The following is a 48,879-nucleotide window of genomic DNA, read 5'->3' on the forward strand; positions in this document are numbered from 1 at the left end:
AGAGGACGAGCGGGAATCCGCGAGCCCGGAGTCACGCGACTCGGAGCCGCCGGAATATTCCAAAAAATGAATGTAGTTTGGCCGACCACCGGCGGCTCCGAGACACGCCCCGAACCCCCTAAATGTGATCGCTTCTTCCGGACAAACCTTACAAACCTTTCCGTCGAAACGGTCAGGGGCGACGTTCTGACGAAGCAACGGAAGGACAGAAAGTCGCATTAGCAAAAAAATATTTATTACGAACTTGAGCTCGCGCGAGAATATCGTCGGGCAGCATAGGATTCAGTCGATTTTGAGCGCGCTCGCTTCCGGATCGTTGCCCCGCCCTATTGCGATCGAATACGGTGTTTGTTCCTCCGAATTCACTTTGGCTTTATCCGCACCTTTCCGAAGCAACAACTGAATGATTTCGATACTCCCCGACCGACTTGCAGCCACATGAAGAGGTGTGATCTGTCCCGGGTTTTGAACGGAATTCGCATCCGCACCTCTTTCCAACAACAACGATACGATCTCCTTCTTTCCGGTCGCGATCGCGGAATGCAACGCGGTATTCCCGTATGACAATTTGCTTTTGGACGTCAGTGCAAGATCCGCCCCCGATCGAATCAAAAACTCGGTGATTTCAAAATGTCCGAAGTACGAGGCCAAATGTAACGCGGTCCATCCGTCCTTGGAATACGAATTGATCGTCTCCGGAAATTCTTCGATCACCCGTTTTGTTTCATCCCAATCTCCGAGTGCGACCGCCTCGAACAGATTTTTATTCGGACTCATCCGAAAGATCTCCTTCGAGAGATCCAGCTTTCCGTAATATAAGGAAAATAATACCGGAGTAATTCCTTCCTCCGTAGTAGCTTGAAACAAGTCAGGATCCCGCTTCAAAAGACCGATTACTTTGGAGTTGAGTCCGCCCGCTATCGCTTGAAAGATTTCCTGCATATTCCACCCGCGCTTTTTGTGAGGAGGATTAGATACTTCTTTTCGGAAAAATCAAGAGATTTAGAAAGATTTCATCATTTCAATTCGATAATATCGTAAGGCTGCAGATCGACCGAAATCGGAGTCGGCGTAATTAATAAATTTTCGCGTTCCGTATCGAACATCGTAATTCCCGCTCTTCGAAATTCCGTATTCGCAACGTACAAAATGCGATCCGAAGCGAGCAAAATGCTCGAAAGACTTGCGTCGTAACTCGAAGGAATACTCAACAACGATGAAATTTTTTCTCCGGTGTTCGGATTAAACGTCTGTAAGGTTTTGTTGAATCCCGCGTCCAGAACCGAAGCGTATCCCATCGTCTCCGATTTTATCTGAACCCCGACGATATCTCCTCCCGCAGTAGCCTCGGAATACAAAAATCCCGGACGAAACGTTCTTGTGGAAAGCCGAAATGCGACCACACCTCCGTCGATCTGACTTTGAAATCCCATTCTTGCTGGCGCGGCGAATACGAGATGCGGCTCTCCGAAAAGATCGAGCAACTGCGGTTTGTTCACTGGATTGGAGGAAGGAAAGGTATAAACACCTACGACCGTATCCGTTAGAATATGAATTTCCAAAAGCAGCGAATCGGTGTTTGGCGGAAAATATCCCGAAGGGTCGTTGCGATCCAAACGTTGCAAACAAATAAAAAGTGATTCGCCTACGATCTTCATTCCGTTCATTTCGGGAATGCCGTCAGGAGCGCCTCCCAAAGAAAACGTTTCGGAATATCCACCCAAATCGATCGAACCTAATACGGAAAGATACGTAGGATCCACGATCAACAATCGATTGGATCCGTACAAGGTCACGTATGCCTTGGAAGGCCCGGCAAATTCCATATCCACCGGATTGACTTTGGAACCGAGGGACAGCTCCCCGATCGTAAGAAATCCGTAATTCGGCTCCAATACCTGAATGCTGTCGCGATTGAGACGATTGAGAACGAAAACCCTTCCGTTTCCAAAACGGGCCACCGCGTCAGAATGGATAGGCGTCAATCCGGGATACGCGTACAAAAGGGAAGGGTTGAGAACCTTGAATCTTCCCCCTCCTCCAAAATCCGTAGTTACCACCCCTATGTTTCCTGGAAGATTCTGCGTAAGCAAAAGACTCGTAAAGGAGGGCTTTTCTATATCACGACAGAATACATTCAAAAAAATTAATATAATTAAAATTTGGATTCTGCGTCCCATGTTAAAACCTCATACTCAAAGTCGCATACCAACTTCTTCCGGGAAGAGGATAGCCGATCAGATCGGACACGCGTTTGTCCGTAAAATTTTTCATCTCCAGAGTAAACAGAATCTCACGCGCCGGCGCGGACTCTTTCGTTTTCCCGGACGGATCGACGACCGTTTCCCCCGGCTCCGAATACAAAACCCACGTGAAAAAATAATTCCAGATCTGACGCGCCGGCACGTAATTCACAAATTCATTCGTCCTGTCACGAAACACGGCGCCGATGTATAGAAGTTCCACACCCGTTTCCAAACGTTTCCCCTTCCAGGAAAACGTACCCGAAAATTCGTGTTTAGGTCTGAGCGGAAGAACTTTACCGTTGAGATAAGGCGACGAAGAAACGTTAATCGCATCCTGATACGTATAATTCAGAAGGAATTTAAAACCTAATTTCCAATCTTGACGATGCGAAAATTCAATTCCTCTAATATTCGCAGCGTCCACGTTTTCCGGTCTCAAAGTAAATTGGGAATTGGGAAGGAAGAGGATCATATCCTTGACGTCCTTTGAAAAATAGGAAACGCTCGTTTTCGTCCTCAAAAAGGAATGATCGGACTTAAAGACCAAACCTGCGTCTCCGTTGGCGCTTTTCTCCGGTTTCAAATCCGGATTCGAAACGATCTGACCGGCTTCTCCGAACATTTCCAAAAAAGAGGGAATCCTATATTGCCTCGAAACGTTTGCCTGAAACTGAAGATTCCAATTCTCCCGCTCGAACCATTTCCATACGAAGCCGAATTTCGGATTGGTGAAGGAATTTTTTTTCCTATCGCCGCTCCAAGGATCCTCTTTACGAAACCAAGGTTCCACCGAAGGGAAACGATCCCTGTATTCGTCCCAGGTGACGGAGGGAATAAGGAGAATCTTCGCGTCGAACAGACGGATCTCATCCTCCAGACGAAACGAAGAATACGTCCTTTCCTTAAGAGGCTCGGCCCGCGCAAAATAATTCGAAGACGTTAGACGCTCTCTCTCGAACGTTTCTTTTTCGAAGGAAGCGAACATTCGAATAATCTGATAATAATCCGTGAGATAAAAGGTAGGATTCAACTGAAGACCGGTCTGTCGTATCTCCGCTTTGGAGTTCGGAGCGCCTTTGGAGAATTCGGAAAGAGGATCGAAAAGATCGTCTTTGGCGGCGGAATAAAAGGCCCTCGTTTCGAGACGTAGCCGATCGACGAACAACTCCTTCGTATCGGTCGAAAAGGAACCCGTATAACGGTCGTATCTACGGTGAACACGTTCAGTCTGGTCGGAACCCTGCCCGGGCAAACCGTGGATCCTGTGATTGAAGTCGTTTAACAATTTGAGTTCGGTTTTACCGAGCACGTATCTGACCGTTCCAAAAAGCGAAGAACGTTCGAAGGCGGCGTTTTTTCTCCGATCGATAGTGTCGTCTAACGTGTTTAAAACGACCGTTCCATGATCGTTCTTAAACGAAAAATTCTGATCCGATTTTTCTCCCAAGGCCAAAAAACTCGTCCCGAAACCTTTGTAGTTCCCCGTGTGAGAGGCACTCACCTTACCGGTGTTAAACGAACCTCCGCCCAAATTGATCCGTGTCCTCGGCTTGTCCGATTCCTTACGGGTTACAAGATTGACGGAACCTCCGATGGCCGAACCGGAAAATCCTATCGGATTTCCGGAACGATACACTTCCACGCTTTCCAAACTATCGAAGGGAAGATCGGCCAGATTGACTTCTCCTCCCTGGGAGTTGTTGATCGGAATTCCGTCCAAATAAATCCGGGACTGATTGGGATTGGTTCCGCGGATAGAAAGCGTCGAATACGAACCCAAACCTCCGAAGGAGCGCACTCGAAGCCCCGCCTCGCGTTCCAAAACCTCGGGCAATGACGTATAACGTGCCGAGGTTTCGTCCAGTTTGATCGACGATTGGAAACCGCTCGGATTAGAGCGGAAATTCTGCGGATCACGGTCGGAGGTTTTCCCTAAAACCCTTACGGTTTCGGCTCGTTGCGGGGAACCCGAAGTGGAATTACCGTTTTGTTGGGAAAGGAGAATTCCCGGAAACAACAAAATAAATACGGAATATTCTAATTTTTGAATGTATTTTAAAGGATTCATTTTCCGTCCGAAACGAAGGGACGGGAAAGAAAAATCGGAAAAGCAAAAACGGCCGTCGGTCGATCGCGAAATCCGGTTTTCCAAACCCGACCTTAGATCCCGAAAGCCAATCGGTTCGTCGGAACGCGTCGGGTCTTCTGGCTTTCGCCGGTTTCGCGCCTTCCCGTAAAAACAGTGGCATTTGCGAAACCGTAACGGCGATTACAGCTGCGGGTTCAGCTCCGGACTTGAACCGGATTCCCACCTCGTCTCCGAGGTTCAACAAGTTCCTTCACCAGCATTTCGAACCTCGTTTTTACGAGCAAGAGAATTCCGTCGCAAAGAAGGAAAGGAAACCGAAGAAACGTTCCCCAACTCGGCTCGAAGAATTTAGAAGCAGAAAATCCATCCCTTTCTTCCAACCGTTAACGCAACGGTTCACTGTCATAACACCGTTTAACCATTGCCCCGGACAACTTGTATTCCAACGCGCCGTTTTTATAATAATAAAGACCTGTGTGGGACATGTATTCCTCGACGACGTCCTTTTCCAAATCCTTTAAAACGACTGTGAAAAGCGTTTTCCCTTGAAACGTTTTTGTCCCGGAAGAAGTAACGATGGTATTTACGATCTGATCTCCTTCCCGTAGCTCGTGCCTCAAAAACGGATAGAATTGATCCGAAGATTGGTCTTTGATTAAAAAAAAACGTTGATATACCCAGGGCTCGCTCGAAGGCGTATTCACTTTTAAAATTTGTTTATACGTGGTAGTCTTTTTATAGCTGTCGGTGATCTTTATGTCATAAAAGTCCGCTCCGTCCATGAATCTTTGTTCATGAAATCCCTCCGGGAATTTTTCGAATGCAATAACCTCGTGCGTTTTTTTCAACACCTCCATCCGTAAAATCCCCGTCTTCTTACCTTCGTAAAAGATATCGTATTGCCAAGTATTTTCGACTTCCAACGGAAAAAGACATTCCACCTTAGAACTTTGAAGATACGAATCGTTCGCCGGCTGCGGATAAATCAATAATACAAACGAAAAATACATTAGTAAAACATAAATTACTTTCATTGATTACTCCAAAATCGTCCTACGTTCTTTTTGATTCATTTCCTTGTCCTTTGTTCTTTTCGGAAATACGATCCTCTTTCCCGAAAGATTGTCGAATTCGGTAACACTAAATTCAGGAAGAGCGGGTTTCGAAGTCAACGTAACCTGATCGTTTACCAAACCCATTTCTTTCGCCAATTCCGCCATTTCTTTTTTGAGCTTGAGAGGATCCGTCTCGGTTCCTGAAATCCAGTGCGCCTGATTGTTACTCGTTACAAGTTCCTGAATCCGTTTTTCATTCGGCGCGATCTCGATCTTATAGACGGTCCTTTGTGTTTTGGAATGGTCTTTGACTTCGAAAGAAAAGTTTCTTTGTGCAAACGGAGGCAGATTCGAAAAGGATCGTTTTTCGATCAGAACGTATTTTTGATCGTTTAACTTGTAGACGGAAAGTGTATAAGGAACGGATTCATAACCCATATTGCGAGCCGTACCGGAAATTTTTTTCCCATTTAAGGAAAGATCAGAACTGAAAACCGCAAGATCCGTTCCCCGATATTGCACTCCTGTAGTTTTGAGCGAAGCGTCTTCTTGCGGATTTTCCCGGAAGAAATTCTCGACCTCTTTTAACTTGTTATCCCTGGATAGTTTCAACTTTTCCAGAAGATTTCGTATCGCCTCTTTTTTGATTTCGTTGGGCTCTTCGGAAATTTTCTTTTCCTCTTCCCGTATCTTCTCGGAAATACCGCTTATGTTCGAATCCAATTTTTTTTTGGGGTTAACGACCGGAATTTGAATGGAGGAATAAAAGAGCAGGAGCGTATTTTCCGCGTTCACTTGATAATGAGCTTCGGGTAGGTGTTTGGTGATAAGAGTAACCCGATTTTCCGAATAACCGTAAAATTGATTGTCGTTTAACAAATGAAGCGGAATTTTTCTCAACCTGGATCCCGTAGGAACGATTCCTTTTTCCTGGGCGAAAGATTTGCCGTTCAACTGAACCTCCAATTCGTGCGGTCGAACGTTTGCCCCGTCGTTAAACGGAAGATAGGAACTGACCAAATAGGCGTCTACGATATTCGTTTCATACCATCGACTATCCTTTTTGAAATAGGCCCGATTCAAGGTTCGATTCTCGTTGTCTCTTTCCCTAAAATAATCGATTTCACCGTCCTCGTCGTAATCGTCTCCGACCATCAACGTGGATCCGTTTTCGATAAGAATCCATTGGTCCGGTTTACCGTTCCCGTTCGTATCGGAAGATTCCCCTTTGGAAATCAACCAGGAAAATTTCGAGGTGAATCCTAAATCCGAAGTTTCCCTTTTTTCAAAGTAAGGAATCGAATAATCCATACTGATAACGGGTCGATTGGTGCAATACCAATCCTTTTGACGCAGACGGACGATCGGATCCAGACTTACCATTTCCACCGAACCGGGCGCGTGCGCTTGAAAAACGAACGGGATCGCCTTTTCAATGTTAGACGATGAAAATAAAAAGGAGTCTCGAATCTCGCCGTCGATCGCGCCGGTAGCATATAAGGAAACGTCTATAAAACCTCCCTTCGGAAAAAAGTAATGATTCACCGAAGGTTCCAATCGTAACGTTTTGGAATTTTTTAGGGACATCGAAAAATTGGCCAAGTCCTCCCCGTTGTTTTTGATACGATACGAGTGAGTCAAAGGAGTTTTTTCCAATATGTCTACGGAAATGTCCAGGTTCGGTTTCAAAACCTCAACGAGACCTTGAATCGTAGAAAGAACGTTTCCTTGTTCGTCGAAAACGGAATTTTCCAGATTATAAAAACCGGGAGGACTATCCTGTGCGAAAAAACGGATGGGCAAGGACAGTTTCTTTTTTGCCGGAAGGGTCAGAAACGAATCACCCCCTGCTCCGGTGATTCCTACCAACAGATTGCGATCGGCCTTCGAACTAACTTTGATCGAAACGGAATTTTCTCCGCGATTTTCTAAATAAATTCTTTCTACTACGTTGTAGGAAGGAGCTATCTTGAATTTCAAAGTTTGTCCTTTCGGAACCGAAAAAAAGACCGACTTCTTAGGTTGAACTCCAGGATGAGAATGCGAGGATTCGGAGGTGGAACCGGATCGGGAAGAGTCTTCCGCGTAATCTAAAATACCGTTTTCCAAATACATATAACCGCTTTCGGAACGTAATACCGAAAACGAAACGATCGTGAAGAGCGTTAGGGAGACCAAAAATACGTTTTTATTCATCGTCGATTTCCTTGAATTCTTCTTTGGATCAGACTTCTCAATTGATGGATTCTCGGGTTTACGCCTTCCGAACGTATCGTTTCGGCTTGATTCAAATCCATCTCCGCGCTAGTCAATTGATTCAATTGAAAATGTGCATAGGCCCTATATACGTAAAGATCGGCGTAATTCGGATTCAAACCTATCCCTCGGTCGTAGTGGGACAACGCCTCCGTAAATTTCTTCTGCTGATACAACGTATATCCCAAGAATAATTCCGCGTAAAAGAGATGGTCTTTGTTCGTTACGGTTTCCCTAAGAATCGATTCCGAATTAGAATATTCTTTTTTTTTAATTAACATAATCGAATAGTTTATTTTCGGCAAGCTATCGTCTGGATTTCGAGACGAAAGATCCATCGCCTTTTTATAATGAATCTCCGCCGAAGTATGGTCTTTGTCGTACGTATAAGCGAGAGCGAGATTGGAATGGTGTTTGCTCGAGTCGTCGCAGAAAATCGCATTCTTAAAGGCAGCGATCGCCCGTTTAAAATCTTGCATCCCCATATACGCGACTCCCAATCGATTGCAAAAAACCGCGGAATTCGTCCCTTCCATTTGGGAAACCAGTTCTTTGGTTTCGGGATTTCCGCAGGTTTTCTCGCAGAGATTCCGATTCGCGGAAACTACTTCTTCGAATCGATTCGAATCCAAAAGCCGTAGCGATGACTCTTTCGGATCTTGGGCCCGAAGATACGCGGAATGTAAAAACAAACCGATCAAAACGGTTCGAATAAACAAACCCGATTCGAATTTTCGGCACAACCCAGAGAGTTTCGATTCGTAGAATTTCATGACAGAAAATAGACCTTTGGAAATAAATTTTTTCGAGAATACGACGCGAAAACGGAACACCTCGCTTCGTTAGAAAACGGATCGGTTTTAATTCTTTTTACTTAACAGGATGGATCTTATTTTTTGCCAAAACAAAACGTTTCTAAAAACGGATTCGGCGAAATTCGAGCCTCGTACCGAGGAGATGGAATATCGTTCTATAATTGCGGATTGTCGGCGGAAAAAGTTCCGTTGCGAAAGTACGGAACAACATTGAGTTCAAACGAGGTCGCGAGCCTTTCGGAAAAAAATCGCAAGCGACGACGGAACTGTTGCGAACGTCGCTAACGTGTCGTTGCGGACGCCTTTTACTTCAAGGTAAAATCGTACCGTCTTCCGCGATCTTCGGTCCCTTGCCCGGAAAGTCCTCTTTGGTCAACTTTCTCATCAGATCGATGGTCTTTTTATCGGGATCGTATTCCGGGATCGATGCGGAATCTAGTTGAAGAGGGATGATTTTTCCTTTGACGAACTTTCCTTCCGAATCCACTTCCGCCTCCAACACGAGAGAATAACCGACAATCCCGCGGGAAGACAAAGCGCGATATCCCATAAAGTTACCGAGAGAATACGCGATCAATCTTCCCTTATACAATTCCATCGCGCGGACCAAGTGGGGTCCGTGTCCGATCACGAGATCGGCTCCCGCGTCGATCAAGGAATGACTGAACTCGACTAAGTTACCTCTGTATTCTCCGTAAAAACGTTCCATCTGATTTTTGACGTGAAGAGCCGGACCTCCTTCCGCACCGCCGTGAAAGGAGATAAAAACGAGCTGCGCCTTACGTTTGGCTTCTTTGACCAGAGCGACACCTTCCTCGATTTCGTTTACGTTGTTATGCGACTTCAAATGGGAAAATCCGATCCAGGCGATGGATACGTTTTTCACGTTCATATACGTGATCATTCCCTTCTTGCCCGTATAACGGATTCCTACGTCGGAAAGATTTTTTTGTGTGTCGTCGAAACCCTGTTGATGAAAATCCAAGGAATGATTGTTCGCGATGCTTAGTATGTCGAATCCGACTTCCTTAAGAACCTTCGCATACGCGGGCGGTGTGCGGAACGCGAAAATCATTCTCCGCGAAGTGTCCTTGGAAGTATTCGGGTAATTGGTGAGAGTGCTTTCGAAATTGCCGAAGAGCATATCGGCCCCTTTGAGATACCGCTCCACCTTTCCGAATAAAAACGATCTCGGGTCTTGAATGGAAAGAGGCTCGGGAAAATTCGTCCCCGGCACCATGTCTCCGACCGCCTTGATCGTAACGGTCGTCTTTTCTTCCGATCCGAGGGGAAGAATGAAAAAAAATAATAGGAAAACGGAAAGAATGGAATACAAAGCCCTTAGTTTCATGTATTTTCATCAGTTTCGAGGAGAAGGAACGAGTAAAGCAGAATTTCTGTCAAAGGATTCCGCACCGCGACCGATACGTTTATAAAATGGAAAGTGTTTCCTGTAATACCTGCGGATCCTCCGACTTTCGATCCTTATTTTCCAAATCCAATCATAGAAAAGAAACATTTCATATTGTCGAATGCAAAGAATGCGGTTTGGTTCAAGTAAACCCGCAACCCTCTCCGGAGGAAGTAGCGTCCTATTATTCCGAGGAATATTTTCTCAAACGAAGCGATCGTGGTTACGACAATTATTTTTCCGATTCGGTGAAAAACGAGATCGCCCGCGTTTTCGGGCTCAACCTAAAGGATTTGGGTTTCGAGGTTTGGGAAAATTCGCTTCCCGAATCGAAACGTTGTTTGGACGTGGGATGTGCCGCGGGCTATTTCGTGGATTATATGCGGCGACGCGGTTGGGATTCCTACGGAATCGATATCGCGGAATCTCCCGTCCGGTTCGCACGGGAAAAGCTGGGTCTTCAGGTCGAACAAGGGGACTTCCTACGTTGGAAAAGCGGGAACGGACAAAAATACGATCTCGTCACCCTATGGGCTTCAATCGAACACCTCCATAAACCTCGGGAAACATTAGAAAAAATTCATACACATCTCAAACCGGGCGGAAGAATCGTTCTTTCCACTTGTCGTTGGGGAATTTTGGCGAAACTCCAAGGAACATCCTGGAGGTATCTCAACGTCCCCGAACACCTTTACTATTATTCTCTTTCCGGTCTGATTTCTCTCTGCAAAGAGATAGGTTTTTCGGAAACCGCCCACGTCACCTACGGAAGCGGAATGACGACGAAGAAGGACGCGTCCCTCCTCTACGGATTCGCAAAAAAAATAGCGGACCCTCTCGTCAAAGTTTTGGATCAGGGAGATATGATGGCTCTTTGTTTCGAAAAAACGGAATAATCCGGACGAAACGACATAAACGTAACTCTCCGCTCCTTCGGAAACGCGGATACGAAGGTATTCGCGTATTTCAAGAAATACTAAAATGATTCCGGCGATACGCAACGAGAGATTCGATAATTTCTCGATCGAAGCCCGAGTATACTACAACCAATCGATCTTAAACGTAATTTCAAGTTTTTCTTGCTATTTTGAAGATATTGATATAAAAAAGTCATCCTGATTTTAAATCGGAATCACGCGATTCTCCAGACTCGATTCCCTTCTCAAGGAGCCGAAGAATTCCTTTGAAGAACACGATTGAAAAGAATATACTGATCGGACTTACGGTGATCATCTCCCTAAACGTTTTCGTTTCGGGCGCGATCGTCTACGGCTTGCAACAATCTTCGAAGATGCGTCAGTGGGAATCGCATACCGAAAAAGTCATCGTACTTTCGGAGGAGATCCTCTCCACATTCAGCGAACTTCACGCGGTATTTCGAGCTTATATCCTCTTTAAAGATCCGAAACAATTCGACGTATTCTCCGAGAATAAAAAACTTCTTCTGGAAAAAATCGTCCAACTGAACTCAAGCACCGCAGACAACCCGGAGCAACAACGGAGAATCGCGGAGTTGATCCCGATGATCCGTGGTAAAATCGCTTATTTCGAAACACAGATCGAAGGAAAAAAACTCGGACCGATTTCGAGTTATTCGCATGCGTTTTTTTCTCCGCAAGGAATCGAACTCACCGGTAAAATTCGTTCCCTCATATACGAGATCAAAAACGAGGAGATCCGCCTTTTGGAAATCCGCCAGAAAAGTTTCGAAAACAACATCTGGATCTCGAACCTTTTTATCTTTTCGGGGATCGCACTCAACTTAAGTTTCATAGTAATTCAGTATATTCTAATTTACAAAGAAGTAAAACGAAGACGGAAGGCGGAAGAGGAGGTCGAATTTTCCAATCGGAATCTCAAGGAATATTCGGAACAACTGGAAAGATCCAATAAGGATCTCGAATCTTTTTCCTATTCGGTTTCACACGATCTCAGGGCTCCGATCCGCGGCATTTCCGGATTTTCCAAAATCCTACTGGAGGACTTCGGCGCCCAACTCCCCGAGGAAGGGAGAAGGGTTCTGAACATAATCATTAAAAATTCGAAAACCATGGGACAACTCATAGACGACCTTCTCGAATATTCCCGTTTAGGAAGAAAGGATATGGCGTTTAATTCGGTCGATATGCGTCAAATGGTTCAGAAGGTTTTGGACGAAGTGAAGGACTACTATCCCCATCACAAAGTAAAAACGGTGGTCGGAGATCTTCCTCATACGGAAGGGGATTCCGCGTTGTTAAAACAACTGCTCTTCAATCTGATTTCCAATTCCTATAAGTATTCCAAAGACAAAGAAAATCCGGTGATAGAAATTTCTTCGTATCGGACCGAGGACGGGAGAACCGTCTATTTCGTAAAGGACAACGGCGCGGGTTTCGATATGAGATATCAACACAAGTTATTCAACGTGTTTCAAAGACTTCATCATACGGAACAATTCGAAGGAACGGGAGTGGGTCTTGCCATCGTCAAACGGGTCGTCGAAAAACACAACGGATCCGTTTGGGGCGAAGGAAAACCCGACGAAGGAGCCTGTTTTTATTTCACCCTGGGAGAAAATAAGTAAGATGATCCATTTTCAAAACAGTCCGATATCCATCCTTTATGCGGAGGACAATCCTCAGGATTCGGAACTGACCCTAAGAAGTTTAAAAAAACATAATTTAACCAACCAACTTCAACTCGTTCGCGACGGAGAAGAGGCGTTGGACTATCTTTTCGCCACCGGCCCCTACTCCGAGAGGGATAAAACTCAATTGCCTTCTCTCATTCTCCTCGACCTTAAGATGCCCAAAGTGGACGGGATCGAAGTTTTAAAACGTGTGAGAAAGGAAGAACTGACGAAGTTGATCCCCGTCGTCATTCTGACCTCCTCCGCGGAGGAAAAGGACATAGTGGAAAGTTATAGACTCGGAGTAAACAGCTACGTCGTAAAACCTCTGGAGTTCGACAAGTTCAGCGACGTAGTAAGCGAAATCGGGTTCTACTGGATTTTAATGAATAAAAGCGCCGTATGATGATCCAGAAAAAAGTCTACATTCTTTGTTTAGAGGACAATCCTAACGATTTAGGACTCATGATCAGACAGATCGGAAAAAGTGGATTAGATTTTTCTTATAAACAAATACAGACCAAAGAAGAGCTGATTCAGGAACTAAAAGCGAGCGAACCGGATCTGATTCTTTCCGATTTTTCCATGCCCTCTTTCGACGGAATGGAGGCGCTCGAGATCGCGAAACGTTATGCTCCCATTACTCCATTTTTATTCGTCTCAGGGTGGTTGGGCGAAGAAGCGGCGATAGAAGCGCTCAAACGCGGTGCTACGGATTACATCTCCAAAAACAAGATCTCTAAATTGAATTTTTCGATCGAACGCGCCCTTAGGGAAGCCGAAGAAAGAAATTCGGTGGATGAGATCGAAAAACAGAACGAGACTTTAAAATCCCAACTCATCCAGGCCCAAAAGCTGGAAGCGATCAGCCTTCTGGCGACTGGAGTCGCGCACGAAATCAACAACCCTCTGACCATAATCATCAATTTCGCGCAGCTCATCCTTGCTCAGAGCAAGGACGAGCCGATCCTAAGATACGCGAGTAATATACTGGAGGAAGGGGAAAGAATTTCGAAAATCACGAAAGACCTACTGCGTCTTTCAAGACAGGAGAAGAATATCTTCTCCAAAGTTGACTTTCGAGAGGTGGTCCAACGGACGGTTTCCCTGTGCGAACAGTTATTCAAAAAAGACAATATTCAAATAAACTTAAATATTCCCGAAGATATTCCCGAAATCGAATGTGTTCCTCAACAGATTCAACAGGTGGTCCTGAATCTTCTCAACAACGCGCGGGACGCCCTCAATCAGAGATACCCCAAGTACGACGCAGACAAACTAATTCTCATATCCGCGAAAAAGTTCGAAAAAGAAGACAAACCCTGGATACAGATGTGTGTCGAAGATCGCGGCGTAGGTATTCCCCGGGACGAGGCTATGAAAATTTTCAGCCCTTTCTTTACCACGAAAAAAGTGGATAAGGGAACCGGACTTGGGCTTTCCGTAAGCACCGGCATCGTCAAAGATCACGGAGGCGAGCTATTTTACGAAAGTAAAGAAAACGAATATACGCGTTTCTTCATAAACCTTCCCGTTTTTATGGAGCCTTTTTTCGAAGACCAATCGATACCTGAAAAAAAGAACCTCGCTTAATCCGAACAATCCGTCATTCCGCTCCGATTCCGAGATACGTCCGTATTTTTTCCGAATCGTATTTTTCCCTCGCCGTCTTTTCGGGATATACTTTTGAAAAGACGAACGCGGTAACGAACGAGAGTGGCATGGAAACGATCGCCGGATTTTTGAGAGCGAACAACGCCTCCTTAAATCCGAACACCTCCACCCAAACCGTGGGGCTAAACACGATCAAAACGACCGCAGAAACAGAACCAACAAGAATCGATAAAACCGCTCCGGCCGTACTCAAGTTTCTCCAAAGTATGGAAAGAAATAACGCCGGAAAATTTCCGCTCGCAGCGACGGCAAACGCAAGGCCGACTAAGAACGCTACGTTCTGATGTTTAAAGAGAATCCCGATCAGAATGCTCAAAACTCCGAAAGCGATCGTGGCCTTTTTTGCGATCAGCACCTGCTCTTTCTCGTCCGCTTCTCCGTTCTTGAACACGTTGACGTAAAGATCGTGCGAAATGGTGGAAGCGGCGGCTAACGTAAGTCCCGCGACGACCGCAAGAATTGTGGCGAACGCAACGGCTGCGATGAAACCCATCAGCGCGTTTCCTCCCAGCAATTCGGCGAGAAGTGTCGCGGCCATATTTCCGCCTTGATCCACGGCCGCGATCGAAGTGCGGCCTACTAACGCAGCGGCCGCAAATCCTACGATAGGAATGATCAGATAAAAATATCCGATAAAAGTCGTGGCATAGGCGACCGATTTGCGCGCCTCTTTCGCGTCCGGCACCGTGTAAAATCGCATTAGAATATGAGGAAGTCCTAATAAACCAAGCATCAGCGCCAATCCCAGAGAAACGGAATCGACGGGATTTGCCGTCAGACCTCCCGGTTCCAAGGCCGCGCGTCCGAATTCCTTCTCCACCGCTCCGTATAAATTTTCCGGATCGAATCCGAACCGGGAAAGAGCCAACAAAGCGAGTAACGTGACTCCGAAAAGAAGAAGACATGCTTTGATGATCTGAACCCAGGTGGTGGCGATCATTCCTCCGAAAAGGACGTAAAGGAGCATTACGAAACCGACCAACACGACGGCGCCTTCGTACGGAATTCCGAACATTAGGTTGATCAGTTTTCCGGAACCGACGATCTGTGCGGTAGAATACGTCAAAGTAACGAGAATTCCGCCGATCGAAGCGGAGATACGGATCGGTTTTTGTTTAAGCCGAAACGCGACGACGTCCGCAAACGTGAATTTACCCAAATTACGAAGCGGCTCCGCGATCAAAAACAACAACGCGGGCCAACCCACAAGCCAGCCGACTGCGTAGATCGTTCCGTCGAACCCTTTTAGCGCGACCATTCCCGAAATTCCCAAAAAGGAAGCCGCGGACATAAAATCCCCGGACAGCGCCAAACCGTTTTGAAATCCCGTTATACTTCTTCCCGCCGCGTAGAACTCGCTGGAAGTTTTCGTTTTTTTAGCGGCCCAATACGTGATTAGTAAAGTAAGAATTACGAATATTAGAAAAAATAGGATCGATATGAAATTCGGTTGGCCAAGTTGAGTTGCCACGTTTCAGTCCTCCGTCCGCTTTCTGAGTCGTGCCGCGTTTCTGTCATAGAAACGATTGGCCCAAACGACGTAGACCAAGGTTAGAATCCAGGAAAAAAATATCACCGCGGCGCTCGTCAAAATTCCGAAATTGGAGAACGGGCCGAATTTGCGCGCGAAAAAAGAGGGGTAAAACGCGGCAATCAGGATATAGCCGTAATAAAAAAGGAATAATAAACCTAACAATACGAAACTTACGATCCAACGTGTTCGGACCAATTTTTTGAAATCCGGATCTTGGATCAGTTCTTGCGGAGTCATTTTCATTCGCGTTTCCCTCGATTGGGAGAGCAAATTAGGAACTTTTAAAAAACCTTCAAGAAGAATTTGAATCGAACAGAAAGACTTCGATTTTTTTCCAGACGGAAGGATCGTTCAACAACGATGAATGTTCCTCCTCGCTGATAAAACTTTCGTATTCGATCCCTTCAGGCGGAATCGAACTCTCGAATGTAACCCTCCCGTCGCCCGGGGAATATTCAGAATTCTTAAAGTCCCAAAACCAATGGTCGGGATCGTTTCCCGCCCGTAAATTCCGTATCGTTCGTCTGTTCCGGGCGTGGACGACGAGAATTTTCGGATAACGTTTTCCTAGTACCGGCGAGAGAGAATCCCGGAATTTTTTCGCCAAATCCAAACGTTTCTGAAACTCCTTCGGCGAAGGCGCGGGTTCGCAATGAGCTTCGTGCGAATACGGACCCAACTCGAAATTCTCCCAATCGGAAGCATTAAAAAAACGGAATGTTATTTTTCTACCTTGTCCGTCCTTCAATCCGTCTTCGACGTCGAATCCTTCCCCTCTCGAAAAAAAAGTATATACTCCGATAAAACTGGCAACGACACAGGGGCCCGCGATTTCCGGATTCAGACCCGTGGAAACCCCTTCCACCAAATCCCGCATAAAACCGATTCCTCCGCGAAACGGAACCCCCGCAAAAACGACCTTGGACGCGAGATCCGGTTTTCGATTGAGAACGGACAGGACAAGATTCCCTCCGTTGCTATGACCGACTAACACGGGTAATACGCCTTGATTTTCGGAGCGCACTCGTTCTAAAAAAGTCTCCAGCTTAAGAGAATTTTCCCCGTTGTCCTTCCTCCAATCGTACGGAAAAACGTACGTTTTTATCCTTCTCGAAGAAACGAAATCGAGCCAAGGACGATAAATCTGCGCTTCTATCAAATACGGAATCAAAGTCACCGAAGACAAAACGTCTCCTACCTCGACTCCGTCGTTTTCACGTAAGGTCAGATCGGGAACCGTCAGATTCAACGCTTGCCAAGGGGTCAACCAAATCCGGCTCGTCGATCCGTCCGTGTCCCTGCGAATCAGTTCAGAACCTTTGTATCCTGGCACGAACACCAACGGAAGCGCTTCACCGAAGGCCGATACGGAGTTTTGAAACGCGTTTCGTTTCCACGGCCCCGAACCTCCCGGACCGCCGACAACCGAACAAAGGGAAAAGAGTAAAATCGAAAAAAGGAAAACGATTCGACTCCGCGTTTTATTGTACGTTACCCCCATTTACTTAGAATCGTATATTATAATATTAAATTTTTCTTAATTCTTCTGCCTTTTCGATACAACGCCGACGGTTGTCGAGCATGGCGTTTTCCACTTTCAGCCTCGTATCTTCGAAACTTTTCTCGTCCAAGTTCCTCGGCACGTAAATCGGCTCCCCGTACGAAACGACGAAGGTTGTGAAAGGTTTCGGAATCCTATGTTTATCCCAGGCACGTTCCGCGATCCACTGACGTGTACATTCGTAGTGAAAAGGGATGATCGGAATCTGAGAGACTTGGGCGCAAGCGATCAATCCGGGTTGAACGACGAACGCGGGACCTCTCGGTCCGTCCGGTGTGATCGCTGCGGGAAGATTTTTTTTGAGATGTTGGAAGAGCGCCTTCAAAGCCTTGGAACCGCCCTTCGAAGAACTTCCACGTATGCTGTAGTTTCCGAAACGATGGACGACTTCGTTGATAAAATCCCCGTCCTTGGATTCGGATATCAAAACGGCCGCTCCCGCATTTCGGTTTAAATAAGGAGAATACAAAACGTTCGTATGCCAGATGGAAAGGATATACGGTTTTTTTTCCCTGCGAATCCGTTGTAGACTTTCGTCGCCGATATCGATTCTTTTTGAAGTTAAACCGATCAGCCTCTGAAGATTGACCACCAAAAAAGGAATCAACCAGATCAAAAATTTTCTTTTGAAGGAATTTTTCTCGTCCTTCTTAGGAGACTCTTCCATGTAACACGAGGTTTTTTCGAATTCGTAAATTCATCACCTCTTTTTTGAATCGAATCGTTCGTATCGAATGTGTGAACCGACTCGGGATCTTTCGTCGGTCGCAAAGAAACGTTTTTTTAAGGAGAAGTAAATCATAGATTTCTAAAATGGGAATCCGTCGATTCCCGCATAACGAGCGCACACGAACCCCCCTCCTATTTTAAAAATTTTCGTCCGACCGTTCGATAAAAAACCTCCCCGATCGTTTTATTCGGCGTTCGAACGTCGTATCCTTCCTCCGTCGAGGATTTTCCTAAACCGGAATTCGTTTGAGAAAGAACCGGTAAAATTCTGAAAAAATGAAAAATCGATCGACCGGAAATTTCCCATCCCATAAAGAGTTTGAATCAAAAAAAAATAGGTTGATCCAATGGAATCCAATTTGCTTACGGCAGTGTTTCTGCCAGTTGCGTTAGCCATCATCATGCTCGGTATGGGAATGGCTTTGACGATCGACGACTTCAAACGAATTTTCGTTCTCCCGAAAGCGGTAATCACAGGATTGACGCTTCAATTAATTCTGCTTCCCGTCGTGGGATGGTTCATCGCGGACTACTCCGGACTCGCTCCCGAACTCGCCGTAGGTCTTATGCTTTTGGCGATTTGTCCCGGAGGTGCCACGTCCAACCTGATCACACATTTGGCGAAAGGGGACGTCGCACTTTCGATCACGTTAACCGCAATCACGAGCTGTATCACCGTTTTTTCGATTCCTTTCCTTTTGAATCTTTCGATGAATCATTTTCTCGGATCCGGACAGATGATCGCGCTCAATATCCCGCAAACCATATTGCAGATTTTTCTGATCACTGTTCTTCCCGTTTCGATTGGAATGCTTTTAAACGCGAAACGACCCGACCTTTCCCAAAAGTTCGAAAAAACCGTGAAAATACTCTCCGGTCTCTTTCTCGTATTGATCATCGCGGGGGCCATCGTCCGGGAACGTCAGAATATAATTCCCTTCTTCATCCAAGTCGGCCCGGCTGCCCTCGCCTTGAACCTGATCACCATGGCTCTCGGTTATATGGGAGCTACTTTGACGAAGGTTACGAAATCTCAAAGAACGTCGATTACGATCGAAGTGGGAATCCAAAACGGAACCCTCGGAATCGCGATCGCTTCCACGATCCTACAAAATCCCGCGATGGCGGTTCCGTCCGCGATCTACAGTTTGATCATGTTCGCGACCGGCGGGATTTTTTCCGCCTGGATGCACAGAACACCCGACGAAACCTAAAACGGGTTTTTTCCCTTTATACGGAATCACATTCGTTTTTCTGAATGTGATTCCGTCCGAACGAACCGAACCGGTTCGTTTTTCACTCGAAAAAGAAGACAAAAGGGTTAAAACGATCCTCGTGAAAACAGAACCCCTAAAAAAATCCGTCCTACTTATTTTATTATGCTTCCTCTCCTGCACCACGGTGGGATTCCACCGCGATTCGATCCGCAAAAACGTGGATTTCGGCGGCGAAGAAACGTTACGTATCTGCGTCTGGAAGGACAAAAACGTGGACAAGGAAGAACTTTCCGCCATGATTTCCGCCTGGAACGAAGAATTAGAACTTTATAAAATTAGAATACTAATTCCGGAAATACGCGACTGGGAACGCCCCGGTTGGACCGGTTTTGCGATTATGGACCAGGTGTTTCAGGCGCCCCTTCCCTCCGGGTGCGATCGTCTCCTCGCGGTCGCGGGCGGAAAGTTCAGCGATACCGCTTTCGAGATCGTCGGCATTTTTCTCGCGTTTTTCGGAATTCCCAGCTTTCAAGTGTTAGGCGCCGTGGAAACACGGACCGGCACGAGAGGGTATATCCTGGGGCAGACGAGGACGATTACACATTGGATCGTAGGCGGTCCCGAAAGGACGTTGATCCACGAAGGTTACCATCTATTGGGATGCGGCCATTCTCTTTTTCTAAGCGATTGTTATCTGAAAATCCGCGACGTAAAGGAATGGAGACGAAAAAACCGCGCGGAGGGAATCGATTTTTTTCCGTCCCTGAGCGAAGACGGAGAGGTCTTCCGTAAAAACCCCTGGGAACGTTAGTCGCGTTTGCATCCGCCTTTTTCGCCTCCTGCAAATCCTTAGAAAGATATTTACTGAATCAAAAACTGGAAGCGTTTTTTCGTTTCGGTAAAGGATGGACCGGTCACGTTGGGCGAAAAATCTGTCCCTATGAAATTTTATATCAGACGAAAAGTCTCCCTTCTTTTCATTCTTTCGATCGTGTGTTTCAATCACGCATGTTTCGACGACGGCGAAAAAGAAGATCCCTTCGTTGACATATCCGAAAAATTTTCGGATCTATCGGATAACGAGATGATGGCGATCTGGAGGGTCTACAACATGATCGCCCCTCGTTGTTCGGCCGACATAGCATTGGCTCATCCGCAAATCTCGGTTTCTGAAGAAAGAATTTTAGTTTTTTTAAGTTACGCGGGCGATCGTACGATAAACGTCTGCGGCATGGACGACGGTCGCGCAACCGTAACGATTCTTACGAGCGGAAACTACCGACTCACAACACTTCCCGGAAGAAGACAGGAACGTTGCGGTGAAACTTTGTACACTTCTCAAAAAAGGGAATTGAGTTATTATCTTCCTGCGGGAAATTCCGTCACGGAAACGGGAACGATCTCTACGGGACTTACCGTGAACTTCACCGCGAACGCCGGTGACATCCTCTACATTTATAACTCCGCCGAGTCGATGGGAGTCCATTGTTCGTCCGTCACTGGATCACCCGCCGGAACGACGATTTGGAACGGTGCCGCAACGGGAACTTTGGAAAAATTATAAAAGAGCCCCGGTTGTGCGGAAACTTTTGTTTCGGAACGGAAACGTATCTCCAGGATGGATGTATGGAAGTTTCGGAATCCAAATGGAAACCGTTTTTGGGCGCCTCCCTCATTTTGGCGGGCGCCGTGTTTTTTTCGGCGAAAGCCATTTTCGTCAAACTCGTCTATCGTTACGACGTGGATTCGATCACCGCACTGACTTTACGAATGTTGTTTGCCGTTCCGTTTTTCGTTTGGATCGCGGTCCGTTCCCGCAAACGGGAAAACTCGGTTCCATTGACGAAAAAAAACTGGGGCTTGATCCTGATCCTCGCATTCCTGGGTTATTACCTCGCCAGTCTTTTCGATTTTATCGGGTTGGAATACATATCCGCAGGACTGGAACGACTCACACTTTTCGTTTATCCTACCATCGTTCTCGTAATCAGCTCCGTACTATATAAGAGAAATATAAAGTTAGCCGAAATATTCGCGATCGTTCTTACGTATTCCGGAATCGTCGTCGCCTTTCTCGGAGACATTCGCAACGAGGGGCCGGACGCCGTCAAAGGTGTGTTATTCGTTTTCGCGTCGGCGGTGGCCTATTCACTTTATCTCGTGGGAAGCGAATCGCTCATTCCCAAAATCGGTTCGGTAAAGTTCACCTCGTATCTGATGTTACTTTCGGGTCTGATCGTAATTCTGCATTTTTTTCTAGTCAAGGATCCGCGTTTACTCGTTCAACCGTTTCCGGTGTACGCGTACGGATTGGCGTTGGGAGTTTTGACCACGGTGATTCCCGCGTATTTCACCTCCGAAGGTATTAGGATGATCGGTTCCGGAAGGGCGGCGATCATCGGTTCCGTCGGACCGATTTCCACGATTCTACTCGCCCGGATTTTTTTGGAAGAGCCGATCACTTCCTCGGGTTTGACGGGAACGATCCTCGTGCTCGCGGGCGTTCTTTCCATAGGAAGAAAAAAATCGACGGAGCAGACCAAAAACGTCTAACAACGATTCAACGGAAATATCCGCGAATCTTCACTATCGATCGAACGAGACATCGGTCGGCTTCTAAATTAGGATTATTGAATTTACGGTTCGGAGATTCGCAAAATCGGAGCGCAACCGCGCGTTCGAGAAGGATCGAAGATCGGAACCGATTTTGGATCGCCTCGTGTTCGTATCGTTTCGTTCGGGAACGTTTTTTTGGGGACGGCGAATTTTCGATAGAACGAAAGAATACGTTATACGAAACCGGGCGCATTTCGAAAATCACGAAACGATAGAACCGAAAAAGGCGTTTCCACCGAAATCACTGCGAAACGGGCGCGTCCGTAACACAACGAACCGATTGCGAATAAATCGGATCGCTGCTGGAAAGAAACGCGTAACCGATATCGAACATAAAAGCGCCTTCGTTTCCCGGATAATGGTTTGTATTGCTCATCCAATACTGCGTGTTCGTCTGCGTATTGGGAAACGCGGTCTCGTCGATGGAAGTCGTTCCCGAAGGTAAATCGTATCGGACGATCGAAAGATATTCGCGTACGTTGGGCATTCTCCAGTGCAACCCGGCCAGGTTCAAGGTATCACAGTTCGTCAGAGCGGTCTGCCAACTGAACGAAAGATCGTTGACGACGTTCTGACAATTATCACCTGCTTTCCCGACCATACATTTCTGCCAGAGAAGATCCGTATTCTGATCGAAAACCGTTCCGTCTCCGCGATCGATAAAACTCCGAACCGGATATTCTCCACCCGATACGCAACGAACGCCTAACGCGACCGATTCGAAGGAGCTTTGATTGTTCCCCGTCGAAAAATTCAAGGTCCACCGCGACGGAGTGGAAGAAAGTGGATCGCTTTTCGAACCGGACCAAACCTGATTGTTCCCGTCCGGAAAGACTGCGACGTCGATGTAAGGAGGATCCCTGTCGTACGAAGCGAGGGTAAACAATTCGCGAATGTCGGGAAGTCTCCACGTGCGAATTCCCGCATACGCGGTGTCGTTTAACGCGGCACAGGAATTGACCGCGTTGGAGTAGGTCATTGCAGTTGCGCCTAACGCGGTACAATCCACTGCGTTCGTCCCCTGCCGACAGAGTTTCCAGATGAGTCCGGTGTTTTTATCGTATACAACCGGCTGAACGGGATCTGCCCCCACTCTTTGAAACGAAGGCGCGATTCCCGCATAATCCCCGTCTTGTCCCGGAAAGGTCGTGTTTCCGCAGGGAATGGTATTCAACGAATCGTCCGAACATTCGACTTGTCCCGCGTCCGAAATCGGAGTGAATACTCCGACGTTTACGGTATAGGATCGGACGTTTCCGTTTCCTGCGACGATCATGTAAATCACGGGAGAGGAAAAATCGTTTTCGGTGACGCCGCTGATTTGTTGGATTCCGTTTACGAACACATACGCTCCCGGAGAAACCGTAAACGCCGCCTTTAGACGTTTTGTCGCGCCGAACGGAACTCTCGCCGCGATTTCGGTTTCGGTTACGACTCCCGGATACGAGCGAACGAGATAATTTTCCACACCCGGGAATTCGAACGCGGTCAATTCGTTGCCGTTGGATCCGAAAACGAAATTAAAACCGCCTTGGAGCAGCAAACCTGCGTTCGAGGACGCGTCCAAATTGATTCGGCTGGCCTGCGCACAACCGAGAAACGAAAAGCACAATAAAATCCGAAACCCTTTCGATAAACTCATGACGCCTTGCCGTTTGGAACGACGAATTCTCCTTCGAAAAAAAGGAACGATCCAAGAAACGCAACCTTCGATCTGCCGGAATCGATCGATGTCGTTCCGTTCATTCAACAATCGATTGATAATCGGTTGATCGTTTTTTATAAAATCGAATTCAAAATGATTTCGCCGTTTCCCTATTTCTTTTTGCCAGGTTGGTAAATTGCCGATTTCTCGTCAAGTTCCTGGGACAAACGCGAGGTCGGAGAGGTTCAATAGATATCCAAGACCAAAAAGGCGATATCGTCTCCGAAATTTCCCCCGGAATAGGAGAAAAGATCCGAGACAACCTGATCGATATAATCCTCGATCGTGTCTGCGTCCAAATATTCTTCCAGAATGGAAGTCAATCCGGGTAGGTCCAAAATGTTTCCTTGTCCGTCGAAAATTTCATACATTCCGTCGGAAAAAAATACGACCCGGTCCCCGTGCAAAAGATCGATGGATTGATCGTAGTACTGCGCTCCCTCGAACGCGAGCAAAGGAAGATTCATCCCGTCGAGTTCGATTCGTTTTCCGTCCCGAAACAAAAAGATCGGAGGATGCCCCGCGTACGAGTAGAGAAAGCGTTTCGTTTCCGGAATATATTTCACGCGCACCGCGGAAATATGATGGTCCAATACCAAGGGTTTGAGATCCTCCACGATTCGAAACAATCCCTGTGCGGGACTCAGTCCGATTCTTGCGGAATTCTTAAAGGAGATCACGACCATTCCCGAAACCATCGCGGAAGAAATCCCGTGCCCGGATACGTCCGCAAAAAGTATGTCCACGCTTCCGTCCCGATTCTGTATCGTGCTGATCACGTCCCCTCCCACTTTTTCAAAGGGACGAAAATACGTTTCCATCCGGAAAAAACGGGAATCCGGAAACGTCCGATCCACGAGGGACCTTTGTGTGAGTCTTCCCAGTTCCAGGTCGTAGTGCATTCGATCGTAAAAGGCGTTTAACGTGCCTTCTTTTTTCTTACGGTCGAACGCGAGTAGAATCAAGTCCCCGATCAATCCCAGGATGGAAATCTCCTCTTCGGTCCAAACCCGATCCTCGGTCAACATATCCATCCCAAAAAAGCCGATCTCCTTTCCCTCGTATCGAAGTCCTATGATGAGCAAGGAACGGATTCCTCTCGAAAGAATCATTTCCCGCAAAAAGGAATCCTCTCCTTCGATCTCTTCCCGCGAATTCAGGGCGACATATCCGAACGTTCGTATCCTTTCGAACCGCTCCGAGGGGATATTTTCCACGGGTATGTTTTGAAAGTATTCCGCGAAGGAGGAAATTCCTTCCCGGCTCCATTCGTATGTGTTGGAAAGATATTTATTGGCCTCGGAATATTCTAGGATATAGGCCCGATCCGCGTTGCAGATTCTTCCGGTTTTTTCTATGGAATCCCGGACGGCCCCGTCCAATTCCTTGGGTGGAAGAGTGATGAAACTTTTGGAGATTTCCGTAAGTTGACTTTGGAGAAAGAGCGAATAACGCAGGTGATCCTGCGTTTGTTTTAAGGTGGTGATGTCCCTTTGGGATCCCCACACGTGTTCCAAGTTTCCATCCTTGACAACTCCGACCACGCTGTTCAAAAAATACTTCGAATTGCCGAATCGATCCAACTCTTTCGATTCGACGTCCTTCATATTGTATTTGGAAGTTACGAAACGATACAAATGATCCAGGTCCTCGGGAGAATCGGAGGGAATCAACTGGGAAAGGGACAATCCCATCATTTCGGAAGCGGCACAATATCCGTACATCTTCGCCATTGCGTCGTTACAGATCGCTAGTCTAGCGCGTGTTAGGAGAAGTTCCACCTGTACTTTCGGCGGCAAATCCGTGGCGATGGGAGCGTCCAGATAAAAACACCAGATTCCCTCGGGACTGTGAAGAAAAAAGTCCCTGTATCTTTCCAACTCGAACGATTCCGACTCGATTCGCATTTTGCTTTCCGAAAAATTCAGCCTTTATTGTTTCCTCTGGCGACAAAGGTCAAAGGTTTTTAGTTGGAACTTTAAAAAAGAATCTCCGGTTCTGCCGGCAAGGAGTTCCCGCACGACGACAAGGACGACCGGATGCGCGCGGAAGTTCTTTCGGCGGCTTTTTCGCAAAGCCGATGATTTTTCCGTCAAAGTTGTGCGGGAACTCCCTCCTTTCTCCCAAAAAATTCCCCAAAAAAAAGGTCCCTCCTCTTTTTTGTCCGGGGCCTATCGTAATCTGTATTTCAACAAGGAGCCGACAAACCATGAAAACACCGAACACACAATGGATGGACGAACGAATCGAGGAACTCGCGGAAATTCTCGCGGACAAGCTGATCGAAGAAATCCGCAAACGAGCGCTCGAAAAACGAACAAACCAAAAATCGGAAGCCGCCTAAACCCGAAACATTACAAACCGGACCCGAACCAAACGCGCTCACGCGGCCACAGCAAACGAATGATTTTAGAATCCAAGGAGAAAACGAACATGGCGGAATACGCACTCAAGGAAAAAAAAGGAAGTCTCTTCAGCAACGCATCCAAAGAGAAAGAAACCCAACCGGATTACACCGGTAAGGTGCTCTTAGAAGGAAAAACCTATCGACTCGCAGGATGGATTCGTAAGTCGGCGACGGGAAAAAACTATCTTTCCTTAAGTATATCGGAGCCGAATCCGGAAAAAAAATCCGAACTCAACGCCTCCGATTCCGGAGACGGAAACGATTTTACGGACATAGAAGAGGATTTCCCCTTCTAAAAAAATGAAAATTCGATTTACGTCCGGGTCTAAACGGAAAAGAATATTTCCTTTCAAGGAGAATCATTTTTGAAAACGAAATTCGCACCCAAATTGTTTTCGACCGCGGCGATCCTTTTGCTTGTCTTCTCCGTGACATCCAACTGCGGATACAACACGATTCAGGAAGAGGACGAAGCGGTCCTCGCGTCTTGGGCGGAAGTATTGAACCAATACCAAAGAAGAGCGGATCTGATTCCGAATCTCGTCAATACCGTCAAAGGATATGCGACACAGGAAGAAAAAGTATTAACCGAAGTAACGCGTGCACGTGCCGGCATCGGGTCGATTCAAGCCGATGAAAAAACTCTGAACAATCCGGAACTATTCAAAAAATACGCGCAGGCCCAATCTCAAATGACCTCGGCCCTTTCCCGGCTGCTCGTAGTAGCGGAAAATTATCCCCAGCTCAAATCGAACGAAAATTTCCGGGACTTACAAGCGCAGCTCGAAGGAACCGAAAACAGGATCACAGTCGCGCGCAACCGGTACATCCAGTCGGTGCAGAAATACAACGGCACGGTCCGAAAATTCCCGAGCAACCTGACCGCAAAAATTTTCGGATACGAAACCAAACCTTCGTTCACGGTGGAAAACGAAAAGGAAATCTCCAAACCGCCCGAAGTAAAATTCTAAAAGCAGAATATTCAAAAAATTGAAACTACTTCGCCCACATATGCGCGCGTTTCTTTTTGTGGTCCTGTTTTTTTCCGCGACGGGGTGGAATCCGAAACCGGGAAATCCCGGTATAACGCCTTCGTTTCGGGAGGAATGGATTGCGGAAGCTCCACAGATTCCTCTTCTACAAACTCAGATCACGGACACGACTTCCACACTCACCGACAAACAAAAGGCCGTCCTGACGAAAACCTTGGTCGAATTCGAAAAGAGAAAGGGAAGTCAAATCGCCGTACTTCTCGTAGGTTCCACCGAGAACTGGAGTATCGAGGAATACGCGGTCAAAACCTTTGAAACATGGAAATTAGGACGGAAAGGAACGGACGACGGAATCCTGATCGTGGTCGCCCTACGCGACCACAAAACCAGGATCGAAGTAGGATACGGTTTGGAAGGAGCGGTTCCGGACGCAATCGCCAAACGGATCATATCCGATTTTATGATTCCTCAGTTTCGGGAAGGAGATTATTATACGGGAATCTCCGAAGCGATCGATCGGTTGATCGAAAAGATCGACGGAGAAGATTTGCCGGCGGCTAACGGAAAGGTCCGCGGGAGCGATCCAAACGACGTAAACCGCGAGGAAGAAACGTCCGAAGAAGATTCGGAACTTCCCAATCGACTCGTGACAGCGTTCATCATTCTTGTCGTTTTGGGAAAGGTGTTCGGATTTTTTTTAGGAAACGGAGTATCGGGGGGCATCGGAGCGATTCTATTCGTTCTTTTGGGAATTTTCTGGTCGATCACATTCTGGCTCCTAATTCCGGGGGCGTTGTTGCTTTGGTTTTTCGTACTCGCCAACGGAGGCGGAATCGGAGGAGGTTCGTCTTGGGGATCGTCGTCCGGAGGAGGAGGTTCCTGGGGAGGCGGAGGCGGATCTTCGGGAGGCGGAGGCGCCTCGGGAAGTTGGTAAGGAGAATGGAACTTCGATGAAAGAAAACAAAACTTCCGCGGTGGAAATAATCCGAAGAACTTTCCTTCATCTTGGAAGTTCCGTACTTTCGGCGTTTCGAACTTCTGCGGACAAAACTTCCTCCGTGTTTTTTAAACGCTACTTTACGAGAGAAGACCTAAAACGGATCGAAGACGCGGTCGCAAAGTCGGAAACGAAACATCGCGGAGAAATCGCTGTGATCTTGGAAGGAACCTTGCCCCTTACTCTCGTGTGGAAAGGAATTACCTCCGAACAAAGGGCCCGGGAATTGTTCTCTCAAAAACGGATCTGGGACACCGAGGAAAATACGGGAATCCTGATCTACGTTCAACTGGCGGAAAAAAAGATAGAACTTCTCGCAGACCGGGGCATCTACCAAAGGATCGGACAAAACACGTTAGACGAAATATGCGGTAAGCTGCGGTCCGGGTTTGCAAAAGGCGTTTATGCGGAGGCAGTGATCGAAGCCGTGGAAACCTTCACCGAACTTTTACGAAAACATTTTCCTGCGGGAAAAACGAATCCGAACGAACTTCCCGATCGTCCCGAAATCATCGGATAGAATAGGAAAACCGCTCTCCTTACGATTCGGGATCGACGTTCCGACAAAGAGGGAACGACGCACCCGGCAGAAAAACGAAGAACCGCCGCTCTCTTTTCCGTTACAAATACCAACTGCCGACGAAAATAAAATCTCCGTACGAGGATACAACGAACCGCGACGATCGCGGGAAGGCCGGCAAACACAAAACCGAATTCTCGAGTTTCGTCTTCGGAAGACTATTGACAGAAAACCGGATTCGATTCCTTTTTCCGTTTAGCTATTGCGGAGAATATTGACCATCGAATACAGACCGTTGCGTCTCGACATGGAAAGATGTTTGTCCAAACCGATCTCTTTTAAAAAATCAAGCGAAGCGTTTTTGATTTCTTCTCGCGTGCGGTCCGAAAAAACACGGATCAAAAGTGCGATCATACCTCTCGTGATCGTGGAATCGCTGTCCGCCTGAAACCGGATCTTTCCGTTCTTTTCTTCGGAAACGATCCAAACCCTCGACTGACAACCCGGCACCAGACGTTCCTGAGTTTTCGCGGCTTCGGGAAGGGAACCGAGTTCGTCCCCCATTTCGATGAGCAATTGATATCGTTCTTCCCAGTCGGTGCATTCCGAAAATTCGGAAACGATTTCCCTTTGTATCTCTTCGATGCCTCTCATGATCCCTGGTCCCAGCTTTTTGAAAAGTGGTCTCCGAGCAATCAGAAAACCGCAAAAGGACGAAACTCGACGGATGAAAAATCAGCTTTCAAAGCGAAACGGCGGAGACTTGGTTCCCCATCGAAACGTCCTTCTTCCGTTTTCGTGCGACTCGTTCCTTTTGGCCGTTTTCGCCAAAACCACCTTGCAAAAAACCGGATTCAGTTCGGTTTGAAGATATAACTCCGACGCGAACCCTATTCGCTCGGAAATTTATTTTTGCGGGAAAATTCCGCGAAAGAGAAAGGTAAAACATGTCTCGGAAAATAATCGCGAAGATTTACATTAGTATAGTATTTATTTTGAATATAATGAACCTTTCATCCTGCTCCGAGGACGCACGGGTCAAAGATCTGGCTCAACTCGAAGAATTGGCGACTTCGTTGTTGATCGCCGATCCGACGCTCGGTTCTCCGAACCAAAACGATCCGCCTCCTCCGCCGGGAGACGAAGTAAAACCCGTACTTCTCACCGTAACACCTTCGCCGGAAAGCCTCAAAGTGTTCCAAACCGTCGATCTGGGACTTCTCCCGGAAGCGGTAGCCGGACAAGGAGGATGTGGCCCCACGTCCGGATACGATTTCGAAACTATTTTCGAAGAAGGGGAATACTTTCGGATCAGACAAGTAAAATCGAATACGCCGGGTGACATCACCGTGGACGCAGTTTTTGATCGCCCGGTCGCGGATCGATTTTACAGATTGGGAGCGAGATTCGGAGGCGGAGGTTCCGGAACGTTTCAACCGAACGCAAGACCGGACGACAATACGGTTCGATTTTTGATCGCACTCAATCATCGTTTTCCGGGAGTTCCGAGATTGTCCACCGATACGGCCGGATCGGGAGTGGACAACGAAATCGGTTTCAGCCTGAGCGAAATGGCAAACGGAGGCGCAACGTTTAACGACCACGTTTTCGATTGGAAAAGTTCGGAAAAATTCGAAGCCCCTTTCGATTACACCGCGAAAGTATCGTTCGAATGCGTCGGAGCGGACTGTTATGCGATCGTAAAATACAGACTCAAATCAGAAGGCAACTATCGACTCGCTTCGGAAATACATGAAACGAGCGTCAGTCTTCGTTTAACAAATCCTGCCAATCCTTCGCAAACGATCGGAACGGGAAGGATCGACTTGCCTTCCTGTTATCTCTCGGCCAAAACCGCTCCCGAAAACGTCTGGTTTATCGAAACAAGAATACGGCTCAACGACTCGCAGATATTCTACACTCCGCAGGATCTGCAAAACGGAAACTATCTACTTCGACTCACTGGAAATTTTCAGCAGAACGCAACCCCTGCGTTTCCCAACGGAATTAATTTCAATTACGGAAACACGGATATCATCCGAGAATAAACGATCCTCCGTCCTCGGCCGCGGAAAGATCCCCTTCCCGCGGCGCTTTCTTTTTCTTACGAAATAAAAATTTGTTTTCGTAAGAGACCGAACCGAAATTTGATCCTTAAGAAACGTTGCGGACCGCACATCCGCCCGAACGAAAGGACGGTTTTTATGAGAGCGTATGAAATTCAAAATCAATTCGGATTGGAAAATTTAAAAATCGTAGAACGCCCCGATCCGAAACCGGGACACGGACAAGTCCTCGTCCGATTCAGAGCCGCATCTCTGAACTATCGGGATTATCTGATGGCGATCGGCAAATACAATCCAAAACAAAAACTTCCTCTCATTCCCCTTTCGGATGGAGCGGGAGAAATCGTGGAAATCGGTCCCGGTGTGACGAAATGGAAAACGGGAGATAAGGTTTGTGCGAACTTCGCACAGACTTGGCTGGACGGAGCACCGGATATCCATATGCTCCGTAATACCCTGGGAGGTCCGTTGGACGGAACCCTTTCCGAACTTCGTGTCTTCGGAGAAGAAGGAATCGTTCCCATGCCGGAAAATCTCACCTTCGCGGAAGCGTCCACTCTTCCCTGTGCGGCGTTGACCGCATATACTGCGATCGTAACTCACGGAAATATTCAACCGGGGGCCACGATCGTTGTGCAGGGAACGGGAGGCGTTTCCATATTCGCATTACAATTCGCTAAAATGTTCGGTGCACGAGTCATCGCCACTTCGTCGAGCGACGAAAAACTGGAGAAGGTCAAAGCGCTCGGCGCGGATGAAATCATCAACTACGCGCAAAAGCCGAACTGGGAAAAGGAAGTCCGCAGAATCACGGAAATGAAAGGCGCAGATCTCGTCATCGAAGTAGGAGGAGCGGGCACTCTGCAAAAATCGATCTCGAGTACCAAACCTTGGGGAACCATCGCTCTCATCGGAGTTCTCGCGGGAGGGGAAAGCGACAAACTCTCCCTCTTCCCGATCCTAATGCAGGGTATTCGAGTACAAGGAATCATCGTCGGAAGCAAACGCAACTTCGAGGATATGAACCGTGCGGTTCAGATCAACGGAATCAAACCCGTCGTGGACGAAGTTTTTCCCTTCGAAGAAACTCCGAAAGCCTACGAAACCTTAAAGGCCGGCAAACACTTCGGTAAAATTTGTATAGAAATTTAATGCGAAATCGATCCGTCCATGCGTGCGGGGTTTTATTTCCTCCACAAGAAAACGAGGAAAAACTCCGCACGGGATCGTTTTTGGTAAAAGAATCTCCCTTTTCCTTAGGATTCATTTTTCCGTTTTAAGATAATTTTTATCCAATAAAACAAGGCCGCACATTACTCAAGTTGTATTTTGACAAAGATTTTATGCAGATGGAAACATCAATTCAACAAAGGTAAAGTCTCAAAATCGATAATAATGATCGTAAGTTATAATTTTCATTCCGGCAAAAATGAAAAGTCGATGGGACGCGGGACATCCTACATTTCGTTTTATTAAATTTTATTCCGTTATAATAAATACTCCTTGCCTTCTCTAAACTGCTCGGTTTGATCATACTAAAAAATACTTTTTTGAAATCGATCCGTACTTAGGATCAGGAAATCTTTCAGGGGACGTTATACACCATGGCGACAAAAGCTCTTACAAAGGCGAAAGGCAAACCTTCCTCCAAAACCAAAACGACCGCTCCGAAAAAAAAAGGGTCCACTTCCGTTTCTTCCCCTTTACAAAAAGGATTCTTAGATCCGAACAACAAACTTCCGGTTGTGTATCGACCGAATTCCCCCGAACAAGAGGATAAACAATATCTCATCCGTTGGATCAAATCCAACAAACGCGCGTTAACCGATGATCTCAAAGAATTCGGAGCGATCCTTTTCCGAGGTTTCGACATACGATCACCGCAGGATTTCGAAGACGTGATCCTAAACGTGGATCCGAATCTTAAAAACAATTATCTGGGAACCTCTCCCCGCAATCAGATCACCAAATACGCGTTTACCGCCACCGAGCTGCCGCCCGCGTATCCGATTATGCAACACGCCGAGATGAGTTTTTTGGATTCCCCTCCCCGAAAACTTTTTTTCTTTTGCGGCTTGGCTCCCGAAAAGTTCGGAGAAACTCCGATTACGGATTTGAGAAAAGTATTAAACGAAGTGCCACATACCATTCGGGAAAAATTCGAAAACGATAAGATCCGTTATTCTCGCGTTTACGACGGGCCTTCCAGCCGTTCCCGATTTCAATTCTGGAAAACGAAACGTTGGGACGAAATGTTCCAAACCAAGGACCGCGACGAGGTGGAAAAAATCTCCAAAAAGCAGAACTTCAAAACCGAATGGTTCGGAGAAGACGGTCTTCGTCTGATCAACACCACGCTCGCGGTGCGAAAACATCCCGACTTCAAAACTCTCGCCTGGCACAACCATTCCCAGGTCTTTCATATCGACGCTGCGAGAAAGGAATACTGGCGTATCTTTCGACGTCAAAAAACCTTCCGGGGATTTTTGGTAGGAATCGCACTCGAAGTGTTGACCTTGCTCAAAAAACTGACGACCAAAAAGGAATACCTCGACACACATTGCAGTTACGGAGACGGCAAGGAAATCACAACGCGCGAACTCAATCAAATACAGGATGCGTTCTGGAACAACATCTCCCTATTCTCGTGGCAAAAGGGGGACGTCCTCGTCATCGACAACTACTCCGTATCCCATGGAAGACATCCGTTTTCCGGACCCCGCGAAATTTACGTAGCTTGGGCGGATTAAAATGACGGAACTAGATTCGATCCGAATCAACTTCAGCGAAAGTGGATTAGTTTTTTTGAATATTCTTTTGGGTTTCATCATGTTCGGGATCGCCTTAGAACTGAAACCGAAGGACTTTAGGCTGCTTTTCGAAAAACCCAGAGCGTCTTTGACGGGAATCGTCTCTCAGTTTTTTCTTTTTCCTCTCATTACGTATCTGCTGCTTCGGATTCTGCAACCACCGGCGGGGGTCGCTTTGGGAATGCTCCTCGTTGCGGCTTGTCCGGGCGGAAATATTTCGAACTTCATCACGATGATGGCAAAAGGGAACACCGCCCTTTCCATTTCTTTGACCGCCTTTTCCTCGTCGCTCGCGATCGTAGCCACTCCCTTTAACTTTTTCTTTTGGGGAAGTTTGTATCCTCCCGTACAAACGGCGCTTCGCGAAATATCCTTGGATCCTTTCGACGTCTTCAAAGCGATTCTCGTGATTCTTTTGATACCGATCTCCTTGGGATTAGCGACGAAACGTTTTTCGCCTAATTTCGCTGTAAAAATCGAAAAGCCGATCAAAATACTCTCCGCTCTGATCTTCACGGCCTTTTTGGTCGTAGCCTTGGCGGCCAATTTTTCCGTCTTCTTACGAGTGATTCACAAGGTGTTTCTTTACGTTTTTCTAATGAATGCGGCGGGTTTTTCCCTCGGATATTTTTTCGCGAAAGCCATGCGTCTGGACGAAAAAGACGCTCGTTGTATCTCGATCGAAACGGGAATTCAAAACTCCGGTCTCGGTTTGGTTTTGATCTTCGCCTTTTTTAACGGACAGGGAAGTATGGCGATCATCGCCGCCGTTTGGGGAATCTGGCACGCGATCGCGGGAGCTTTGCTCGCTTGGTTTTGGTCCAAACGCACGGCGAACCTAACTCCGCAAACTTAAGCCGATTCCGAACCTTTCTGAATCCTATATAAATCGGAAACTTTCGGACGGATCCTGGACTTCGTAAAAAAACGGTTTTCGTTCGCCTTTCCTTTGCGAATTTCCTTTTGTTTATCAGCGGGAAGATGAAGTACGGATTTGCATTCTTCCGTACAACATCCGTCGAACGCCGCCGTGCACGTCTCACACTGTATAAAAAGGATATGACAACCCGGATTCGCGCAATTCACGTGTCTGTCGCTTTTGGATCCGCACTGATGACAGGTCGAAATGATCTCTTCTCCGATCGTTTCCTGAAGACGTCCGTCGAACACGAAATTTTTTCCCTTAAACTTAGACTCCAATCCTTTTTCGGCGACTTCGTGGGCATAGGAAATGATTCCACCGTGGAGCTGATTGACGTCCTTATAACCGTGGTGTTTGAGCCAGGCGCTCGCTTTCTCGCAGCGGATTCCTCCGGTGCAATACATTAGAATTTTATTATCTTCTTTTCCTTGAAGAAGTTCCAAAAGTAGCCGCAGTTCCTCCCGGAAAGTATCCGACTGCGGAAGCAAAGCGTTTTCGAAATGTCCGATTTCGCTTTCATAATGGTTTCTAACGTCCACGACGATCGTATTCTTATCTTCGAGATGACGGTTGAATTCCTCCGCTCCGAGATGATTTCCGACGTTCGTAACGTCGAAGGAATCGTCGTCCAATCCGTCCGCGACGATTTTTTTGCGAACCTTAAGATCCAATTTAAGAAACGACTTACCGTCGTCTTCGACTGCGATCTTAAACGGCATATTTTTGAATACGGCGCGCGACTCAAGATTGGCGCGGAATAATTCCATATTGGGGGACGGAACGGATATCTGCGCGTTGATGCCTTCCCTAGCTACGTAAATCCTACCTAAAACCCCGAGTGATTCCCATTCCTCATACAAACGGTCGCGCAGAGATTTGACGTCCTCTAAAATGACGTAACGATAAAACGATAACGTGATCCGTCGGAACGCCTCGGAATCGAGTCTCTTTCTTAACGCTTCCTTATCGTAAATATTATGAAGCGGTTTCCGCTTTTGCGTTTTACTCTTTTGAGAATCGTTCCGGATTTCCATACTGACCCGATCCTGAAATCGGAAGTTTTTCTGACAAGCCTTTCTTATGACGAGAGACTTGTCGCAAAACGATTTCTGTGCCTTACGGGCCAACTGGAAAAAACCCACGAACGCACGTGAGAAAATCTTTTGACGGAACGGATCGAAAGAGGCGACTCTTCGGATTCAACGGCTAAATTTTTGATTCCCGATACTTCCTCATCGAGTCGAGTTTATGTCCTAAGTAGGCGATCAAACCGTATAAGAACAACGCTTGAATCGAAAACGCATATACGTTGTCGGGTGTCGGCGTAAACGGATTGGCGATGATCAGAACCAGGAAAAAAAACGCGTAAAGGATCATACCCCACCTTCCCGCAAAACCTTCTCCCGAAGAACTTCCCCGAAGATAATAAACAAAGGCGACTAACGTTATCGCTGTTTCGATACCGATCGTAAGCCAAAGATGATTCCACAGACCAAAACCCAACTTCGGTCCGGAGTCGAACAACAAGGGAAGATCGGGAGTATGAACGGGAAGGTCCAGAAAATAATGCGAAATCACTGAAAACCCGACGGCCAGGGACGTGTTCCTTTTTACGGAGGCGGATCGCGCCGGAAACCAAACGTAAAACAAACCGAACGCCGCGATTCCCCAGAAGAAGGCGGCCGCCAAACTATGCGTATACGGCATATAATAAAGATCGAACGGATTACTTTGGGTAAATCCGGGAATCAATCTCATATGTTCGATACCGATCATGACAAAACACATAAATAGAATATCGACGAATTGAACTCCGGCCAAAAGGAACCAGAACGGAGTTTTAGGAACCGCTTTTTTGAGTACGAAGGCGACGCTGTAATGTCCGATAAACATTGGATTCTCCTTTTTGCATTCGGAGGAAACTCGGGGGGCTACCGAATTCGCAAAGACGATTACTTTACGCGAAACGAAACTAAGAGTCAACCATTCCGTCGTACGTTTTCTGAAATAGGATTGCGGTTCGAACACGTTCCGGTATGAAGGGGCGATGCCGACGGAAAAACGAACCCAAAACGCGACGAGCGCCGCGGATGTCCAAAAGGAATTGTGTAGTTTGTCGGATCCGATCAAGGCCGATTTTTTAGCCGGATTTTTTAAAACCGGTCCGGGACAATATGCGGAAGGCGACGTATTTATAGGAGTCGTCGTACCGAAACAAAGAAAAATCGCGAGAAAATTCAGGGATTTGCCTCTCGAAGAAATCCGCATCCTTTTGAATTCACCCGTTCATGAAGAACGACTAACGTCTCTGCTCATTCTCTGCGATCGTTTTTCCAAAGCGACTCCGCAGGAGAAAAAGAGAATCCATCGTTTTTATCTCGATAATCTGAAACGGGTAAACAACTGGGACTTAGTGGATCTGAGTTCCAGGGTTCTCATCGGAGAGTATCTGCGTGACAAGGACAGAAAAATCCTAGATCGTTTGGCGAAATCGAAACGTATGTGGGATCGCCGTATCGCGATCGTATCGACATACGCACTGATTGTCGCGGGAGAATTCGAGGATACGATCCGGATCGCGGAAATTTTGTTATCCGACAAAGAGGACCTAATCCATAAGGCGACCGGTTGGATGTTGCGCGAGGTGGCCGATCGGGACCGGACGACGACTTTACTTTTTCTCGATAAACACGCGGATCGAATGCCGAGAACTATGCTTCGTTATACGATCGAAAAATTTCCGGATTCCCTAAAAAGGAAATATATGGCTTCGGGAACCTCCAAAGACGCACCGAAGAAAAAAATCGGATCCGTCGCGTCCAACCCCCGAAAAAAGCGGTCGCACTAAAAAAGATACTTTACCGCCAAAAGAATCCTCGCATCCTAAACCCTGGAAAAATTCATGAAAAACAAAACCGTCTATATTCTAATTTTATTATATACCACCCTCTACGGATGCGGGGGAAGCCTACGTGGAAAACCGATTCCGCCGAATCCCGACCTTTCCGGTTTTTACGTTTCTTCCGAAACAAAAGATTGGGAAAAGGACGGAAAAGTAAAGATAGAAGTATTGAGTATTTTTCCGAAAGCGAACGGAGAACTCAGCTTCGAAAGAAAGATCATCGTACGTCTTTCTTTTTTGGCCAGCGACGATCGCGAAGAATGGAGAATTCGAAGCGGCGGTTTGGTGACGGGAGAAAACGAAATCGTTCTACAGGAATCCTCGTATCAGGAGTTTCATCTTCTGCACATGGGTGATCGAGAATTCGATCCGAAGGAATGGAAGTTGAGGGAGATGGGTTCGCCCGGAAAAGTAAGGGACGTGGGTAACGTTACTTCGAGCGGAAATCTTTGGGGAGAAATTTCTCCGGACGGAAGATCGATCAAAATTTCGAAACGTATCTTCACGAAGATAGGCGATTCTTTTCAAGGCAGAATTACCACGACGACCGTCGATAAAAAGAAACTCACGATCGACAACGAAACGGCGGGAACCGTATTTTACCGTGCGGGAAAAAAAGCCGACGAACGGATCGTCGCGGTCTTTTCGAAAACGGATTTACTGAAACCCGGAATGATTTTTCTCGTCGGTCCGGATCGGATTCCGTGTAAACTCTCGGAAGTGTTCCAGCAGGAAGGAACCTTGGAGCCTTTGGATCCGAAACAGAATCCCTCGGTTTCCGCGGGTGATCCGGTGATATTACAAGGAACCGTGGATCGCAAAGCGGTAAACAGACGGGCGACCGCGGACGAACTCATTCGAAAATTAAAGTCCGATCCGAAAGTGAGCAAAGAGGAACTGATCCGCGAGATAGAAAAACTGAAAAACGAACGATAAGAAGAATATTAGAATATTATAAAAAAACGCCGCTTCGAAGAAGCGGCGTTTTTCGTTGAAGACGAAACTTTCCGACGGAGATTACTTGTTGCGTTTACGCATCGTAGCGTCCAGAAATTTCTTACGCAGACGCAGACTTACCGGAGTTACCTCCAAAAGTTCGTCGTCGTCCAAAAATTCTATGTTCTGCTCCAAGGAGAATTTTCTCGGGGGAATCAAACGAATGGCCTCGTCAGCACCGGAGGAACGAACGTTACTCAGCTTCTTTTCCTTTACTGGATTCACTTCAAGATCGTTTTCCCGAGAATGGATTCCGATGATCATACCGGGATAAACCGCGGTGTTAGGTCCGATGACCAAGTCCCCGCGCTCCTGAATTTTCCAAAGCGCATACGCGGTCGATTCCCCGGAATCCATAGAAATCAAGGCTCCGTTTTTACGACCGGGAATCTCGCCCTTATAGATATCGAATCTGAGAAAGCGGGAAGACATCACTCCTTCTCCTCTGGTTTCCGAAATGAAAAAACCTCTGAATCCGATGATTCCTCTTGTCGGAATCACGAATTCGACTCGGGTCATTCCGGAGGGATGAGCGTCCATGAGTTGGAGTTCGCCCTTTCTGCGATTGAGTTCCGCGATGATCTGTCCCGTGAATTGATCCGGAAGATCCATCACAAGGTATTCGTACGGTTCGAGTTTTTGTCCCTGCTCGTTCGTTTTTAGGATCACTTCCGGACGGGAAACTTGAATTTCGAATCCTTCCCTTCTCATCGTTTCGATCAAAACGGAAAGGTGCAATTCTCCTCGACCCAAAACCTTAAAACGATCCTTGTCTTCGGTTTCTTCCAGACGCATCGCAACGTTGGTTTCCAGTTCCCGATCCAGACGCTCGCGAATATTTCTCGTGGTTACGAATTTTCCTTCCTTTCCCGCAAACGGAGAATTGTTGACCATGAAAAACATCGATACGGTCGGTTCTTCGACTTCGATCGCCGGTCTCGGAGCCGGTTTACCCGGTTCGCAAATCGTATCTCCGATAAAGACGTCGGGAAGTCCCGCGATCGCGACGATATCTCCCGCTTCCGCGTTGTTGACTTCGTTGCGTTTGAGTCCTTCAAAATTGTATAATTTTGTAATACGAAACAATGCGGTATCCGAAGAAGCGGCCGTATCGGATTTTTTTGCGGCGAGTTGAATTACGTTCATACCGAGCGCCATTTTGCCCGCGTAGATTTTGCCGACCGCGATCCTTCCCACATAGTCGTTGTAGTCGAGGGAAGTTACCTGAAACTGAAGAGGAGCTTCCGTGTCCGCTTGTACGGGTGGAACGTGTTTGAGAACGGTATCGAGCAAAGGATCGAGGTTGGTGCCGGGAGATTCGCTCAGATTATGAACGGCCCAACCTTGTTTTGCGGAAGCGTATACGATCGGGAAGTCGAGTTGTTCGTCCGTGGCCCCGAGGTCGGAAAACAGATCGAATGCCATATCGACGACCGCTTCGGGTCTTGCGCCGGGACGATCGATCTTATTGATGACGAGGATCGGTTTGTGTCCGAGTTGAAGCGATTTTCCCAAAACGAACCGGGTTTGTGGCATCGGTCCGTCGAACGCATCTACGAGAAGCAGACAGGAATCCGCCGTCGCAAGAACTCGCTCTACTTCTCCTCCGAAATCCGCGTGACCGGGGGTATCCACGACGTTGATTCTTGTACCTTTATAAATGACGGCGGTATTTTTGGCTTTGATCGTGATCCCTTTTTCTTTTTCGAGATCGTTGGAATCCATGATTCTTTCCCCGTCTTCCTTTGCGGTGACGGCGCCGGTTTGACGGAGAATTCCGTCTAAAAGTGTGGTTTTACCATGGTCTACGTGGGCGATGATTGCAATGTTGCGGATTTCCATTCTAAGACCAGGAATTTCGGAAGCCTCCTGGTGTAAACCCGGTTTTTTGTCAATTTTTAAATAGGATGTGGGAACTCATACTTTGTAGAATTCGGCTTTGGTTCACAAAAACGATTTTGGTCGTAGGGGAAAGTGCGGGAACTCCCTCCCGGCCCTAGGTCCGGGGTCGGAGGCGAACGATCGATTGTGACTACAAAGCGTGTGGGAACTCACACACTCGTACGGATCTCCGTTCGAAGAGAATCAAACGTGACAAAACACTTCTCAAGACGCTCTCGCATACAACGAACGATCCGAACCAATCGTGTGAGTTCCCACAAAAAATCCTCGGGCGCGCCCCTCCTCGAATCGGACTGAATCACGAAAATCGGTCGGATAACACGTCGGGTCAGGCTACTCCGGGCTCGCTTGCGCTCGGTCTTTCAGACCAAGCCCTTCGTATCCTTCGCGCAGGAAAAGGTGTGAGTTCCCACAAAAGTTGTTCCGACGAACCAAAAAGAAACACGCGTTTTTCGGGAAATCCCGAAACATTCAATCTCCCGGAAAAAAATCCGGCTCCAAAATCCTCGGACAAAACCGAAAGATCGCGCCGAAGTAATGCCGCGCGATCGAATGAAAAAGCCATTCCCCTGCAGCCGCCAAACTATCTCCCAGTTCCGGCGCCGAAAAACCCTTTCGGCGAAACAAAGCGTCCAAGTCCCAATCCTCTTCCCCCGGAATCACTTGAATTTTAAGCATGGCGTAAAACGAGCCGGTGGACGGATCGTATCGAAAAACCAAGGAACGGGATGCAAGCGGATTGCGAACGGTAAACGTGGCCCAACGTCCTTTCGGACCCGAGTCGTCACCGTTTAAGAAATAAATTTCATAACCGCAATCGGTTTCGTCTCCGAAAAATTCGCGGAACTCGGAATAAAACGCCTCCGCAAAATCCTTACTAAGATTGGGATTGGAATCCGCCGACATAGGAATAAACCGGAAAATCCTTTCAAAAATTATAATTTTCTAAACTACTTTTCGGGCAACGGAATCCGTTCCGTTTCTCCGGGAACTTTCGGAAAACGTTCTTCTTTCCATTCGAGTTTTGCCCTTTCGATCCGTTCCGAAGAAGTGGAGACGAAATTCCACCAGAGATGTCTTTTTTCCGGAAAGGGAACCCCTCCGAGAACGATGACCCGAGCGCCCTTTTCCGAAGAAAAGGAAATCGATTCACCCGAATCGAATACGGCCATCTGCCCTACATCCACGTTTTGTCCCTGCACTTCCAAACTTCCTCGAGCCACATACAAACCCGATTCCTGATCCGAAGGAACGGCCCACTCCGCCTTGGCTCCCGATTCCGCTTCCAAGTCCGCATAAAACAAAGGGGAATAAACTTTTACGGGAGATCTTTTTCCCAAAAACTCTCCCGCCGCGAGACGCAACGTCCATCGATCCCCTTCTACGACCGGAATCTCCTCACGATCCAAATGAAAGAACTCGGGCTCCGCTTCTTCGAATTCCCGAGGTAAGGCCACCCAGGTTTGAATTCCCTCCAAAAAAGAGAATTGAGAATCGACTAACGAGCGTTCGCTGTGCGCGATTCCGGAACCCGCCGTCATCCAATTGATTTCGTGCGGACGAATCGCCGCTTCCGTTCCCAAACTGTCTCGATGGAGTATAACCCCGTCATACAAATACGTGATCGTCGCAAGTCCTATATGCGGATGGGGACGAACCGAAAGTTCCTTTCCCGTTTTGATGGAAACCGGTCCCATATGATCCACGAAAACGAAAGGGCCCACGTGACGTGCGTCCAACGAAGGAAGAATTCTACGGACCCGGAAATCGTCTCCCAGATCCTTGATGATTGCGGATATTAATTTCATACGTATTTGTTTTAGGTCGATCGAATGGATCTTTCCTTCCTGATTCTCAGATACGATCTTCGGACTTCAATTCCGTTTTTCATTTTTAAGAATGATGTTTTCGTAAAGAACCCACGGAAATCCACAGACTGAGTCCCGTCAAAATCGTTCCCATCCAAAGAGGTGCCTCCGGAGAATAAACGGGAGCGCCTTTCGCCGTGAAGTAGGAAAATAAACCGGTCATCAGAATCGGCCCGATGATCGCGGTTACGCTCATCAAACTCGTAAGAGCCCCTTGTAATTCTCCTTGTTCGTTTGCGGGAACCTGGGACGACATGATTCCTTGCAGAGGAGGCATAGCGATTCCACCCAGACAATACGGAATCAAAAAGACGAACATCATCCAACTTTGGGTGGCGAGCGCGAACAAAACGTAACCGAGCGTGCTCAAGGCCAATCCGATATAGATACTTCGGTTTTGTCCGAGCGACGAGAGAATCCATCGGATCAAAATTCCTTGTGTGATAGCGAATACAAGACCGACCGCGCCCAGTGAATAACCGACCATGGCCTCGTCCCATTGGAACTTTTCCATCGTATAATAATTCCAAGTTCCTTGAACGGCGTGACCCGCGGTATTGATGAGAAAAAACGCGACCACCAAACCCAGAATCATAGGATAACGTTTTAAGTTAAACAACGATCCCACCGGATTGGCCTTGGACCATTCGAACTTTCTTCTCTGTTCGGGAGGCAAGGATTCCGGAAGAATAAAAAATCCGAACAACCAATTGACCAAGGTCAAAACCGCCGCCGCCAAAAACGGAGCACGCGGGCCGTATTGCCCCAAAAGTCCGCCGATCACCGGGCCGATGATAAAACCCAAGCCGAAGGCGGCGCCCAAAAGACCGAAGTTTTCGGCCCGCTTCTCGGGAGGACTGATATCCGCGATGTAAGCGTAACCGGTCGTAAAACTGGCTCCCATAATTCCCGCGATCAGCCTTCCGACAAACAGCCATAAGATGGAAGGTGCGAAGGCCAAAAAAAGATAATCCAAAGTAAAACCGAATAAGGACGCGAGTAGGATCGGCCTTCTTCCGAACCGATCACTGAGCCCGCCGACGAACGGCGCAAATACGAACTGCGTGATCGAATACGCGAACATCAACAAACCTCCGTACCAAGCGGCCTCGCTCAGAGAGCCTCGGGTGAGCTGTTGGATCAGCTTGGGAAGGACCGGTATGATGATTCCGAAGCCGATGACGTCGATCAGGACGGTAACGAAAATAAAGCCTAAGGCGGCCGGACGTTTGGAATTCATACCTGCCACTAAACAAACGGTAAGCACGCGCACAACTCAAAAAAAATCCCGCAACGGTTTTTTCGTTTTTGCTCTTTCCGTTTGCGGATAGTTTACGGATCGAAAGAATCGACACGGACGGCGGGGAGAAACGAACGATCGAACGCCGAAAGAAGACTTACCCTCGGGATAAAAATCGAAAATGCGAACCTTCGACAAAGAGGAATTTCCTTCGTTATGCGACAAGATCGCGCGCAAAGACTCCGATCTACATTCCATTCTTTTAAAATACGGATATCCTCCGTTTTGGGAGCGAAAACCGAATTTCGAAACGTTGATCCATATCATTCTCGAACAGCAGGTTTCCCTCGCATCCGCGAAATCGGCCTTACTCCGATTGAAGACGAAACTGGGTAGGATAACGGCCGAAAAACTCATTTTGTTAAGCGACATGGAATTGAAAGAATGTTATTTCAGCCGACAAAAGACTTCCTACGCGAGAAATCTGGCGAAGGAAATCCTATCGAAACGTCTGATCTTGTCCCGACTTTCCTCGTTTTCCGATTTTCAGATCCGCGAAAAATTGACCTCGGTAAAGGGAATCGGAAACTGGACCGCGGATATATTTCTGTTGATGGCTCTGCACAGGAGCGACGTTTTTCCCGTCGGGGATCTCGCCGCGGTCCAGTCACTCAAACGAAACAAAAATCTGCCGCGGGACGTCTCCCGGGAAACGATTCTAAAAATATCCGAAAGTTGGAAGCCTTACCGCTCGATAGCGACGATGATACTCTGGCATTCCTACATTCGAGAGAAGAACATAAAATTATAATATTCTATTTTTTTAATCTCAAAAGAATAAAACTTCCCCGAATCTCTTCCGCCTCAAGGGACAAATCCGCGCGAGTCTCGGTTTCCAGAAGTATGGAATACAATTTTCTGGCGTTCATCAGAGCCTCGACTTCGAACACTGACCTTCCGCGTTCGTCCCTTCCTAGGTCGCGGACCGAAGCTACCCCGCGTGTGGTGCGGATCAGACCAAACAGTTTCTCCCGGAACACCTCTTTCCGAGAGTCCTCCAAAACGACACGAAGAGAATTTCCCCGTTTCCATTTTTCCGAAAGTTGTTTCAATACGGAAGGTTTCATTTCCGAAAGAAGTTGATCGACCGCCTTTTCGGAGCCGTAACGAAGATCGATCGCGGGTTTACCGCCTTGCAGATTTCCGGAACCCAAAATTTTACCGGAGGAAACCTCGATCAAACGGAACGCGAGCGTCGCAAAAACGCCTCTCAAACTCGCGTCCGGACTCAAACGGTCCCCTTCCCTGGAATCGAATTCGATCCACCAAACAAGATCCGCCCCTTCGTTGCGCGCGGGTTCCAAAATACGAACGGGGACGTTCCCGTTTTTGACGGAGCCGATCATCGACTGAATTTGCCGATAGGACAAACTCGGCTCGACAAAATCGAGATGCGGGAAAAGTGAAATCAACTTCGTCTCCGTAAGCGAACGACCGAACGGACTTTGTTCAGAACCGAAACGTTCCGTTACCAGAAGCAGAATCCTCGGTTTTCCCAAAAGACGGTATTGCTCCTCTATGGATTCTCCGAAACGGACCGGATCCACGACTCCTTCAGATTTTATGAATATTCTATTATTATAATATTTTTGTTCCAGAATCCGGAATCTACGAATAATTCCGGATTCCGAGGTTTCCACTAGTTCCCCCAAGGAAGCGGAGTCCATAACGTAGGAATTGGATTCCACCCTGGTTCCTAAAGTTTGACGGATCATCTCCAGTTTTGCGTTTTTTTCCGCGTCGAACGGATCGGAACCTTCCGCCTCGAGGAGAATATAACCGGGCTCCGGCTGCCGCAACCGCCCCGCGCACGAAAACAAATTCGGGAAAAAGGAACAAACGAGGAGGAATAGCGGCAGCCGGAGCGACATTCGTTTCATAAAAAAGATCTCATCGATTCGGAAGTGAATCCAGAAAGTTCCGCAGCGTTTCGGTCGAAACCTCGTTGAAACCTTCCGCTTTAAACCGTATTTTCCGATTCCGATCCACGATAACGATCGAAGGAAGACCGGAGATTTTCGCGTGGAGATAACTCGACGAAAAAGGATCGTTAAAAACCTCCGCCGCAGAAGACAACTTAAGCAAATTGGAATATTCATTCGCCGTTTCCAAAGAATCTCCCACAAAGATCACCCAAAGATAAATCCGTCCTTTGACGGTTCCGTTCCGGAATTTGATCCAATCCATAAGAAGTGGAACCTGCTCCTTACAGGGGGCACAAGCCGAACCGGTGAAATGCACGAGAAGCAAATCCTCCTCCGCGACTTCTTTTAAAAAATCCGAGAGAACGATCCGTTCCGACTTGAGGTTAAAAAAAGCGAAGTTAGAAAGGGATTCACCGAAAACGGTTCCGCGGAAAGGAATAAAAAGCGTGAAAACGGAAATCAAAATCCCAGCGATTCCGAAAAATCCTTCCGTAGTTTTCGATCGTACATTTCGATCCATTCAATCTTCCTCTTCGCAAACGAACGCTAACGTTAGCCGAACAAAAATGCAATGATAAATCGTCGAGAGAGAATTCAAATAATTGTTTACTTTTGAAATTTTAAAAGTAGGAGTGGAACGAGGATCGACGCGGATGTACAGGTTTCTTCTTTTCATCATACTCATACTGATTCGATCGCAGACTCCTCTGGGCGCGGAAAACAAACCTTCGAAATTATACGTACATAAACTGACGGCGGAAACCGTCTTACCTCCCGGAACGGAAAACCGTTTTCGAAACGGGATCATCAATTCCGTGCTCCGCAATTTCGAAGGGAAATACACCGTCGTGGACGACGAGTCGATGACGATCCTTTACAAACGCGCGGAGGCGTTACAAAGGATGAACTGTTCGGACGAAATTTGTATGAAACAGATCGCCGACGCTATCGAAGCGGACGAAGTCATTTCCGGAACGATCTCCACGGGAAACGGATTGATTCGAGTCTCTCTTCGAAATCAGACAAGGGATTCCAAAACGCTGGCTTATACGATCAAGTCCGCGTTCCAGATGGAATTTCCCGAATTCCTTCTGGACTACTACGCGGGAGAATCCGGAAGAAAACTATTGGATCGACAATACGATCTCGATTTAAACAAGGCTCCTGTTTCCGCTAACGGTAATCTAAACATCGCCTTTCTCAAGATAAAACCCGTGCCGGGAACCAATTTGAATTCCATGGAATTCAAAACATCCGATCGCATTCTGGAAGGGATACTGGAGGAGGTTCGTGAAGAATTGGACGAAGCGTCCCGACTTACCGTTTCCAAGGAATACGAAAATTCCACGAAAAAATACGAACGTATCTTAACGGCGTTTTCAGAACGGCTTTCCGAAGAATCGCTTCGAAAGCTGAATCCGTTCGTTCGGGAAATCCAAACGAGCGTTATCAATAACTATAATTTAGAATATAAGGAAAAGATAAATCTATTAGATCGCAGTCTTTTCGAATCGGATCCGAATTCCACTTCCGATATGGAGCGTGTTCTGAAAGATTACGCCGTTTTGACCGAGGAATACGCAAACAGAGTCCCCGAAAAATACAAACAGATCCAGATTAGCCAAAGCCTTCAAGAACGAAAGGAGAAGGTGGAATTGGCTCTATTTTCCCTTAAAGAAAAGGAGGCGGACAAAGCCTATGCGGGATTCGACTTTTCGCTCGCCGTCAAACTTTACAGAAATCTAATGGACAAAGCCTCTTTGAAATCGGGAAAAGAATACGGCAACATAAAGGAAACGTTGGATAAAAAGGCGGATACGGCGGAAAAAACGGGACGTTCCCACCTCACCAATCGTTTAGAGACGCTTTATCTAAGAATCGAAAAGGAATTTACCGCCGAAGCGTTGGCCGAATCGGATACGGAAAAGGAAGAACATAGAACTTCGATCCAAGACGCTTTCCGCGAAGGAATGATCGCTTTGGCGAAATCAGAATTTTCGACGGTAACCCAAATCGATAGGATCAAAAAGGAAATCAAACGGATCGGATCGAAATTGAACGAAACGATTTCCTTTCAGGAATATGTGGACGAACTTCTGCACGAAGGATTGGAGAATAAGAATCCGACACAGATTCTCAACAGTCACCGTCTCGGCGCGGATTGGAACTCGAAATCGGGACTTTTTTGGGGATCCGCAAAGTCCAAACTGCGGGAATTGATGGAAACCGCCGTTAGTAAAACTTCATCCAATCGAGAATTTCAAAAGCTATTTGCGATTCATTTTTTGGAGGGAACCGCAGGAACCGGATCGCAAGAAATTTCCGATAAGCCATCGTCTGCGAGAGTAGCCCTTCCTTCTTCTTCGCAATCCCCTTCTCCCTCTTCTTACGCAACCGAAGAAATTTCTACGAAGCTCTTTGCCGAAAAAAGGAAGAATAAAAAATTCTACTCCTTGCCTTCCGAGAAATCTTGGATCAGTCCGGATGGAAGTTATAACTGGCATCAGGCGAGACAAATTTGCAGCTCCATGGATCTACGTCTACCTACGATCGAAGAATTAGAAGATTCTTATGAAAGCGGTGAAACAGAATCGTGGATTTCCGAAGAGGAAAAACGATTTTGGTCTTCTACGATTTCTATCGGACAAAATGGAGCGTATAACTTGGACGTGTTTAAAGGGGAAATCCGTTGGGATCATTTGGGAAATTATGCAGGAGTTCGTTGTTTAAAATAAACGGTAACGATTGACCGACCGGATTCGGTCGGGCCAATTTGGAACATGGTGCGGGGGTTTGGCCGCGTTAGTCGGTCGTTGGATTGGTTCGTTATATGTTTTTGTTTGTTTGTTTCGTTTCGTGCGCTCATGGGACGAGTTGTGTATCTCCTAGTTTGTGAATGAATTTGTTTGATCGCCGATTTGTCCTACCAATCTGAGAGGTGTTGTGTCCGTTGGTTGGCGAGTTGCCAGGTTGCTGGTTTGTTTCTTTGTTCGTTCGTTTGTTCGTTTGTTCGTTTGTTCGTTTGTTCGTTTGTTCGTTCGCTTGCTTGCTGCTTGTGTCGGGGAGTGTTTGTACGTGGTAGAGTGGGCCCGCTTGGTGATTCGTCTTGTTTGTGAGTGTGAGTGAGGCGGGGGCTCGTGTCGGTGTAGGTCGAAGTTTGTTGGTGAGTTTGTTGGTCCCTCCTTCCGTTTTGTTTGTTCGTTCGCTCATCCTTCCGTTTGTCCATCTGCTTGTTCGTTTTTCCTCGCATGTGAGAATGTCGATGCATGTCCTGCCTTCGGCTTTCGCGCTGCGCGCAGAAAGGCTGAAGGCGGAGCAGTGGGACAATGGGAGAATGGAGCGGTCCCCGAAGCTGTAGTCAATCGCTCCGTTTTTTGGATTGAGAACGGCATGTTGTGTTCGTTGTGCGTGGTCGGCGCGGACTTGCAGAGAAGTTGTGTGAGAAGCGTGTGAGATGTGTATACGTGTATATGCGCTGCATTGCTCGGCGCATACGAGGGGCCGGGGGTGATCTGGGTTGCGGTGCGTTTTGCTTGCGAGGCGCTCTTGAGTCCACTGGGCAAGCTGGGCCGGGTCCCTTAGCGGAAGCCGGTTTTAGTTTGTCTGCTCGTTCGAATCCGATTCATCCGGCTCTTTGTGCCATTCTCGGTATTCAAAGGCGTAAAAGGAGGACTCGGGGAAACATTCTAGTCGCCTTGTGGCTCTGTTGAAGGTGAGATCGAGGTGGAGGATATAGCTGTAGTGCTTGTGAAA

43 protein-coding genes, 2 pseudogenes and 1 riboswitch are annotated in these 48,879 nt (G+C 47.2%); of the genes and pseudogenes, 21 read left to right on the top strand and 24 right to left on the bottom strand.

What is annotated here, in order from left to right; genetic code table 11:
• The 8 genes and pseudogenes from EHQ17_RS19935 to EHQ17_RS04220 all read right to left on the bottom strand — a co-directional run.
• Positions 1–219, bottom strand: a 219-nt coding sequence (locus tag EHQ17_RS19935) for a hypothetical protein (protein ID WP_210414535.1), incomplete at its 3' end; no start/stop codon positions are given.
• A 63-nt stretch (positions 220–282) separates the two neighbouring features.
• A complete protein-coding gene (locus EHQ17_RS04190) occupies positions 283–942 on the bottom strand; it encodes an ankyrin repeat domain-containing protein (RefSeq protein ID WP_135592987.1) in 660 nt (219 codons plus the stop codon).
• A 74-nt stretch (positions 943–1,016) separates the two neighbouring features.
• Positions 1,017–2,180 carry a YncE family protein gene (locus tag EHQ17_RS04195; RefSeq protein WP_135592985.1) on the bottom strand — a complete coding sequence of 388 codons (1,164 nt, stop codon included), beginning with the start codon at positions 2,178–2,180 and terminating at the stop codon, positions 1,017–1,019.
• A gap of 1 nt (position 2,181) precedes the next feature.
• Positions 2,182–4,314, bottom strand: a complete 2,133-nt coding sequence (locus EHQ17_RS04200; RefSeq protein ID WP_135592983.1) for a TonB-dependent receptor plug domain-containing protein — start codon at positions 4,312–4,314, stop codon at positions 2,182–2,184.
• 110 nt (positions 4,315–4,424) lie between these two features.
• Positions 4,425–4,595, bottom strand: a riboswitch (cobalamin riboswitch).
• A gap of 123 nt (positions 4,596–4,718) precedes the next feature.
• Positions 4,719–4,964 (bottom strand): annotated as a pseudogene (locus tag EHQ17_RS20355) (hypothetical protein); the annotation flags it as partial.
• A 408-nt stretch (positions 4,965–5,372) separates the two neighbouring features.
• Positions 5,373–7,586, bottom strand: a complete 2,214-nt coding sequence (locus EHQ17_RS04210; RefSeq protein ID WP_135592979.1) for a hypothetical protein — start codon at positions 7,584–7,586, stop codon at positions 5,373–5,375.
• Positions 7,583–8,365: a tetratricopeptide repeat protein gene (locus EHQ17_RS04215; protein WP_167881224.1), complete on the bottom strand. Its 783-nt coding sequence runs from the start codon at positions 8,363–8,365 to the stop codon at positions 7,583–7,585. The genes EHQ17_RS04210 and EHQ17_RS04215 overlap by 4 nt, the downstream gene beginning before the upstream one ends.
• Positions 8,366–8,771: 406 nt before the next feature.
• The gene (locus tag EHQ17_RS04220) at positions 8,772–9,812 is read right to left on the bottom strand and encodes a CapA family protein (RefSeq protein WP_135592975.1); all 1,041 of its coding nucleotides are present in this window, start codon (positions 9,810–9,812) and stop codon (positions 8,772–8,774) included.
• A gap of 86 nt (positions 9,813–9,898) precedes the next feature.
• Between EHQ17_RS04220 and EHQ17_RS04225 the strand changes: the two genes are divergently transcribed.
• The 4 genes from EHQ17_RS04225 (at position 9,899) to EHQ17_RS04240 (ending at position 14,076) form a co-directional block, all read left to right on the top strand.
• Positions 9,899–10,768, top strand: coding sequence for a class I SAM-dependent methyltransferase (locus EHQ17_RS04225; RefSeq protein WP_135592973.1), 870 nt, complete (start codon positions 9,899–9,901; stop codon positions 10,766–10,768).
• 287 nt (positions 10,769–11,055) lie between these two features.
• On the top strand, positions 11,056–12,438 hold the full coding sequence (locus EHQ17_RS04230) for a sensor histidine kinase (RefSeq protein WP_135592971.1): 1,383 nt from the start codon (positions 11,056–11,058) through the stop codon (positions 12,436–12,438).
• Position 12,439: 1 nt separating this feature from the next.
• Positions 12,440–12,889: a response regulator gene (locus EHQ17_RS04235; protein WP_135592969.1), complete on the top strand. Its 450-nt coding sequence runs from the start codon at positions 12,440–12,442 to the stop codon at positions 12,887–12,889.
• The gene (locus EHQ17_RS04240) at positions 12,886–14,076 is read left to right on the top strand and encodes a hybrid sensor histidine kinase/response regulator (protein ID WP_135592967.1); all 1,191 of its coding nucleotides are present in this window, start codon (positions 12,886–12,888) and stop codon (positions 14,074–14,076) included. Before EHQ17_RS04235 ends, EHQ17_RS04240 begins: the two co-directional genes overlap by 4 nt.
• Positions 14,077–14,089: 13 nt before the next feature.
• Here the strand turns inward: EHQ17_RS04240 and EHQ17_RS04245 are convergent, their stop codons facing one another.
• From EHQ17_RS04245 to EHQ17_RS04260, 4 genes are read right to left on the bottom strand one after another with little or no spacing between them, the layout of a single operon-like run.
• Entirely contained in the window at positions 14,090–15,628 is a 1,539-nt protein-coding gene (locus EHQ17_RS04245) for a sodium:solute symporter family transporter (protein ID WP_135592965.1), read from the bottom strand.
• Between the two features lie 3 nt (positions 15,629–15,631).
• The gene (locus EHQ17_RS04250) at positions 15,632–15,934 is read right to left on the bottom strand and encodes a DUF485 domain-containing protein (RefSeq protein ID WP_135592963.1); all 303 of its coding nucleotides are present in this window, start codon (positions 15,932–15,934) and stop codon (positions 15,632–15,634) included.
• A gap of 49 nt (positions 15,935–15,983) precedes the next feature.
• Positions 15,984–17,192, bottom strand: coding sequence for a lipase/acyltransferase domain-containing protein (locus tag EHQ17_RS04255; protein WP_135592961.1), 1,209 nt, complete (start codon positions 17,190–17,192; stop codon positions 15,984–15,986).
• A 25-nt stretch (positions 17,193–17,217) separates the two neighbouring features.
• Positions 17,218–17,919: a lysophospholipid acyltransferase family protein gene (locus EHQ17_RS04260; RefSeq protein ID WP_135592959.1), complete on the bottom strand. Its 702-nt coding sequence runs from the start codon at positions 17,917–17,919 to the stop codon at positions 17,218–17,220.
• Between the two features lie 409 nt (positions 17,920–18,328).
• Here EHQ17_RS04260 and EHQ17_RS04265 point away from each other — a divergent pair, with 409 nt between their 5' ends.
• From EHQ17_RS04265 to EHQ17_RS04280, 4 genes are all read left to right on the top strand, one after another.
• Positions 18,329–19,195: a bile acid:sodium symporter family protein gene (locus EHQ17_RS04265; RefSeq protein WP_135592957.1), complete on the top strand. Its 867-nt coding sequence runs from the start codon at positions 18,329–18,331 to the stop codon at positions 19,193–19,195.
• 121 nt (positions 19,196–19,316) lie between these two features.
• On the top strand, positions 19,317–20,009 hold the full coding sequence (locus EHQ17_RS04270; RefSeq protein ID WP_135592955.1) for a hypothetical protein: 693 nt from the start codon (positions 19,317–19,319) through the stop codon (positions 20,007–20,009).
• A gap of 129 nt (positions 20,010–20,138) precedes the next feature.
• Positions 20,139–20,762, top strand: coding sequence for a hypothetical protein (locus EHQ17_RS04275; RefSeq protein WP_135592953.1), 624 nt, complete (start codon positions 20,139–20,141; stop codon positions 20,760–20,762).
• 62 nt (positions 20,763–20,824) lie between these two features.
• Positions 20,825–21,751 carry a DMT family transporter gene (locus tag EHQ17_RS04280; RefSeq protein ID WP_135592951.1) on the top strand — a complete coding sequence of 309 codons (927 nt, stop codon included), beginning with the start codon at positions 20,825–20,827 and terminating at the stop codon, positions 21,749–21,751.
• Between the two features lie 304 nt (positions 21,752–22,055).
• Here the strand turns inward: EHQ17_RS04280 and EHQ17_RS04285 are convergent, their stop codons facing one another.
• The gene (locus EHQ17_RS04285) at positions 22,056–23,456 is read right to left on the bottom strand and encodes an Lcl C-terminal domain-containing protein (protein ID WP_135592949.1); all 1,401 of its coding nucleotides are present in this window, start codon (positions 23,454–23,456) and stop codon (positions 22,056–22,058) included.
• 248 nt (positions 23,457–23,704) lie between these two features.
• Entirely contained in the window at positions 23,705–25,426 is a 1,722-nt protein-coding gene (locus EHQ17_RS04290; RefSeq protein ID WP_135592947.1) for a SpoIIE family protein phosphatase, read from the bottom strand.
• A gap of 302 nt (positions 25,427–25,728) precedes the next feature.
• Here EHQ17_RS04290 and EHQ17_RS20260 point away from each other — a divergent pair, with 302 nt between their 5' ends.
• The 5 genes from EHQ17_RS20260 (at position 25,729) to EHQ17_RS04310 (ending at position 28,435) form a co-directional block, all read left to right on the top strand.
• Positions 25,729–25,863, top strand: coding sequence for a hypothetical protein (locus EHQ17_RS20260; RefSeq protein WP_281276510.1), 135 nt, complete (start codon positions 25,729–25,731; stop codon positions 25,861–25,863).
• Between the two features lie 89 nt (positions 25,864–25,952).
• Complete coding sequence (locus EHQ17_RS04295) at positions 25,953–26,222, top strand: DUF736 family protein (protein WP_135590830.1); 270 nt, start codon at positions 25,953–25,955, stop codon at positions 26,220–26,222.
• Between the two features lie 69 nt (positions 26,223–26,291).
• Positions 26,292–26,897, top strand: coding sequence for a LemA family protein (locus tag EHQ17_RS04300; RefSeq protein ID WP_425460676.1), 606 nt, complete (start codon positions 26,292–26,294; stop codon positions 26,895–26,897).
• 40 nt (positions 26,898–26,937) lie between these two features.
• Positions 26,938–27,852 (top strand): TPM domain-containing protein, encoded by a 915-nt coding sequence (locus tag EHQ17_RS04305; RefSeq protein ID WP_135590827.1) that lies wholly within the window; start codon positions 26,938–26,940, stop codon positions 27,850–27,852.
• A 16-nt stretch (positions 27,853–27,868) separates the two neighbouring features.
• Positions 27,869–28,435: a TPM domain-containing protein gene (locus EHQ17_RS04310; protein WP_135590828.1), complete on the top strand. Its 567-nt coding sequence runs from the start codon at positions 27,869–27,871 to the stop codon at positions 28,433–28,435.
• Between the two features lie 255 nt (positions 28,436–28,690).
• Here the strand turns inward: EHQ17_RS04310 and EHQ17_RS04315 are convergent, their stop codons facing one another.
• Positions 28,691–29,089, bottom strand: coding sequence for a SufE family protein (locus tag EHQ17_RS04315; protein WP_135590829.1), 399 nt, complete (start codon positions 29,087–29,089; stop codon positions 28,691–28,693).
• A gap of 350 nt (positions 29,090–29,439) precedes the next feature.
• Between EHQ17_RS04315 and EHQ17_RS04320 the strand changes: the two genes are divergently transcribed.
• The 4 genes from EHQ17_RS04320 (at position 29,440) to EHQ17_RS04335 (ending at position 34,167) form a co-directional block, all read left to right on the top strand.
• A complete protein-coding gene (locus EHQ17_RS04320) occupies positions 29,440–30,483 on the top strand; it encodes a hypothetical protein (protein WP_135736141.1) in 1,044 nt (347 codons plus the stop codon).
• A gap of 156 nt (positions 30,484–30,639) precedes the next feature.
• Positions 30,640–31,653, top strand: coding sequence for a zinc-dependent alcohol dehydrogenase family protein (locus tag EHQ17_RS04325; protein WP_135594377.1), 1,014 nt, complete (start codon positions 30,640–30,642; stop codon positions 31,651–31,653).
• 452 nt (positions 31,654–32,105) lie between these two features.
• Positions 32,106–33,251: a TauD/TfdA family dioxygenase gene (locus tag EHQ17_RS04330; RefSeq protein WP_135594373.1), complete on the top strand. Its 1,146-nt coding sequence runs from the start codon at positions 32,106–32,108 to the stop codon at positions 33,249–33,251.
• 1 nt (position 33,252) lies between these two features.
• Positions 33,253–34,167: a bile acid:sodium symporter family protein gene (locus EHQ17_RS04335; protein WP_135594371.1), complete on the top strand. Its 915-nt coding sequence runs from the start codon at positions 33,253–33,255 to the stop codon at positions 34,165–34,167.
• Here EHQ17_RS04335 and trhO read toward each other — a convergent pair.
• Both trhO and EHQ17_RS04345 read right to left on the bottom strand, forming a co-directional pair.
• On the bottom strand, positions 34,164–35,267 hold the full coding sequence (gene trhO / locus EHQ17_RS04340; RefSeq protein WP_135594375.1) for an oxygen-dependent tRNA uridine(34) hydroxylase TrhO: 1,104 nt from the start codon (positions 35,265–35,267) through the stop codon (positions 34,164–34,166). The genes EHQ17_RS04335 and trhO overlap by 4 nt on opposite strands.
• Before the next feature lie 172 nt (positions 35,268–35,439).
• Positions 35,440–36,126, bottom strand: coding sequence for a hypothetical protein (locus tag EHQ17_RS04345; protein ID WP_135594369.1), 687 nt, complete (start codon positions 36,124–36,126; stop codon positions 35,440–35,442).
• A 154-nt stretch (positions 36,127–36,280) separates the two neighbouring features.
• Between EHQ17_RS04345 and EHQ17_RS04350 the strand changes: the two genes are divergently transcribed.
• Positions 36,281–37,081: a DNA alkylation repair protein gene (locus tag EHQ17_RS04350; RefSeq protein WP_135594367.1), complete on the top strand. Its 801-nt coding sequence runs from the start codon at positions 36,281–36,283 to the stop codon at positions 37,079–37,081.
• A gap of 54 nt (positions 37,082–37,135) precedes the next feature.
• Positions 37,136–38,071 (top strand): LIC12353 family lipoprotein, encoded by a 936-nt coding sequence (locus tag EHQ17_RS04355; RefSeq protein WP_135590232.1) that lies wholly within the window; start codon positions 37,136–37,138, stop codon positions 38,069–38,071.
• A gap of 81 nt (positions 38,072–38,152) precedes the next feature.
• Here EHQ17_RS04355 and typA read toward each other — a convergent pair whose 3' ends face one another.
• From typA to EHQ17_RS04375, 4 genes are all read right to left on the bottom strand, one after another.
• Entirely contained in the window at positions 38,153–39,973 is a 1,821-nt protein-coding gene (gene typA / locus EHQ17_RS04360) for a translational GTPase TypA (RefSeq protein ID WP_135590231.1), read from the bottom strand.
• Positions 39,974–40,504: 531 nt separating this feature from the next.
• Positions 40,505–40,939: a hypothetical protein gene (locus tag EHQ17_RS04365; protein ID WP_135590230.1), complete on the bottom strand. Its 435-nt coding sequence runs from the start codon at positions 40,937–40,939 to the stop codon at positions 40,505–40,507.
• 44 nt (positions 40,940–40,983) lie between these two features.
• Positions 40,984–41,841 (bottom strand): pirin family protein, encoded by an 858-nt coding sequence (locus EHQ17_RS04370; protein ID WP_135590229.1) that lies wholly within the window; start codon positions 41,839–41,841, stop codon positions 40,984–40,986.
• Positions 41,842–41,926: 85 nt separating this feature from the next.
• A complete protein-coding gene (locus EHQ17_RS04375) occupies positions 41,927–43,141 on the bottom strand; it encodes a TCR/Tet family MFS transporter (protein WP_135590228.1) in 1,215 nt (404 codons plus the stop codon).
• Positions 43,142–43,322: 181 nt separating this feature from the next.
• Between EHQ17_RS04375 and EHQ17_RS04380 the strand changes: the two genes are divergently transcribed.
• Positions 43,323–43,952 (top strand): DNA-3-methyladenine glycosylase family protein, encoded by a 630-nt coding sequence (locus EHQ17_RS04380; protein ID WP_135590227.1) that lies wholly within the window; start codon positions 43,323–43,325, stop codon positions 43,950–43,952.
• Positions 43,953–43,956: 4 nt separating this feature from the next.
• Here the strand turns inward: EHQ17_RS04380 and EHQ17_RS04385 are convergent, their stop codons facing one another.
• Positions 43,957–45,000: a hypothetical protein gene (locus tag EHQ17_RS04385; RefSeq protein ID WP_135590226.1), complete on the bottom strand. Its 1,044-nt coding sequence runs from the start codon at positions 44,998–45,000 to the stop codon at positions 43,957–43,959.
• A gap of 91 nt (positions 45,001–45,091) precedes the next feature.
• On the bottom strand, positions 45,092–45,646 hold the full coding sequence (locus EHQ17_RS04390) for a TlpA family protein disulfide reductase (RefSeq protein WP_246057383.1): 555 nt from the start codon (positions 45,644–45,646) through the stop codon (positions 45,092–45,094).
• Between the two features lie 133 nt (positions 45,647–45,779).
• On the opposite strand from EHQ17_RS04390, the gene EHQ17_RS04395 reads away from it, so the two are divergent.
• On the top strand, positions 45,780–47,861 hold the full coding sequence (locus EHQ17_RS04395; protein WP_135590225.1) for a cag pathogenicity island protein CagA: 2,082 nt from the start codon (positions 45,780–45,782) through the stop codon (positions 47,859–47,861).
• A gap of 859 nt (positions 47,862–48,720) precedes the next feature.
• On the opposite strand, the pseudogene EHQ17_RS20095 reads toward EHQ17_RS04395, so the two are convergent.
• A pseudogene (locus tag EHQ17_RS20095) lies at positions 48,721–48,879 on the bottom strand (DUF1564 domain-containing protein); the annotation flags it as partial.

It is taken from the genome of Leptospira gomenensis (genome assembly GCF_004770155.1).
GTDB lineage: Bacteria > Spirochaetota > Leptospiria > Leptospirales > Leptospiraceae > Leptospira > Leptospira gomenensis.

What these genes read in the sequence shown, in the direction of transcription:
- EHQ17_RS04190 (WP_135592987.1), bottom strand. Translation starts at nt 942, where the DNA reads ATGCAGGAAATCTTTCAAGCGATAGCGGGCGGACTCAACTCCAAAGTA.
- EHQ17_RS04195 (WP_135592985.1), bottom strand. Translation starts at nt 2,180, where the DNA reads ATGGGACGCAGAATCCAAATTTTAATTATATTAATTTTTTTGAATGTA.
- EHQ17_RS04200 (WP_135592983.1), bottom strand. Translation starts at nt 4,314, where the DNA reads ATGAATCCTTTAAAATACATTCAAAAATTAGAATATTCCGTATTTATT.
- EHQ17_RS04210 (WP_135592979.1), bottom strand. Translation starts at nt 7,586, where the DNA reads ATGAATAAAAACGTATTTTTGGTCTCCCTAACGCTCTTCACGATCGTT.
- EHQ17_RS04220 (WP_135592975.1), bottom strand. Translation starts at nt 9,812, where the DNA reads ATGAAACTAAGGGCTTTGTATTCCATTCTTTCCGTTTTCCTATTATTT.
- EHQ17_RS04225 (WP_135592973.1), top strand. Translation starts at nt 9,899, where the DNA reads ATGGAAAGTGTTTCCTGTAATACCTGCGGATCCTCCGACTTTCGATCC.
- EHQ17_RS04235 (WP_135592969.1), top strand. Translation starts at nt 12,440, where the DNA reads ATGATCCATTTTCAAAACAGTCCGATATCCATCCTTTATGCGGAGGAC.
- EHQ17_RS04240 (WP_135592967.1), top strand. Translation starts at nt 12,886, where the DNA reads ATGATGATCCAGAAAAAAGTCTACATTCTTTGTTTAGAGGACAATCCT.
- EHQ17_RS04250 (WP_135592963.1), bottom strand. Translation starts at nt 15,934, where the DNA reads ATGAAAATGACTCCGCAAGAACTGATCCAAGATCCGGATTTCAAAAAA.
- EHQ17_RS04255 (WP_135592961.1), bottom strand. Translation starts at nt 17,192, where the DNA reads ATGGGGGTAACGTACAATAAAACGCGGAGTCGAATCGTTTTCCTTTTT.
- EHQ17_RS04260 (WP_135592959.1), bottom strand. Translation starts at nt 17,919, where the DNA reads ATGGAAGAGTCTCCTAAGAAGGACGAGAAAAATTCCTTCAAAAGAAAA.
- EHQ17_RS04265 (WP_135592957.1), top strand. Translation starts at nt 18,329, where the DNA reads ATGGAATCCAATTTGCTTACGGCAGTGTTTCTGCCAGTTGCGTTAGCC.
- EHQ17_RS04275 (WP_135592953.1), top strand. Translation starts at nt 20,139, where the DNA reads ATGAAATTTTATATCAGACGAAAAGTCTCCCTTCTTTTCATTCTTTCG.
- EHQ17_RS04280 (WP_135592951.1), top strand. Translation starts at nt 20,825, where the DNA reads ATGGAAGTTTCGGAATCCAAATGGAAACCGTTTTTGGGCGCCTCCCTC.
- EHQ17_RS04285 (WP_135592949.1), bottom strand. Translation starts at nt 23,456, where the DNA reads ATGAGTTTATCGAAAGGGTTTCGGATTTTATTGTGCTTTTCGTTTCTC.
- EHQ17_RS04290 (WP_135592947.1), bottom strand. Translation starts at nt 25,426, where the DNA reads ATGCGAATCGAGTCGGAATCGTTCGAGTTGGAAAGATACAGGGACTTT.
- EHQ17_RS20260 (WP_281276510.1), top strand. Translation starts at nt 25,729, where the DNA reads ATGAAAACACCGAACACACAATGGATGGACGAACGAATCGAGGAACTC.
- EHQ17_RS04295 (WP_135590830.1), top strand. Translation starts at nt 25,953, where the DNA reads ATGGCGGAATACGCACTCAAGGAAAAAAAAGGAAGTCTCTTCAGCAAC.
- EHQ17_RS04305 (WP_135590827.1), top strand. Translation starts at nt 26,938, where the DNA reads ATGCGCGCGTTTCTTTTTGTGGTCCTGTTTTTTTCCGCGACGGGGTGG.
- EHQ17_RS04310 (WP_135590828.1), top strand. Translation starts at nt 27,869, where the DNA reads ATGAAAGAAAACAAAACTTCCGCGGTGGAAATAATCCGAAGAACTTTC.
- EHQ17_RS04315 (WP_135590829.1), bottom strand. Translation starts at nt 29,089, where the DNA reads ATGAGAGGCATCGAAGAGATACAAAGGGAAATCGTTTCCGAATTTTCG.
- EHQ17_RS04320 (WP_135736141.1), top strand. Translation starts at nt 29,440, where the DNA reads ATGAACCTTTCATCCTGCTCCGAGGACGCACGGGTCAAAGATCTGGCT.
- EHQ17_RS04325 (WP_135594377.1), top strand. Translation starts at nt 30,640, where the DNA reads ATGAGAGCGTATGAAATTCAAAATCAATTCGGATTGGAAAATTTAAAA.
- EHQ17_RS04330 (WP_135594373.1), top strand. Translation starts at nt 32,106, where the DNA reads ATGGCGACAAAAGCTCTTACAAAGGCGAAAGGCAAACCTTCCTCCAAA.
- EHQ17_RS04335 (WP_135594371.1), top strand. Translation starts at nt 33,253, where the DNA reads ATGACGGAACTAGATTCGATCCGAATCAACTTCAGCGAAAGTGGATTA.
- trhO (WP_135594375.1), bottom strand. Translation starts at nt 35,267, where the DNA reads ATGGAAATCCGGAACGATTCTCAAAAGAGTAAAACGCAAAAGCGGAAA.
- EHQ17_RS04345 (WP_135594369.1), bottom strand. Translation starts at nt 36,126, where the DNA reads ATGTTTATCGGACATTACAGCGTCGCCTTCGTACTCAAAAAAGCGGTT.
- EHQ17_RS04350 (WP_135594367.1), top strand. Translation starts at nt 36,281, where the DNA reads ATGCCGACGGAAAAACGAACCCAAAACGCGACGAGCGCCGCGGATGTC.
- EHQ17_RS04355 (WP_135590232.1), top strand. Translation starts at nt 37,136, where the DNA reads ATGAAAAACAAAACCGTCTATATTCTAATTTTATTATATACCACCCTC.
- typA (WP_135590231.1), bottom strand. Translation starts at nt 39,973, where the DNA reads ATGGAAATCCGCAACATTGCAATCATCGCCCACGTAGACCATGGTAAA.
- EHQ17_RS04365 (WP_135590230.1), bottom strand. Translation starts at nt 40,939, where the DNA reads ATGTCGGCGGATTCCAATCCCAATCTTAGTAAGGATTTTGCGGAGGCG.
- EHQ17_RS04370 (WP_135590229.1), bottom strand. Translation starts at nt 41,841, where the DNA reads ATGAAATTAATATCCGCAATCATCAAGGATCTGGGAGACGATTTCCGG.
- EHQ17_RS04375 (WP_135590228.1), bottom strand. Translation starts at nt 43,141, where the DNA reads ATGAATTCCAAACGTCCGGCCGCCTTAGGCTTTATTTTCGTTACCGTC.
- EHQ17_RS04380 (WP_135590227.1), top strand. Translation starts at nt 43,323, where the DNA reads ATGCGAACCTTCGACAAAGAGGAATTTCCTTCGTTATGCGACAAGATC.
- EHQ17_RS04390 (WP_246057383.1), bottom strand. Translation starts at nt 45,646, where the DNA reads ATGGATCGAAATGTACGATCGAAAACTACGGAAGGATTTTTCGGAATC.
- EHQ17_RS04395 (WP_135590225.1), top strand. Translation starts at nt 45,780, where the DNA reads ATGTACAGGTTTCTTCTTTTCATCATACTCATACTGATTCGATCGCAG.